Annotated in this window: 48 protein-coding genes, 1 pseudogene and 2 riboswitches (1 of these 51 running past the window's edge); of the genes and pseudogenes, 37 read left to right on the plus strand and 12 right to left on the minus strand. The window is 59.5% G+C overall.

Annotated features, from left to right (window positions below; all coding sequences use genetic code 11):
* The 3 genes from ACHHRT_RS08875 to ACHHRT_RS08885 all read right to left on the minus strand — a co-directional run.
* A partial coding sequence (locus ACHHRT_RS08875) for a transglutaminase domain-containing protein (protein WP_395499411.1) occupies positions 1-1,761 on the minus strand: 1,761 nt, incomplete at its 3' end.
* 28 nt (positions 1,762-1,789) lie between these two features.
* Positions 1,790-5,992, minus strand: coding sequence for a hypothetical protein (locus ACHHRT_RS08880; RefSeq protein WP_395499412.1), 4,203 nt, complete (start codon positions 5,990-5,992; stop codon positions 1,790-1,792).
* Between the two features lie 2 nt (positions 5,993-5,994).
* Complete coding sequence (locus tag ACHHRT_RS08885) at positions 5,995-8,673, minus strand: carboxypeptidase regulatory-like domain-containing protein (protein WP_395499413.1); 2,679 nt, start codon at positions 8,671-8,673, stop codon at positions 5,995-5,997.
* Between the two features lie 26 nt (positions 8,674-8,699).
* Between ACHHRT_RS08885 and ACHHRT_RS08890 the strand changes: the two are divergent.
* Positions 8,700-8,765 (plus strand): annotated as a pseudogene (locus ACHHRT_RS08890) (hypothetical protein); the annotation flags it as partial.
* A gap of 63 nt (positions 8,766-8,828) precedes the next feature.
* On the opposite strand, the gene ACHHRT_RS08895 reads toward ACHHRT_RS08890, so the two are convergent.
* From ACHHRT_RS08895 to ACHHRT_RS08905, 3 genes are read right to left on the minus strand one after another with little or no spacing between them, the layout of a single operon-like run.
* Positions 8,829-10,289 (minus strand): DegQ family serine endoprotease, encoded by a 1,461-nt coding sequence (locus ACHHRT_RS08895; RefSeq protein WP_395499414.1) that lies wholly within the window; start codon positions 10,287-10,289, stop codon positions 8,829-8,831.
* Positions 10,290-10,314: 25 nt separating this feature from the next.
* Entirely contained in the window at positions 10,315-11,121 is an 807-nt protein-coding gene (locus ACHHRT_RS08900; protein WP_395499415.1) for a zf-HC2 domain-containing protein, read from the minus strand.
* A gap of 26 nt (positions 11,122-11,147) precedes the next feature.
* Positions 11,148-11,720 carry an RNA polymerase sigma factor gene (locus tag ACHHRT_RS08905; protein ID WP_395499416.1) on the minus strand — a complete coding sequence of 191 codons (573 nt, stop codon included), beginning with the start codon at positions 11,718-11,720 and terminating at the stop codon, positions 11,148-11,150.
* Between the two features lie 212 nt (positions 11,721-11,932).
* Here ACHHRT_RS08905 and ACHHRT_RS08910 point away from each other — a divergent pair, with 212 nt between their 5' ends.
* Positions 11,933-12,331, plus strand: coding sequence for a hypothetical protein (locus ACHHRT_RS08910; protein WP_395499417.1), 399 nt, complete (start codon positions 11,933-11,935; stop codon positions 12,329-12,331).
* A gap of 19 nt (positions 12,332-12,350) precedes the next feature.
* A complete protein-coding gene (gene thiL, locus ACHHRT_RS08915; RefSeq protein ID WP_395499418.1) occupies positions 12,351-13,376 on the plus strand; it encodes a thiamine-phosphate kinase in 1,026 nt (341 codons plus the stop codon).
* Between the two features lie 13 nt (positions 13,377-13,389).
* On the opposite strand, the gene ACHHRT_RS08920 is transcribed toward thiL, so the two are convergent.
* The gene (locus tag ACHHRT_RS08920) at positions 13,390-14,571 is read right to left on the minus strand and encodes a tetratricopeptide repeat protein (protein ID WP_395499419.1); all 1,182 of its coding nucleotides are present in this window, start codon (positions 14,569-14,571) and stop codon (positions 13,390-13,392) included.
* Between the two features lie 227 nt (positions 14,572-14,798).
* Between ACHHRT_RS08920 and uvrB the strand changes: the two genes are divergently transcribed.
* Together uvrB and ACHHRT_RS08930 are read left to right on the plus strand one after the other, a co-directional pair.
* Positions 14,799-16,796: an excinuclease ABC subunit UvrB gene (gene uvrB, locus ACHHRT_RS08925; RefSeq protein WP_395499420.1), complete on the plus strand. Its 1,998-nt coding sequence runs from the start codon at positions 14,799-14,801 to the stop codon at positions 16,794-16,796.
* A gap of 25 nt (positions 16,797-16,821) precedes the next feature.
* Positions 16,822-17,520, plus strand: coding sequence for a lysophospholipid acyltransferase family protein (locus ACHHRT_RS08930; protein WP_395499421.1), 699 nt, complete (start codon positions 16,822-16,824; stop codon positions 17,518-17,520).
* An 86-nt stretch (positions 17,521-17,606) separates the two neighbouring features.
* Here the strand turns inward: ACHHRT_RS08930 and ACHHRT_RS08935 are convergent, their stop codons facing one another.
* The 4 genes from ACHHRT_RS08935 to ACHHRT_RS08950 all read right to left on the minus strand — a co-directional run bounded on the left by ACHHRT_RS08935 (position 17,607) and on the right by ACHHRT_RS08950 (position 22,423).
* A complete protein-coding gene (locus ACHHRT_RS08935; RefSeq protein ID WP_395499422.1) occupies positions 17,607-18,590 on the minus strand; it encodes a hypothetical protein in 984 nt (327 codons plus the stop codon).
* Positions 18,591-18,665: 75 nt separating this feature from the next.
* Positions 18,666-19,334 (minus strand): metallophosphoesterase family protein, encoded by a 669-nt coding sequence (locus ACHHRT_RS08940; protein ID WP_395499423.1) that lies wholly within the window; start codon positions 19,332-19,334, stop codon positions 18,666-18,668.
* Positions 19,335-19,343: 9 nt separating this feature from the next.
* Positions 19,344-21,647 (minus strand): tetratricopeptide repeat protein, encoded by a 2,304-nt coding sequence (locus ACHHRT_RS08945; protein WP_395499424.1) that lies wholly within the window; start codon positions 21,645-21,647, stop codon positions 19,344-19,346.
* A 185-nt stretch (positions 21,648-21,832) separates the two neighbouring features.
* Positions 21,833-22,423 carry a PEP-CTERM sorting domain-containing protein gene (locus ACHHRT_RS08950; protein WP_395499425.1) on the minus strand — a complete coding sequence of 197 codons (591 nt, stop codon included), beginning with the start codon at positions 22,421-22,423 and terminating at the stop codon, positions 21,833-21,835.
* Between the two features lie 378 nt (positions 22,424-22,801).
* Positions 22,802-22,893, plus strand: a riboswitch (cyclic di-GMP riboswitch).
* A gap of 126 nt (positions 22,894-23,019) precedes the next feature.
* On the opposite strand from ACHHRT_RS08950, the gene ACHHRT_RS08955 reads away from it, so the two are divergent.
* The 18 genes from ACHHRT_RS08955 (at position 23,020) to ACHHRT_RS09040 (ending at position 44,556) form a co-directional block, all read left to right on the plus strand.
* Positions 23,020-24,336, plus strand: a complete 1,317-nt coding sequence (locus tag ACHHRT_RS08955; protein WP_395499426.1) for a hypothetical protein — start codon at positions 23,020-23,022, stop codon at positions 24,334-24,336.
* A 109-nt stretch (positions 24,337-24,445) separates the two neighbouring features.
* On the plus strand, positions 24,446-25,861 hold the full coding sequence (locus ACHHRT_RS08960; protein ID WP_395499427.1) for a sugar transferase: 1,416 nt from the start codon (positions 24,446-24,448) through the stop codon (positions 25,859-25,861).
* A gap of 2 nt (positions 25,862-25,863) precedes the next feature.
* Positions 25,864-26,736, plus strand: coding sequence for a glucose-1-phosphate thymidylyltransferase RfbA (gene rfbA / locus ACHHRT_RS08965; protein ID WP_395499428.1), 873 nt, complete (start codon positions 25,864-25,866; stop codon positions 26,734-26,736).
* Positions 26,733-27,281, plus strand: coding sequence for a dTDP-4-dehydrorhamnose 3,5-epimerase (gene rfbC, locus ACHHRT_RS08970; protein ID WP_395499429.1), 549 nt, complete (start codon positions 26,733-26,735; stop codon positions 27,279-27,281). The genes rfbA and rfbC overlap by 4 nt, the downstream gene beginning before the upstream one ends.
* On the plus strand, positions 27,278-28,159 hold the full coding sequence (gene rfbD / locus ACHHRT_RS08975; RefSeq protein ID WP_395499430.1) for a dTDP-4-dehydrorhamnose reductase: 882 nt from the start codon (positions 27,278-27,280) through the stop codon (positions 28,157-28,159). The genes rfbC and rfbD overlap by 4 nt, the downstream gene beginning before the upstream one ends.
* Entirely contained in the window at positions 28,144-29,241 is a 1,098-nt protein-coding gene (gene rfbB / locus ACHHRT_RS08980) for a dTDP-glucose 4,6-dehydratase (RefSeq protein ID WP_395499431.1), read from the plus strand. The genes rfbD and rfbB overlap by 16 nt, the downstream gene beginning before the upstream one ends.
* Before the next feature lie 37 nt (positions 29,242-29,278).
* The gene (locus tag ACHHRT_RS08985; RefSeq protein ID WP_395499432.1) at positions 29,279-30,727 is read left to right on the plus strand and encodes a sensor histidine kinase; all 1,449 of its coding nucleotides are present in this window, start codon (positions 29,279-29,281) and stop codon (positions 30,725-30,727) included.
* A gap of 11 nt (positions 30,728-30,738) precedes the next feature.
* Positions 30,739-31,398, plus strand: coding sequence for a tetratricopeptide repeat protein (locus tag ACHHRT_RS08990; RefSeq protein WP_395499433.1), 660 nt, complete (start codon positions 30,739-30,741; stop codon positions 31,396-31,398).
* A 10-nt stretch (positions 31,399-31,408) separates the two neighbouring features.
* Complete coding sequence (locus tag ACHHRT_RS08995) at positions 31,409-32,764, plus strand: sigma-54-dependent transcriptional regulator (protein WP_395499434.1); 1,356 nt, start codon at positions 31,409-31,411, stop codon at positions 32,762-32,764.
* 479 nt (positions 32,765-33,243) lie between these two features.
* Positions 33,244-33,336, plus strand: a riboswitch (cyclic di-GMP riboswitch).
* Between the two features lie 61 nt (positions 33,337-33,397).
* Positions 33,398-35,053 (plus strand): hypothetical protein, encoded by a 1,656-nt coding sequence (locus ACHHRT_RS09000; protein ID WP_395499435.1) that lies wholly within the window; start codon positions 33,398-33,400, stop codon positions 35,051-35,053.
* 102 nt (positions 35,054-35,155) lie between these two features.
* Positions 35,156-36,511, plus strand: a complete 1,356-nt coding sequence (locus tag ACHHRT_RS09005; protein ID WP_395499436.1) for a hypothetical protein — start codon at positions 35,156-35,158, stop codon at positions 36,509-36,511.
* Entirely contained in the window at positions 36,508-38,307 is a 1,800-nt protein-coding gene (locus ACHHRT_RS09010) for a hypothetical protein (protein WP_395499437.1), read from the plus strand. Before ACHHRT_RS09005 ends, ACHHRT_RS09010 begins: the two co-directional genes overlap by 4 nt.
* Complete coding sequence (locus ACHHRT_RS09015) at positions 38,308-39,345, plus strand: polysaccharide deacetylase family protein (RefSeq protein ID WP_395499438.1); 1,038 nt, start codon at positions 38,308-38,310, stop codon at positions 39,343-39,345. It abuts the gene before it with no gap.
* Complete coding sequence (locus ACHHRT_RS09020) at positions 39,342-40,436, plus strand: lipid II:glycine glycyltransferase FemX (RefSeq protein WP_395499439.1); 1,095 nt, start codon at positions 39,342-39,344, stop codon at positions 40,434-40,436. Before ACHHRT_RS09015 ends, ACHHRT_RS09020 begins: the two co-directional genes overlap by 4 nt.
* Positions 40,436-41,371, plus strand: coding sequence for a glycosyltransferase family 2 protein (locus ACHHRT_RS09025; RefSeq protein ID WP_395499440.1), 936 nt, complete (start codon positions 40,436-40,438; stop codon positions 41,369-41,371). Before ACHHRT_RS09020 ends, ACHHRT_RS09025 begins: the two co-directional genes overlap by 1 nt.
* Entirely contained in the window at positions 41,368-42,510 is a 1,143-nt protein-coding gene (locus ACHHRT_RS09030; protein WP_395499441.1) for a DegT/DnrJ/EryC1/StrS family aminotransferase, read from the plus strand. The genes ACHHRT_RS09025 and ACHHRT_RS09030 overlap by 4 nt, the downstream gene beginning before the upstream one ends.
* A 32-nt stretch (positions 42,511-42,542) precedes the next feature.
* Positions 42,543-43,616, plus strand: coding sequence for a GNAT family N-acetyltransferase (locus tag ACHHRT_RS09035; protein WP_395499442.1), 1,074 nt, complete (start codon positions 42,543-42,545; stop codon positions 43,614-43,616).
* A gap of 16 nt (positions 43,617-43,632) precedes the next feature.
* Complete coding sequence (locus ACHHRT_RS09040; protein ID WP_395499443.1) at positions 43,633-44,556, plus strand: sulfotransferase; 924 nt, start codon at positions 43,633-43,635, stop codon at positions 44,554-44,556.
* 38 nt (positions 44,557-44,594) lie between these two features.
* Here the strand turns inward: ACHHRT_RS09040 and ACHHRT_RS09045 are convergent, their stop codons facing one another.
* Positions 44,595-45,467 (minus strand): hypothetical protein, encoded by an 873-nt coding sequence (locus ACHHRT_RS09045; RefSeq protein ID WP_395499488.1) that lies wholly within the window; start codon positions 45,465-45,467, stop codon positions 44,595-44,597.
* Between the two features lie 154 nt (positions 45,468-45,621).
* Here ACHHRT_RS09045 and ACHHRT_RS09050 point away from each other — a divergent pair, with 154 nt between their 5' ends.
* From ACHHRT_RS09050 to ACHHRT_RS09115, 14 genes are all read left to right on the plus strand, one after another.
* Entirely contained in the window at positions 45,622-46,593 is a 972-nt protein-coding gene (locus ACHHRT_RS09050) for a sulfotransferase family protein (protein ID WP_395499444.1), read from the plus strand.
* Positions 46,594-46,626: 33 nt separating this feature from the next.
* Positions 46,627-48,066: an oligosaccharide flippase family protein gene (locus tag ACHHRT_RS09055; RefSeq protein WP_395499445.1), complete on the plus strand. Its 1,440-nt coding sequence runs from the start codon at positions 46,627-46,629 to the stop codon at positions 48,064-48,066.
* Positions 48,067-48,078: 12 nt separating this feature from the next.
* Positions 48,079-48,999: a putative capsular polysaccharide synthesis family protein gene (locus tag ACHHRT_RS09060; RefSeq protein ID WP_395499446.1), complete on the plus strand. Its 921-nt coding sequence runs from the start codon at positions 48,079-48,081 to the stop codon at positions 48,997-48,999.
* An 18-nt stretch (positions 49,000-49,017) separates the two neighbouring features.
* On the plus strand, positions 49,018-49,836 hold the full coding sequence (locus ACHHRT_RS09065) for a polysaccharide deacetylase family protein (RefSeq protein ID WP_395499447.1): 819 nt from the start codon (positions 49,018-49,020) through the stop codon (positions 49,834-49,836).
* Positions 49,790-50,875, plus strand: a complete 1,086-nt coding sequence (locus ACHHRT_RS09070) for a lipid II:glycine glycyltransferase FemX (protein ID WP_395499448.1) — start codon at positions 49,790-49,792, stop codon at positions 50,873-50,875. Before ACHHRT_RS09065 ends, ACHHRT_RS09070 begins: the two co-directional genes overlap by 47 nt.
* A gap of 137 nt (positions 50,876-51,012) precedes the next feature.
* Positions 51,013-51,948, plus strand: coding sequence for a glycosyltransferase family 2 protein (locus tag ACHHRT_RS09075; protein ID WP_395499449.1), 936 nt, complete (start codon positions 51,013-51,015; stop codon positions 51,946-51,948).
* Positions 51,941-52,405, plus strand: coding sequence for a UDP-N-acetylglucosamine--LPS N-acetylglucosamine transferase (locus tag ACHHRT_RS09080; protein ID WP_395499450.1), 465 nt, complete (start codon positions 51,941-51,943; stop codon positions 52,403-52,405). Before ACHHRT_RS09075 ends, ACHHRT_RS09080 begins: the two co-directional genes overlap by 8 nt.
* Complete coding sequence (locus tag ACHHRT_RS09085; protein ID WP_395499451.1) at positions 52,402-52,881, plus strand: glycosyltransferase; 480 nt, start codon at positions 52,402-52,404, stop codon at positions 52,879-52,881. Before ACHHRT_RS09080 ends, ACHHRT_RS09085 begins: the two co-directional genes overlap by 4 nt.
* Before the next feature lie 14 nt (positions 52,882-52,895).
* Complete coding sequence (locus ACHHRT_RS09090; RefSeq protein WP_395499452.1) at positions 52,896-53,876, plus strand: GHMP family kinase ATP-binding protein; 981 nt, start codon at positions 52,896-52,898, stop codon at positions 53,874-53,876.
* Between the two features lie 37 nt (positions 53,877-53,913).
* Positions 53,914-54,507, plus strand: a complete 594-nt coding sequence (gene cysC / locus ACHHRT_RS09095) for an adenylyl-sulfate kinase (RefSeq protein WP_395499453.1) — start codon at positions 53,914-53,916, stop codon at positions 54,505-54,507.
* A gap of 57 nt (positions 54,508-54,564) precedes the next feature.
* Entirely contained in the window at positions 54,565-55,167 is a 603-nt protein-coding gene (locus tag ACHHRT_RS09100; RefSeq protein ID WP_395499454.1) for an SIS domain-containing protein, read from the plus strand.
* Positions 55,157-56,395, plus strand: coding sequence for a glycosyltransferase (locus tag ACHHRT_RS09105; protein WP_395499455.1), 1,239 nt, complete (start codon positions 55,157-55,159; stop codon positions 56,393-56,395). The genes ACHHRT_RS09100 and ACHHRT_RS09105 overlap by 11 nt, the downstream gene beginning before the upstream one ends.
* Before the next feature lie 47 nt (positions 56,396-56,442).
* The gene (locus tag ACHHRT_RS09110; protein ID WP_395499456.1) at positions 56,443-57,405 is read left to right on the plus strand and encodes an NAD-dependent epimerase/dehydratase family protein; all 963 of its coding nucleotides are present in this window, start codon (positions 56,443-56,445) and stop codon (positions 57,403-57,405) included.
* Positions 57,402-57,671: the 5' end (the start) of an HAD-IIIA family hydrolase gene (locus tag ACHHRT_RS09115; RefSeq protein WP_395499457.1), read on the plus strand. The gene runs 1,053 nt beyond the window's last position; the window shows 270 of its 1,323 coding nt (coding positions 1-270); the start codon lies at positions 57,402-57,404; its stop codon lies off the right edge, out of view. The genes ACHHRT_RS09110 and ACHHRT_RS09115 overlap by 4 nt, the downstream gene beginning before the upstream one ends.

Consider the following 57,671-nt stretch of genomic DNA (forward strand, 5'->3'; position numbering starts at 1 on the left):
GCTTAGCTCCGGGATGACCTGGATCAGGTAGGCCGGAATGCTGGTGGGCAACTGGCTGAGATCGGTGATCTCGCCCTCGGGCAGCAGCGCCAGCAGCGCCTCCTCATCCGCCTCGGTGGCCGGCCGGAAGGAAAGCGTCACCTTGCGGTTGTTGAGCTGGGCCCAAGGGAAGCTCTCTTGCACCTGGGGGTCGCCGAAGAGATCCGCTCCCATGCCGAAGGTGATCCGCGGCTGCAGGGCCTGGGGCAGATAGGCATAGCGGGCGCCTTCCACCACCCGCTGATAGGGCAATCCCGAGGGCAGCACCGCTTCCTCCTGCAGGATCACCTTGCCGCCGCCGACCACCTCGCCCACCGTGGGGTCGGTCATGGTCTCGATATGGGCTTCCAGGGCCTGGCGTGCCTGCTCCTGGGCCGCCTCCACCACCGTCGGGTCGAGGCCCTGCACCCAGCCCTGCTCCTCGTTGACCGTACCACTGTCGATAAATTGCTGCACCAGGGCCTCGCCGTCGATAGCGGTGATGGCGGCCAGATCGAGACCTTCAAGATATTCATACTGCTTGAAGGTCGCGTCCAGGGCAAGCCAGGTGTCGGCCTGGCGCATCACCGCCGCCCGGGAGGGGAGGAAATCCACCGCCGCTTCCACCCAAACGTGTTCCATCCGCACATGGGAGACCTTACCGCCGGCCACCAGGCCGGTCAAGGGAATGCCCCCTGAACTGGCGTAATTCATCGCTTCTTCGATCTGCTCGAAACCGCCCGCCCAGTTGCGGAAACGATCCTCCGGCACCTCGACGGCGCCATGCACATAGCGGGCCGGAACCCCCGAGGCACGCAGAAGCGATACCAGCAGGCCGGCGATATCCATAGCGTTGCCCCGGCGGCTGGTGAGGGTGACATCGGCATCCTGCACCGCGCCCCAGGAGGGCAGCCATTCAACATGGTTGCGCACCCAGTGGTAAATGGCCACCGGTTGATGCTCCAACTCCGCGGCCTTGGCCAGGATGGCGGGGCTGAGGCGCACCTCCACACTCTCGGCCAGATAGGCCGGGTCATCGGCTCCAGGCAGGGTGTCGAAGAGGAAACCCTCCAGGGCGGCTAACCGTAGCGGGGGCGTGTTATATAGCCCGCTGACCGGAAAATCCTCGCCGCGCTCCCGGGGATGGTTGTCCGGTGCCGGCAGCCTGGGGCCGTGGGGCAGCACGGCGGGGTCGAACGGGCGGGGCGAGCGTTCAAGCTGGTGGCCGCCAAGACGCCGCCCGGCGCGCACCACCCTCGCCCGCAATTCTTCAGCAGTAATCCCGGGCTCTTCCACCGCGGCAAGCTCTTCATTAAACGCCCCGAATTCCTGCCGGTAGGCGGTCACGGTCTCGCGGTGGCGCTCCAGGATCACCTCCGGCACGCCGCGTTCCCGCAACATGGCCTCCACCGCGTCAAACTCCGCCAGTACTTCCCGGTCCAGGCCCGCCAACTGGCGGCGAAGATCCGCCAGGGCCCTGCGCTCATGGGCGACAGCCAGACCCCGGCGCAACCCTGATTCCGCGGCCTGCAAAGTGTCCCCGGTTTCGCGCAGCAGTTTGGCCAGTTGTTCATTATGGTCGGGCTTGCGGACCTGCCGGTCCTGGCCGGACGGAGTTCCGGGCTGAAAGGCCAACACCACCGGCTGGGTAATCTGCATGACAAAGGCCACCAGCACCGCCACGGCGGTGAATTTCAGAAACAGAGTGCCAGGGCGCGGCATCAGGGCCAGTGGTGCGCTCATGGGTATCGCTCCTTCACGGTTATTTGCATCATATCTCTTTGGCAATACGAACAATCAGCCAGGCCATGGAGTCGCGAATCTCCTCCGCCTGCTCCCCATCCATGCCCCCCAGGATTTCAGCTGCTTTGAGCAGATGGAAGACGGCCTGTTCGGGCCGCCCCCGGCCGTGAAAGCCTTCGGCCTGCTCAACTTCACGCAGAACCCGGCCATAGTCGCGATCCCGGGCAGCCAGCCAGATGAGCATCGTGCGCAGCTCCTCGAAGGTCGGCAGGGGTTCCACCGGGAAGACATGGCTGGTGATGCCGTACTCCTCCCACCAGCCGCCGTCACGCAACTCGATCCGGGCGGTGACCACGGCAGACTGCGGCTCGTCCGGCAGTTGCCACCAGAATCCGACCTCGGCCGAGCCGTCGGCGGGCAGATCCAGGTCAAAGGAGAGGGCTTGATAGCCCGCCGGGTTGCCCTGGCCGGGATCGACGATCCTCCCGCCGACAACCTCGAGGTGCAGCCGGACAGCGACGGCTTCACCCCGGTTGTCGAGTCGCCAGTACACCGGCACCGCCATGCCGGCCCGGTTGATGGCCGGCTCGGGATGAACGTGCGTCAAGGCCTGCGGAAGCAGCTCGGCAAAACCACTCTCCGCCCCAGCGGCATGGGCCTGGCTCAGAAGGTCAAAACCGGCGGTCACGGCCAGCCCCTGACCATACTCATGCCAGGCCACTGACGTGCGATCACCGGGCCGACCCCGGTCAATGAGATACTCGGCCAGCGGGACCGCTCCAGCCAGGCGCAGGGCCTGCGGCAATTCCTCTTGGACGAAGGCCAGATCAGGCACCGCCAAAGGTACGGAAGGCAGCGAAACAATCCCGTCGGCATGGGAATGAACCCCCACCACCTCGACTCCGGAGGCGGCCAGCAGGTGATGATTGCGTTGATCATGGATACCGGCCATGACCAGACCCCGGCCGGCAAAAATCGCCTCCCGCAACTCGCGGCTTACCTGGTTGTCCAGCTTGACGCGGGAGGAGAGCAGCAGGAAGGCGCTGTAGCCGCCCTGGCGCAGCTCCCGGGCGAAAGCGGAATCATCGGTAACCACCGTATGGGACCAGCCATGGGCCGTGAGCAGTTCTTCCAGGAAGGCACGGCGTTGTCGGCTTGATCCGTCCCCGTGGATATCGGCATCGGTTAAAATAAAATCACCGAACGCGTTTCCGGGCTGCGGTAGATCGGCGCAGCCGACCGGCAGGAGACCGGAATCCAGTGAATGGGTCCGGTCTTGCTGATACAGGGTGGCGACCAGCCGATGGGAACCTTCCTTGAACGTGCCGCCTTCCGGGGCTCTGATTTCGACGGCCATGCCATGGGTGGAGATCTCCCGCAGCACCAGGTTGGCGCCGCTGCCGAGGCTGAGGTCCATGGGCAGAAGCTCGTCCGCCATCGCGGTTTCCACATCCAGCAGCCGGCCGTTTTCATCGAGAAGTTCCACCCGCACCACTTCTCCGCCGGCCAGGGGCTGGGGCGTCTCGAGATGCAGATTGAGGGCCGTCACCCCCCGGCACTCACTGGGGGAAACATCGTCCAGCAACACCAGCACCCGCCCGCGTTCGCCAATATTCGGAGTGGAGAGGAATTTGTCCTCGACCCGCACCGGAGCGCTGGCCAGGGTGCGGATCTCACCGCCAATTTCCGCCCGCAGCACGGCCAGCAGTACCGTGTCGGCGGCCACTTCTGCGTTCCAGTCAGCCGAGAAGCCGTGACCGGCTCCTTGTTCCAGGTTGATAGTTTCACTCCAGCCCGCCAACTCTTGCTGAGCGGCGGGATCAACCAGGGTAAGGGTGACCGGCAGACCCATGAGGGCTGCGTTGCCGTAATTAGCCACTTGGGCGGAAAGCAGGAGCGGCTCGAAGCGATACACGGGGTTGGGGGCGGCAAACAACCGGCCGTTCAGGCCGGCGCCGGTCTCGGCGGTGGAGAGTACCTGGAACCCGGTTTCGGCCAGGGCCCGCAAGGCACCTCCGACGTCATGGGCGGTTAGTACAACCTGGTAGCCGCCCGGAGACGCCGCGCCCAAGGGCATGGACCACGCCAACTCCTGATGGCCGCCGGCAGCCAGGGTGGACAACGGATTTTCATCCCGCCACAACTCCCCGCCGCCGGGCTCGTACACGGCAACCGTTACGGCATGGCCTTCGATCTGGGCGCCGACGGCGGTATTGCGCAACCGGCCGCTGATCGTCACCGACTGCTGCGGCTCATAGGTATCCCGGTCGGTGGCTACCGCCGCCGTCAGCCCGACGCCGGCGGGCTGACCCACCCGGAAGTCGGCCACGGCGGAGAGCTCAAGCTGTCCGTACTGATCCAGCACCTGGGCGTAAACCTGGTAATCACCGGCGTAAATCCCGGTGGTGTCGAACAGCTCCGGGGCCGGATCAACCCGCTGCCCGGCGCCGACGGCCAGCGCTTCACTGCCGGGCAGCAGCGCGACAAAATTACCGGTTCCATCCCGAACCTCAAGCGTCAGCGCCACCATACCGTCAACCGCGCCCATATTGGTGATGCCGGGCTGAACAAGCGCGGATTCGCCCAAGGTATAAACCGCTTTGTCCAGGGCCAGATCAAGCCGGTAAACCGACGGCAGCACGGTCACCAGCTGTTCCCCCAGCGTGCGGCGATGCTCGTTGCCGTTGAGATCCTCGTAGATAAGCTCCAGGCTGTGACTTACCAGGCGCTGCTCTCCGGGCACGGCATCGCGCAGGGTAAGATCGAAGTCGAGATCCTGCACCTGGCCGATGGCAAATTGCGGGAAATTCCATTCGATCTCGAGGCGGTCTGGGTGCTGTTCGATCCGCTCCGGCGGCAGCAGGAAGGAGTCCGCCTCCAGATCGATTCCGCCGGTGGCGATGGTGCTGATAACACGTACATTGCGATAGTCGCCGTGAATGGGGTTGATCACTTCCATCGCCCCGCCGCCGGCATAGCCGTAAGAATCATAGGAAGCAAACCCGTAAACATAGATGCCGAAGGGCTGTCCCGCTGCGATGGCATGGGAACCGGCCTGAAGCGGCACCTGAGCGCCGCTGAAGCCGCTGTCGCCGATGGGATGAAACAGCTCCGGGTCCAGGGGCTCGCCATCCAGCAGCAGGGTTTCGACGGCCGGCGTCGGGATCACAATATTGACGAAATTATTGAAACCACTGGGGGGAGTGGCAAAAACATAGTGGTCAAGAAACTGCTCGCTGGGCGGCACCAGCATCATAAAAGGGTCGGAGGGCACCCGGTCATAACTCTGCCCCACCGAATATTGAGCCAGCAGCATTGGAGCGTTGGCCTCGACCCGGGCCGGCGCGGTCAGTATCTGGTCATAATAGCCCCCGGCATTGAGGGTAGCAACCGGCTCGCCGTCGATCCTTACCTCGGTTCCATCTTGAGAGGCCAGAACCCGGAAGAGATCACCCCGCAGCCGGGTTGCCAGGGGATAGGTGAGGAAGGATTTTCCCCAGGCCGTAAGCGGGGGCATCATGTCGACAATGTGATCGCAGGCGGATACTCCCCGGGGCACATTGGCGCACTCCTCACCACTCACTACCGCCACCGGCGCATTGGCGGTAATGGAAGATCCGGTAAGATCGGCTGTGGCCCTGAGCCGAAAAGTCTGCAAGCGGTTCAAGGTGATGGTGAACGGCACCCCCGCTGGATGATCAGTCAGGGAGGCGGCGGGGACGATGGTCACCTCGGTATTATCCTCGACCCCAATCACTGCAAACTGTGAAGCATAAATTCCACCGTAATAGTTCATCACCAGATAATCCGTATCCAGCACATGGGATGGAAGCCCCAGGAAGGCATCGGTGGTATATTGCAGGCGGTTTAGTCCGTAAACATGGACCGGGGCGTCGGCCGCCACTCGCACACCAAGGTTGGACACCTGGTTACTGGGCAAATTCTGGGCATTGCCGGGAACCGTGACCGTCGTCACCTGGCCGGCCTCAACGGTGAAATAGGTAAAGAATCCGATCCCCGGAATTTCAACGATCCCCTGGGTATCTTCCCGGGATGCAATAAACAGACTCAAGGTGCTGCCACCGGTATGGTTGAGCAAAAAGGAGAAGACAAACTCGGTACCAGAGGTATCCTTCAACTCACGCTCCTGCGCCCGGGCGTTGTTGAACAGCGCCAGCCAACAACAAAGCGTCACCGCCAGCAACCTGAGACCTTGCGCGATTAATTTCATCCTCATGGCGCTTGCACCCCCTCGATTCGAATCCTCATGCGCAGCCGCGAATCGCCTTGAGGCAGAACTTGCTCCGGCGCCAGATTTTGCCGGAGTTCGATGCGGATATCCGGCGCCACTTCCACCGTGCCTGCCTCCATGGTCGCTGCCTCGACCCCTTCAATACCGATAAGCTTGAAGGGGTAACTTCCGGCCCGAGCAAAATTCCATTCCAGGGAGGCGAGGGTCAGGGTGGCGGAGGTCGTCCGGGGATCGATCTCCACCACGGCGGTATCGGCATGCAGGAGCATCCCGTCGGGATCGCGCCACTCGTAGGTAACGCCCGGCGTCAACGGGACATTGGACCGGTTGCGCAGCGAGAGCAGAATCCGCACCGCTTCGGATGCACCCTGATTCGCCTGGTGAGGGTCGGCGGCCAGCCGCACATATTCCAGCCACCTGGTCTCTTCCACCACTACCCGGGCAGTCCGTTCGACCAACAGTTCCGCGGAGGCGGCATCATGAACCTGGAGCCAGACCGTATAGGTATCCGGCGGGTAGTGCCGGTTATACCAACTGATCTCCGCCTCCCTGACTGCTCCGGGGGCAAGGCTGAAGGTAGCAATCCCCCCCGTCGCCTCGGGCGTCACTCCAAACTCATCAACCAGCCCGCCTTGGGAATCCAGCACCCGCAGGTGCAGCCGTACCAAGCGTTCGCTGTCGGCCCTGTTTTCCAGGGCGGCATTCAGGAGAACCTGACTGTAGGCCGGGTATGCCGGGCGCTCGGCGGTCAGAGCAGTGATGGCTATCCCGCCGTATGATGCCGGTTGCAATACCACGGCCAGCTCTGCGCGACCATGTTCGGCAAGTTCAACCGCGTAACGCCTTGCATGGTAACCGGGCGCGGCAGCAGCCAGTTCGAAATTCAGGCTCTTGATGCCTTCGATCACAAAGCGTCCCGCATCGTCGCTTTCGGCCGATTCACCGGCAACCGTCAACAGCGCGCCGGCAATCGGTTCGCCACTGTCGGCCGCGTGTACCGTCCCGCGAATGGTGCTGGTTTCGGGAAGCTCTACCCGGGCCAGGCGCAAGTCCCCAAGATCAAACAAACCGCCCTTGTCCGCCAGCAGCGAGAGGGATACGCCCAGATATCCATCCGCCTGGATTGCAAGGATGAGTTCCGCCGGGACAAGCTCCTCAAGCAGAAATGCGCCATCGTTGCCGGTGAGAGTCTCGACCGGCCCGGGTGAGGTGACCAGGGCTCCGGCAATCGGAGTCCCATCAAAGGAATCCAGTACCCTGCCCCGAAGAGTCAGGGTACTTTCGGGTTCTGTGCCTGCCGGCAGCAGGGCCGGCGAGAAGTTGAGAACCGCCCCGGCAACCACCGTTGCATTGACGGTTACCGGTTCATAACCATCGGCGGTGACCGTAATTGATGCTTCCCCCATCCCAAGTTCCAATTGATAACCGCCATCGGCGCCGGTCATGGTCGAGATCTGTTCCGCACCCACCGCCGCCACCAAGGCACCGGGCACCAGGGCGCCACTGACGCCATCGGTTACAACACCCCGCAACAACCCGGAATCGAGCAACGGGTGCAGCAAAACGATGCCCATATCCAGATGTCTGCCGACTTCCACCCGCACCTGGCGCAAAACCGGATCATAACCGGTATAACCGAACTCAACCGTGTGCTCTCCCGGTGGTAGCTCGCCCAACTCGAAGCCGCCATTGTCGCGGGTCAAAGTCCCAAAGTCCGTGCCCGGCAAAGTGACACGCCCGCCGGCCAAAGGCAGGCCGGTCGCCGCATCCTGAACCCTGCCGGTAATGCTTCCCGTTGCCGGTTCAACGACCGGCGCTTCCCGCTGCTCCGCCAAATGGATTGCCCGCAGACTTAAAGCGGTGGCGTAAACGCTGCCATCCCATGAACCGGATGCATTCTGACGCTCGCGCAAAGCGGCAACCGAATCGTCATAGCAAGTCGCATCGGTGACGGCGGGGATCAAGGCCAGCAGCGCCTGAGCGCTTTCCCAGGATTCTCCCCACAAGGCGCCGGGCTGGTGTTGTTGCAAAAGAAAATTCACACTCGCTTGCAGCGGACCGGAAAGATTGTAATCGAGAAGGCGGCTTTGCAGCAGAAGCAAAGCCCTGGAGGTAAGATATACTGAGGGTGGGCTGGACGGATTGAGAGAAAAACCGCCGTCGGCATGCTGACGCTGAAGCAGATAATTGAGGGCCGGTTGCACCACCGCAGCTTCCTTCATGCCTGCCACGCTTAGGGCCTCCAGGGCCTCAATGGTGTCAAGCAGGCTGCTCCCCCCACCCGGCCGGGAACTGAAACCTCCGTCAGGATTCTGATGCCGGGCAAGTTCAGCAGGCAAAGCATCGATCGTTTCCCCTTGAAGCGCGGTAACAATTAGTCGCCTCACAAGAAAGGGAAGATCGGATGAGCCGTCAGCATCGAGATAGTGTAGCGCAGCCTGGAAAGCAGCGCTGGTATCATACCCCAACAGATGCAGAGTGCGAAGTGCTTCAAAGGTAGCATGGTGAGCGATCGTTTCATCGGCAGGTCCGGAAATACGGCCATCCTCCTGCTGCTGAGCCAGCAACCACGTCAATCCGGCCTCGTGAGCCTGTGCAGGAGTCCCCCACATACCGAAAACGATGAGAGAGAAGATAAAGGCCACCGTAGCGAAGAGCAACCTGCCGCCTCTTCCCCTCTCTTTTCTCCTACATCAACGACGACGAGCTGGTGGAGATCACCCCCAAGTCGATCCGCCTGCGCAAGATCTAAAACAAATAAGGTGGCAGCCCTCCTGAAGGGCTGCCACCTTGTTGACCACAGAGCTTACCGCGCTTAACGCAAACGAATGGCCACGAAACGGCTCTGGGTGCCGCGGCGGACCAGCAGCAGCACGCTGCCTTCCGCCAGGGCGCTCTCCATGATCGCGGCATACTGCTCGAGATTTTTCACCGGCTGCTGATTAACCTCCACGATCACCTCGCCCCGGCGAAGCCCGGCCTCGGCGGCGGCGGAGCCGGCTTCAACGTTACTGATCAGCACCCCCTCCTGCTCCTTGAGCCCCAGGGAGCGGGCCACCTCGGGAGTAAGCTCCTGGACCGCAAGCCCCAGCTTCTCCTCGGCCTCGTTGGCCACCTTGGCCACCACCTCATCCTCCTCCAGTTTACCGATGGTCACCCGCAGCACTTTTTTCTCGCCCTGGCGGATCACCGTCACCTTGACCTCCCGACCCACCGGGGTCTGGGCCACCAAGGTGGGAACCATGCTCATCTGGGTGATCTCCTTGCCGTCATATTCGACAATCACGTCGCCGGGCCGCATGCCGGCGGCGGCGGCCGGTCCCGCGGGGCTGACCTCGCCCACCAGGGCGCCGATGGGACGCTCCAGCTTGAGATGCCGAGCCAGGTCGGGAGTGACATGCTGAATCATCACCCCCAGCCAACCCCGGGTAACCACCCCGTGCTCCTGGATCTGGCCGACGATATTTTTGGCCATATTGACCGGAATGGCAAAACCGATCCCGATATTACCCCCGCCCCGGCTGTAAATGGCGGTGTTGATCCCCACCATCTCGCCCTGCAGGTTGAAGAGCGGGCCGCCGGAGTTGCCGGGGTTGATGGAGGCATCGGTCTGGATGAAGTTCTCATAGGGACCGCTGCCCAGCGAACGACCCTTGCCGCTGACGATCCCGGCAGTCACGGTCTGCTCAAAGCCGAAGGGGTTACCGATGGCCAGTACCCAGTCCCCCACCCGCAGCGCCTCCGAATCGCCCATCCTGACGGCGGGCAGGGAGTTCTTGGCCTCGATCTTGAGCAAAGCCAGATCGGTCTTGGGATCACGACCGACAATCTTGGCATCGTACTCTTCAAAGTTGGTCAGTCGGATATTGATCGAGTCGGCGTTCTCCACCACGTGGTTGTTGGTGACGATATAGCCGTCGGCGGAGATGATCACCCCGGAACCCAGACTGGTACGCCGCATCTCCCGGGGGGGCTGCCGGGGCTGCTGCTGCCGGGGATGGGGCGAAGGCATTTCAAAAAAACGGCGGAACATCTCGGGCAAATTATCGCCGTCGAAGAAGAACTGCTGGGGCAGACCGGGGGTTTTAACCGTCTGGGTGGTGTAGATATTGACCACCGACGGCCCCAGTTGCTCGGCCAGGTCGGCAAAGGAGGCCGGGGCGGCGGCCCGGGCCTGGGCCAGACCGGCGGTCAGGGCCAGGAGCAGCCAGCAAAAGGCGGCACCCAGCAGGGCGGCCCGCCGGGGAGTAAAAACAGGTAAGGCATTGGAATTCATTGAATATCTCCTTGGGGAAAAACTTTTAGGGAAGCCGGGTCCTGATCGCCACCCGCACCCGGCCCTTGTGGGCCGCGTAGTTAGGCGAGAGGGCCGAAACCGGTGAGACCGCCACGGGATAAGGGACCATCATCTCCCGCAGGGCGGCAAGATCGCGAGAGGGCAGCTCGACCAGCAACAGCTCCCGTTCGGGGTAATCAACCCGCCAGGCCGTAAAGGCGGCGCTTTCCCGAAAAAGCTGGGAGAGCAACTCCGGCGGGGCGGCGTGCAGCACCATCAAGACATCGGGGCGCTGCACCACCGGGACCCGGATGGCCGGCGGGTGGGTGGGCATGGTATCGAAGGGGGATTGGGAGGCCAGCTCCCGCCGGCCGATGGCGGCGGGGATGGTGGTGGGCAGGGGCAGACGGGAACGTTCCAGCCCGGGGGAGGCGGTGCCGCTCACCGCCGCCACCTGCTCGGGGGCGGCCTGATACTGAAAAAACACCTCGTTTTGGGCCAGGAAGGCCATGATCATCGCCAGGGCCACGGTGGCCACGGCGGTGGGCAGGGAAACGGAAAAATCCAGCCGGCGCCAGTAGGCGGCCAGGCGGCCCAGGAGATCGGCGGGGGCCGGTTGCTCCAGCCGCGCCTGGATCCCGCTTAAAATCCCCAGCGGCGGGGTCAGGGGCTCCAGCCCCCGGACCCGAGCCACCGTGGCCTGAAAAAGCCGCCACTCCCGCCGGCAGGCGGGACAACTCCCAAGATGGTCATCAAAGGCCGACCGGCTCGCCTGATCCAGCTCATGGTCGAGGCCAGCGCTGAACATTGAAGATATCCGGGAACAATCCATACTTCTCCTCAAACTTACTTATTAAACTACTCCAGAACCTTTTCCAGCCGCTCTTTCAGGGCCAAGCGGGCCCGATTCAGCTTTGATTTTACCGTGCCCAGGGGAATCTCCAGGATGGTGCCGATCTCGTCGTAACTCATTCCCTCGATATCCCGCAGCAGAATCACCTCCTTCTCCGCTTCGGAAAGGGAGGCGATCGCCTTGCGCACCAACTGGTCCTGATCCTGTTGACCCAGCAAACCCTCGGGGGTCTCGCCGCTGGTCAGGTGGAGGGGCGAATCGGGATCGTCCAACGAGCGGCTGCGGAAAAAGCCCCGACGCTGCAAACGCTTGTAGCGGTTCCGGCAGTGGTTGAGGGCCAGTTGATAGAGCCAGGCGCTGAACTTGTCTTCGTCCCGCAGGCTGCCCAGGGTGCGATGGACGGTGATAAAAATATCCTGGGTGAGGTCTTTGGCCTCCTCCTCATCCTTGACGTAGTTGTACGCCAGGTTGTAGATCCGGGCCTGATGGCGCTGGACCAGTTTGGTGAAAGCAGTGCCGTCACCCCGGCGCAGGGCTCGGACCAGATCCCCGGTATCATTCTCCTCTGACTGCGACATATGGAATCCAGGCGATCCGAGCTTTCCCTGTGGTTGATTGGACAGGCGGCGAACCCGGAAAGTTCCACCGCCGGCCTTTTTTTCCCCGAACACAACGCGACATCGTAGCCGCTGAACCACTTCCACGCAAGTTGATTGCCAACTTCCGGACCACTGTGTTAACTTGCCTCGGTTCGCCGCCCATATTCGTCCACCCGAGCCGTGAGGGATTTATGACCCAGGAATTCAATGTCGAGAAGATCATCGATGATCTGCAAAAGATCATGCCCTTCAAGGATGAAACCCGGGAGGGTGATATCGTGCTGATCATCGCCGACCAGCTCTTCTACGCGGTGGTCACCGAAATAAACCGTGACGACAGCCGCCGCGACGAATGGTGGCATGTCAGCTTCCAGTTGCTCACCATCCCCCCCCGCCAGGTGATCTGGACCCTGCGGGCGCCCCAGTTCAGCGGCCAGGAGGTGTTCACCATGGGCGGCGAAAAGCGGTTTATCAAAGCGATCTCCTGGCGGGAACAGGAGGAGCCGCCGGCGCCTCCCCCAGCCCCTAAGCCCCGGAAAACTCCGGTACGGAGCCTTACCCGCAAATCCCATCTGAAAGTGATTAAGTAAGGGAGGCGGAAGCAAAACCATGGTCAGCGAACGGGACCTGATCGCCGCCATCGCCCGGCGGGCGGCGGCGGCGAAAGCGGCGCCCCCCGCCACGGCATCCCCCCGGGGTTCTCAACTGCTGCAGGGGATCGGCGATGACTGCGCGGTGCTGCGCCCCGACCCCGCCGCCCTGACCCTGCTCACCACCGACACCCTGGTGGAGGGGGTCCACTTCGACCTCTCCTGGCACCCTCCCCATCTGCTGGGCCGCAAGGCGGTGGCGGTCAACGTCAGCGATATCGCCGCCATGGGCGGCCTGCCCCGATTCGTGTTGCTTTCCCTGGGACTGAGCGGCCGGGAGTCGGAGGAGTGGCGAAGCCGGCTGCTGGACGGTTTCACCGAGGCGGTGGCGGAACATGGCGCGACCCTGATCGGCGGCGACACGGTGCGCAATCCCGCCGGGGTGATGCTCTCGGTCACGGTGCTGGGGGAGGCGGCGCCCCCCGAGGTTTGCCTGCGCTCCGGCGGCCGGGTCGGCGATTCGATCTGGGTGGGGGGGGAACTGGGGCTGGCCGCCGCCGGCCTGGAACTCTGCCGCCGGGGCCTGGGGGATGATCCGGCCTGGCAACCCCTGGCGCGGGCCCATCTCGACCCCCGGGCCCAGGTTGAACTGGGGCGGGCCCTGGCCAGCCGCCGGCTGGCCCATGCCATGATGGACCTTTCCGACGGCCTGGCCACCGACCTGGCCCATCTCTGCGCCGCCGGCGGCCTGGGGGCGGAGGTGGAGGCGGACCTGCTACCCATGGGAGAGCTGCTCCCCCGGGCCGCCGATCTCTGCCGGGTCGATCCCCTGACCTGGGCCACCAGCGGCGGCGAGGACTACCAACTGCTCTTCACCAGCTCCCCCGAAAACGACCCGGCCGTCCTGACCCTGGCCCAAGCCATTGCCGCCGCCCGGCCTCGCCGGATCGGCCGGCTGATCTCAGAGCCCGGGGTTTTTCTCAACCAGGAGGGCCACCGCCGCGAGATCGGCTTTGGCGGCTACGATCACTTCCGCACCACGTAAGGCCGGCCGCCAGTCAATCGGGCCGCCCCTGCTCGGGCTGCTGAAAAAAGTAGAGCCAGCCGTAAATCCATTCCTCCCGCTCCCGGCGCAGCCCGGTGCGGCGACGGGTCACCAACCCCAGGCCGGCCGCCGCCGCCAAACCCTCCAGATAATCCGGGGCATGGGCGTAACGGCCCGATTCGCGCAGGAGAAAATCCGCCCCCTCCCGGCCCTCTTCCACCGAAAGGAGCAGCTCGCCGCCTGGCGCCAGCACTCGACCCACCACCTGAAAAAATGGCTGGAGATCACCCAGGTAGATCAGAACATCGGCGGCCACCACCAGATCGAAATCGGCCAGGGAGTCGCGACAGAAATCGAGCAGATCCTCCTGGTGGAGACTGGAATAGATCTTTTTCGCCCGGGCCTGGTCCAGCATCCGACCGGAGAGATCGACTCCGACCAGGTCGGTGGCCAGGGAGAGGAAGGTCTCCCCCACCAGGCCGGTGCCGCAACCCAGATCCAGCAGGCGCCGAAAAACCTTTTCCCCCCGCACCTCCCGCAGCATCTCGGCCAGCAGGAAGGGCACCCGATAGCCCAACTGCTCCATCAGTTCGCCCTCGAAACGATCGGCGTACTGGTCAAAGAGGGCGGCAACATACTCGCCGGGAGGGGCGGCGGTGGTCTCCCCCCTGAGGGCGGCCAGCATGTGGCGGGCCGACTCCGGCTTATGGCCAAGCTCCACCAGCTTTTCAAAACAGGCGATGGCCCGGGGCCGGTCGTCCAGCTTGGTCAGAATGGTACCCAGATGGCCATAGGCCGGGGCATGGCCCGGTTCCAGCTCGACCACCCGAGCCAGGTAGCGCAGGGCCTCGCCGTAGCGCCCCATCTTACGGTAAAGCAGGCCCAGATTGTAAAGGATATCCGGATCCCGGGGCGCCTCGGCCAGGGCCCGATGGTAGTAGTGGGCGGCGGCGGCCGGCTTCTCCAGGGCGGTCAGGGCCAGGGCCAGATTGTAGAGGGTATCGACATCGCGGGGGGCGATAACCAGGGCCTGGTGGAAGGCCTCCACCGCGGCGGCGTTCTCCCGGCACTGCAGGCGAACGGTGCCCAGGTTGTACCAGCCCAGGCCGACTTGAGCCGCCTGCTCCGGATCTCCCCACGCCAGCGCCTGCTCCGCCGCCGGCAGCTGACTTTCATGTTCCAGACCGTTATTCATCAATTCCATCGCTCCGTTGCTTTGGCATGGGCCGGACTCCCGCCCGGCGGGCAAACGGGGCCATATTTAGCATGGACCGCCGCCAAGATCAACCCCCACCCGCCAGGCCCCAACCGGCCAAAACGATATTGCGGTTGCCCCGCCCCACCTTATGCGGTAATTTGCCCACTGCCATGCCTTATACCTTGCCGGCCCCCACCTTCCTGAAATTACAAAGTTAAAAAGCCATGTTTGAATTTGTTTCCGAATTTGAGCCCGCCGGTGACCAGCCCCGGGCCATCGAGCTGCTGGGCCGGGGGGTTGCGGAGGGGGCCGCCCATCAGGTGCTGCTGGGGGTCACCGGCTCGGGCAAGACCTTCACCATGGCCAAGGTGATCGCCGAAACCAACCGCCCGGCCCTGATCCTGGCCCCCAACAAAACCCTGGCCGCCCAGCTCTATTCCGAATTCAAGGAGCTGTTTCCCCATAACGCGGTGGAGTATTTCGTCAGCTACTACGACTATTACCAGCCCGAGGCCTATATCCCCCAGTCCGATACCTATATCGAAAAGGATTCGGCGATCAACGACACCATCGACAAGATGCGTCATGGGGCCACCCGGGCCCTGCTCACCCGCCGGGACGTGATCATCGTCGCCTCGGTCTCCTGCATCTACGGCCTGGGCTCGCCGGAGGAGTATCTCAACATGCATCTGGCCCTCAAGGTGGGCGAGGATTATCCCCCGGCCGAGATCCAGCGCCGGCTGGTCCATATGCTCTACGAGCGCAACGACTACTCCTTCCATCGCGGCACCTTCCGGGTGCGGGGCGATGTGGTGGAGATATTTCCGGTCCACGAGGAGGAGCGGGCCTTGCGGGTGGAACTCTTCGGCGATACCATCGAAGCGATTAAGGTGGTGGACCCGCTGCGGGGGGTGATCCACGAGGAGTTGACCGAGATCACCATCTTCCCCGGCAGTCATTTCGTGACCTCCAGGGAGCGCCAGATCCAGGCGGGCCGGACCATCCGGGCCGAGCTCAAGGAGCGGCTGGCCGAGCTGACCGCCCAAAACCGCCTGGTGGAGGCCCAGCGCCTGGAACAGCGCACCATGTTCGATCTGGAGATGATCCAGGAGCTGGGCTACTGCAACGGCATCGAAAACTACAGCCGCCACTTCACCGGCCGGTCGCCCGGGGCCCCGCCCCCCACCCTGCTGGACTATTTTCCCGACGATTATCTGCTCTTCGTCGATGAGTCCCATGTCGGGATTCCCCAGGTCCGGGGGATGTACCGGGGGGACCGCTCGCGCAAGGAGACCCTGGTGGGTTACGGCTTCCGCCTGCCCTCGGCCTTGGACAACCGGCCCCTGATGTTCGAAGAGTTTGCCGCCCGAGTCCACCAGGCGATCTACGTCTCCGCCACCCCCGGCGACTTTGAGCTGGAGATGGCCCAAGGCCGGGTGGTGGAGCAGATCATCCGCCCCACCGGCCTGATGGACCCGGCCATCGAGGTACGCCCGGCCGTCAGCCAGGTGGATGACCTGCTGGGGGAGATCCGTAAACGGGCGGCGGCCGACGAGGCGGTGCTGGTCACCACCCTGACCAAGCGGATGGCCGAGGATCTCTGCAACTACTACGAGAAGCTCGATGTCCGGGTCCGTTATCTCCACGCCGACATCAAGACCCTGCAGCGGATGGAACTGATTCGCGACCTGCGCCGCCGGGAGTACGACGTCCTGGTGGGGATCAACCTGCTGCGGGAGGGGCTGGATATCCCCGAGGTCTCCCTGGTGGCGGTGCTGGATGCCGACAAGGAGGGCTTCCTGCGCAGTGAACGCTCCCTGATCCAGACCTGCGGCCGGGCGGCCCGCAACGTCGACGGGCGAGTGATCCTCTACGGCGACAGGATCACCGATTCCATGGCCCGGACCATGGCCGAAACCCTGCGGCGTCGCAAGATCCAGGCCGAATACAACCGGGTCCACGGGATCACTCCCACCACCATCCGCTCCCGGATCAAGGATCTCATGGCCACCGTCTACGAGCAGGATTACCCCCCGCTGGAACTGCCGGAAACAGCCGCCGGCGAAGGGCGGCCGGCCTTCAAATCCCTGGCCGACTTGCGCCGGGAGATCAAGGAGCTGGAGCAGGCGATGCGGGAAGCGGCCCGGGAACTGGCCTTTGAGGACGCGGCCGAGCTGCGGGACCGTCTGAAACTATTGCGTGAGGAGGAGTTGAAATGGTGAGCGACCTGCGACCGGAGCCCCCGCCATGGCCATAAAAAACCCCTGGTTACAGGCCCTGCTCCGCCGGCTGGCCCCGCCCCTTTACCACGGCTTGAGCCGGGCCCTCTTCGGCTCCTGCCGGGTCCGGACCGTGGGTCGGGAGTACCTGGAACAGTGCCTGGCCGCGCCCCCCTTTATCTCGGCCTGCTGGCACTACGCGGTCTTTTTCCACCTTTACCAGGTGCGGCACCAGCAGCTGGAGATCGCCCCCGAGGCCCGCTGGATTCTGATGGTTTCGGCCAGCGATGACGCCGAACTGCTCAGCGGGGCCCTGAAGATGATGAACGCCCAACTGGTGCGGGGTTCCCGCAGCCGGGGCGGGGTGGCGGCCCTCAAGGAGATGATCGGCCGGGTCAAACAGGGGGCCAACGCCGGGATCATCGCCGACGGCTCCCAAGGCCCGGCCCGGATCGCCCAGGCGGGAGCGGTGCTGCTGGCCTCCCGCACCGGGGCCCCCATTTTGCCCTCGGCCTGGGCCGCCGACCGCTGCTGGGTTCTGCGCAGTTGGGACCGAACCGTAATCCCCAAACCGGGGGCCCGAATCAGCTACCATTACGGCCCGCCCCTGCCGGTCCCGCCGGGGGTCAAGGGGGAAGTTCTGGAGGAGTACCGCCGGGAGCTGGAAAAGCGGCTCGACGAGCTCTATACCGCCGCCTGGCAAACCTTCGGCCAAAACGGCCACTGACCAACCGGGCCCACGCAAAACCCCCTCGCGACCGGGTGGCGGCGAGGGGGTTTTCAGTAAGCGGTGGTTTCGCCTGGGGTGCGGCGCTACCAGCTACCTTCATGAATATCGGTAAACCCGGTAACTCCGTAGCCGATCACCGTGAAATGATAGGGCGGGGTGGCGGTATCATCGGTGGCGGTGAGCAGCACATAGCCCCCCCCTTCCTCCTCCGCCTTGATCTGGCCGCCGATGGGATGATCAAGGGCCCAGGAAATAACCAGGGGCTGGGGAGTACTCAGATAGATATAGCCGGCATCATAATCGTAATATTTGCTGCCCTCGGCCACGGTAATGGTGGAGGTGCCGGCGGTGGCGTTATCAACCACGGTGGCTTCCGCCCCTTCCAGCCGGTAAACCTTACCGGAATTGTTATCCTCCACATCCACATTCATGGTCACCACAAAACCACCGGCCACCGTGGCCGTGAGCACCTCCCCGTTCAGGGTGAAGGAGGGCGTGCCGCTGCTATCTTGCGCCACCAGGTCGTTAAAGGTCGAAACCAGCCAGTCGCCGGCGCCGGAGGTGCGGTAGCCGGCCCGCACCTCCAGGCTGCCCGAAACAAACACCGGCTCGTCAACCGCCGCCTGGAAATCGGTGAAAGTCGCGGTGGCCTCGAAAACTGCGGTGGCGTCATCAAAGGAAACGTCACTGACCTCCACCTGACCGCTCTCGTCACCCATTTCGATTCCGGCCTCGACGGTTTTGGCCTCGGCGGCGCTATCCGGCATCAGCATATGGCTGACGTTGGTCACTATGGGCGAAAGCTCAAAAAGCGACATTAACAGATGCTGGGCATTATCATCGTTAATGGCCGCGGGATCAGTCTCCCCCGGGTAGGGGTCACCGCTGGTGCCGGCCCCGGGCGTCGGAGAGGGAGTGATCGGAACATCGGCAGGGGCCGCCGGGGTGGAGCTGGAGCTGGAACAAGCGGCCAGGGCCAGGACAGCCAGCAGAGCCAGGGCGGCCAACAGGGCCCAGCCGCAGCGAAAACCACCTGATTTTTTTAATGAATATCCAACTTTCTTCATGTCGCACCTCCTGTTTTGCAGTTCACAAATGGGATCAATTAGTTACCCCCCATTATGGTGCGACACCTTCGATTGTCAAGGAAAAGAGGTCTCGACGGTGGCAGGGACCACGACGAATTTGAGTTCGGGCAGCAGCAGGCAGGTGAGGCGGCCGCCATAGACAGCCCCGGTGTCGATCCCGATCTTGTTGGCCATCACCAGGGGATCGGCGAAGGGGGTATGAGCGAAGATCACCCGCTTGCCGAAATCATGGTCCGATTCGATGAAATCATCCCGGGCCCAGAGCAGCCATTCCGGCGACTGGCCGGTGAGATGGACCCCGGGCTGGAGTCCGGCATGCACAAAGATCCCATGCTCGTTTTCGTAACAGGTGGGCAGATCGGCCAGCAGGGCCAGGTGTTCGGGGGGCAGCCAGACGGGGGCAGCGGCGGCGGCGGAGGGATCGGCCCCGTAGCTGGCTATGGTCTCGCGGCCGCCCACGGCCAAAAAAAGGCCCTGGTCGCGGCCGTCGAGATAGTCGAGCAGCATCTGCTCATGGTTGCCCCGCAGGAGGATAAGATGGCGGAACTGCCGCTTTAGTTCCAGCAGCAACTCCACGGTCCCCCGGGAATCGGGGCCACGATTGATGAAATCGCCGAGGATGACCAGGGTGTCCTGATCGGGATCCGGGCTGATCCGCTTAAGCAGCTCCACCAGCAGCGGGCGGCAGCCGTGGATATCGCCGATGGCAAAGGTGCGCCGCATAAGCCACCGCTACTCTTTTTCCCAACCGGCCAGCATTTCCCGGGCCGCCTCCCGTTCCGCGAACTCCGCCGGCAGCTCCAAGGCCCGCCGCAACTCCCCCTTGGCCTCGGTGATTTTACCCACGGCCCGGAGGGCCAGGGCCAGGTGGTAGCGAATGGTGGGGTTCTCGGGCAGGCCGGCGACAGCCTGACCGAACTGGCGCACCGCCAGGTCATGGGAGCCGCGCAGATAATGGACCCAACCCAGGGTATCGGCGATATGGGGGTCTTCCGGGGCCTGCTCCTTGGCCAGCAGGGCCAGGCGCAGGGCCTCGCCGAGATCGGGTTTCTGCTCGCCGGCAAGCTTCCAGGCCAGGTTGTTGGCGGCGGGGGCGAAACGGGGTGAACGGCTGAGGATCTCCCGGTATGCCTCCTTGGCCCCGGCCTGGTCACCCTGCTGATCCAGGAGGATCCCCAGTTGCATCCGGGCGGGGATCTGGCCGGGCTGTTGGGCCAGCAGGGCCCGGTATTCGGCAATGGCTTCGGTGGTACGCCCGGTTTTGCTCTGAATCTGGGCAATCAGCAGGTAGGTGCGCAGCTCCTCGGGCGCCAACTCCTGGCCCCGCCGCAGGACGCCAACCGCCCGCTCAAAATCCTGGTTGGCGATATGAAGCTCGCCCAACAGCAGCAGATAATCGAGATGATCGGGGGCCTCGGCCAGTTGGGCCTCGGCCAGGGCGATGGCCCCGGCCAGATCCCGGCTCTGCAAGCGGATGGCCACCAGCGAGCCCAGGGCCGGGGTAAAATCGGGCCGTTGCTTGAGAATCCGGCTAAAGATGGCGGCCGCCGATTCATTTTCCCGGCGGGCCAGATGGGTAAGGCCCAGGTGGTGGAGCACCTCCAGGTTGTCCGGCAGCAGCTCGTTCATGCGGGTAAACAGCTCCAGGGCCTCCTGGTACTCGCGGTTATGGAGGAAGGAGCGGCCCAGGATGATGGCGGCCCGGAAGTTGTTGGGCCGCAGGCGCAGGGCGATGATGGCCTCATTTTTGGCCCCGGCGATCTCCCTTTTCTGGAAAAGGTGTTGGGCCAGCAGGGTCCGGGCCTGGGCGTCCCGGGGGGCGAGCCTGACCGCCTCTTCCACGGCGGTATGGGAAAGCTCCATCTCACCCCGGTTGAAATGGGCCAGCGCCTTGGTGGAGAAGGGCTCGCCCCAGCGGGGATAATCCCGCACCAGCCCGTTGAGGATGGTAAGTGCTTCCTGGTTTTTCCCCTCGGCGACCAGGAGTTTGGCCCGGACCTGGAGGGCCAGGCCGTGGCGACCGTTGGCGGCCAGAACCTCGCCGGCCAGTTGCTCCGCCTCTTCCCGCCGGTTCCGTTCAAAATGGAGGTCGGCCAGGGTGGCCTTGATATCCAGGGCGGCCTCGCCGGTGGCCAGGGCCAGGGCGTCCCGATAGGCCGATTCGGCCTGGTCGAACAGACCCCGGCCACGGTAAAAATTGCCCAGATTGAGGAGCAGGCCCGGGTCCTTCGGGGCCAGGGCGATGGCCTGTTTGATGCTGGCCTCGGCCTGCTCCATCTGGTCCCGTCCGGCGTAAAGGGCGGCCAGGTCGAGATGGGGCTGGGGTGAATCGGGGAAGGCGGCGATGCTTTGCCGCAGTTGCGCTTCGGCCTTCTCCTCCTCCTGTTGGCTGAGATAGAAGCCGGCCAGGGCCTGATGCTTGCCGATATTGGCCGGCGGCAGGGCCAGGGCCCGTTTGAAGGCCGCCTCGGCCGCCGCCGGCTGGCGGCGGGTGGTATGGATTTGAGCCTGGAGCAGGTGGAGGCGGTCCAGATCGGGGTGGAGCTCGATGGCCCGGGCCACCACCACCGCCGCCTGATCGGCCTCACCCTCCAGCAGGTGGATGGTGGCCTGGAGGATCAGGGCTTCCAGATGATCGGGATCGGCGGCCAGGATCTTTTCCACCCGCTGGCGACTCTCCCGGGGCTGATTACTGCCCAGAAGAATGCGGGCGGCCTGGAGCAGGGCATCGAGGTTGGCGGGATCCACCGAACTGGCCCGCTCGAAATCGCGGTAGGCGTTCTGGGGGTCGCCGGTGGCCAGCTGGGCCAGGCCCAGTTGATAGTAGGCATCGGCATATTTACCGTCGATCCGGACCGCGTTGCGGAACTCGAGGATGGCGGCCCGATGCTCCCCTTTGGCCGCGTACTCCAGCCCTTTCTCGTAGTGGGCCTGTTTTTTCTGCTCGGGATCGCCGCAACCGGCCGAGAGGGCCGCCAGCAGCAGGGCAAGGATAAGGAGGATGGGGAAAGAGCGGCGGGAGTGGGGGGTGAGCATGGTGATCCTCGTTTTTCTTGGGCAAGGGGATTTGACCGGCAAAGGCCCCGGAGCGACCTGGACCCTGGCTAAACCATTACCATCGAACCCCACCGGTGTCAGCAATAAAAAGAAAGGGCAGAGCCATGATGCCTGGCCCTGCCCTGTTTGCCGCCGCCCTCCAGCTTGCCGGTTCCGGCGTCTGATCAGGCCTGCAGCAGTCTCCGCCGTCCCAACCCGGCCAGCCCAGCCAGGCCGGCCCCGAACAGCAGCATGGTGGCGGGCTCGGGAACGGGAGTGCTCTCGCCGTACAGGGCTATGTGCGAAATGGAGCCAGGACCCCCTGCCCAGAAACCATCAAATTGGAGAACTTCCATGCCGTCCCATCCCGCGGCTGTCAAGTCAAACAGATACCATCCCGGGTTGTTGTTGCCGTCCTTGACCAAGGCATAGGCGTTAGGGCCGACGTAGTCACCTCCCAGATAATTAATCGTCGCACTCGTCGGGTCCTCGGTGTCAGGGGAAAAAGTGGTGCTATAGCTACCAGCCAAAGCACCTGACTCAGTGGGTGGCATTGCAGGATTGAAGTCCGCCTTATACAGCTCTACGGAGGGAGTAATAATTGATGCAATAAGCGAATCTATAGCAGATTGCGAGGTCTCGGGACCCGACCATGCATCCGTGTCATAGCTCCAATCGGTGCCGTTATACGTATCTGGGGTGATCAGCAAGGCATACGCTGGAGAGGAAATCAGCAAACCGCCCAAAGCCACAAACAACATCCTTAAATATTTCATAAATTAACCTCCTTCCTTAAATCTAAATATCCAACCGAACCGTTACTGGCCCGAACCTTTACTGGCAGCTCATTTAAAAAAGCTTAACACAGGCTTAGTTCCTTAACCCAAGCAACAAGCATGCCAAGTTGGTCCAAACTTGAAAATCAACTGTTATTGGCAATTTAACACCAACCCGGTTCCCGGCCGTTTCCAATTGGTCCGGGAACCCGAACCCAATCGGTTCGGATTCCCGGAAACGGAACCTGGTGGCGGGGCGACCTAAAAAAACAATTGTTTTTAAATTTTATTTTTGCTATTTCCTGTTCTTAAGTTTTAGTGTCTTCGGGCTGATCCAGCTTGCCTGGAGCTAGAACAGCGATTTTAAAGTAAAAAATAGCGCGAAAAAGGCAAACCACAGCGAAAGCTTGGGGCGCAAAGCAACCGGCCTTGACCCCCCTTTTCCGGGGTATGGCAGCGGGGCTACCGCCGCGCGGTCCGCTCTCAACATGGGAGGTGAAACAACCGTACGGCATCACTACTAATGGTGGAGCTGTCGTATGGGTGCAAAACTTGCAGGTTTCATCTCGCCTCTTGTCCTTCTCTTTCCTCTGTTTTTGAGCTTAGTCGCCTGCAGCGGCGGTGGCAGTGACAGCATTGCCGGTGCCGGCGGTACGGAGGCGCGTACTTGGGGCATCACCGGTGGGGTGGCGGTGGACCCCTACATTGTCGGCGCCACTTTCTTTGAAGACGTGAACGGTAATGGCCGCTGGGACCAAGGAGAGCAAATTTCATCGCCCTCCGACGAGCAAGGCCGTTTCACCTTCGATAGGCCGGTTCCCGCCGGCCATACCATCATTATGCTGGAGCGTGGCACCCACCAGGGTCTGCCTTTCACCGGTCAGATGAGGCGCCTGATTACCGCGGAAGATTCCGGGACCGTGGTGGTGACACCGTTGACCACCTTACTGGCGCAAGCTTTTACAGGGGGAGAGATTTCATCCCTGCTCAACTCGCTCAATGGTTATCGGGATTATGATTTCGCCGTCGATCCCATGGCCGGGCTGGCGGCGTTGAACGGCTCGGTAAGCGAAGCGGAACTGGTCGACCTGCGGGCCAATCTGTACGTGGGGGCGCTGCTGGATCTGTTCCAGATGGGCTGGGAATTCGCTGACCTGGATTACCAAAACCTGGAGCCCAATAACGACGAACTGCTGGAGGGTCTGCGGGAAGGTCTGCGGTATGCGACGAACCCAACCTCCCAAAACGAGATTGCGGCGCTGCTGCCGGGGGGTTACAGTCTGCCGCCGGTGACCATGCGGGAAGTGGCCGAGACCATTCCGGCCCTGCTCAACTGGTGGAAGCAGGAGTTGATCCGCCGGGCCATCAGCGGCGAAGCGGTCGCCATCAGCTCCGACGAATTCAAGGACCTGGTCGCGGCGGCGATGCCCGAACTGGGCCTCCACTACTATCTTCGCAACAACCAGGGCGACCCGGCAGTGCGGGCTGCCATCGACGACAACCTTCTGCCGCCGGCCAGCGACCAGCACGCCGGCCTGGCCCAGGATCGAAGCAAACAACTGCTGGGGGAACCCTCCCTGCAGCAGGAGTTTCTCTCCAATCGGATCTTCCATGTGGGCAACCAGAGCCTGCTGCGTTTTTCCTCCGCCACCGGCGGTAATCCGGGCAGCATCAGCCTGACCTACCAGGACAGGGACGGCCGCAGTGCGACCATCAGCGGCACCTGGCTGGTGCAAGGCAATCTCCTAATCCTGGGGGACGAGACCGGTGACACCCTGGGGCTGGAACTGATCACCGACTGGTCCAGCCACCTCTCCCTGCGGGTCAAGGGGGAGGCCGCCGCCGATCACTCGGATTCGTTTGTCAGCAAACTACTGGAGGAGACCCGCTGGTTTCAGGTGGCGGGAAGCTGAGCAGCCCCAACCGCCGCAAAAGGTTGTAGCCAAAGGCTCAATAAAATGATACGCTCTTGTGTTATTTTTGTCCGGCCGGCCCGGCCTTACCTGAAATCTCCGGTGAATCATGTACGATCCCCGCAGCAAGGAGCTCGACCGCACCGTTTTCCTGCTCGATGTCGTCTGCGCGGTGGCGGCTTTCCTGGCGGCCTTCTGGGGCCGCAACCTGCTGCTGCCCGAGGCCGGCGAGCTCAACATCTATTCCCACCTCTTTCTGCTGCCCCTGCTGCTCACCCTGCTCATCGCCTTCCTCACCTACTTCGGGGCCTATAAAAATCCCCGTTACACCAACTTCCTTGGTTACGCCTGGGCCCTTTTCCGCAGCATGGCCCTGACCATCGGGGTTTTGCTCTCCCTGCTCTTCTTCCTGGAAATTCAATATATCAGCCGGATAGTGATCCTCTTTTTCGCCATCCTGGCCTTCCTGGCCCTGCTGGGGGTCCGGCTGGCGGCCCGGGAATACTTCAAAAAATCGGTCAGCGACGGCAGCGGCTCCCTGCGGGTGCTGATCATCGGCACCGGCGACCGGGCCCGGGAGATGGCCGGCAACCTCCGCAACCAGGCGGAATGGGGGATCAAAATTATCGGCCATCTGGACCCCGATTCCACCCGGGTGGGGGGCGAGATCGACGGGGCGCCGATCATCGGCACGGTGGCCGAAATCAGCGAATGCCTCAAGCGCAACGTGGTGGACGAGGTGATCATCGCCATTCCCCGCTCCCTGCTGGAGGACGCCGACCACATCGCCCATGCCTGCGAGGAGGAGGGGATCAAGCTGCGCTTCATGGCCGACATCTTCAACGTCCAGGTGGCCCGGGTCAGCCTGACCCAGATCGGCTCCACCCCCCTGCTGACCATGGAACCGGTGGCCCAAGACGAAGGCAAGCTCTTCATCAAGCGGCTCTTCGACCTGGTGGTGACCCTGCTGGCCATGCCGCTGGTGCTGCCGCTGATGGCCCTGGTGGCCCTGGCGGTCAGGCTCGACTCCCCGGGGGCGGCCATCTTCGTCCAGCAGCGGGTGGGGTTGCGCAAGCATCTTTTCCCCATGTTCAAATTCCGCTCCATGTACCTGGACGCCGAAGAGAGGCTTAAGGAGATCGAGCACCTCAACGAGGCCGATGGGCCGATCTTCAAGATCAGCAACGACCCCCGGATTACCCGGGTGGGCCGGTTTATCCGCAAGACCAGCCTGGATGAGCTGCCCCAACTGTTCAACGTCCTGCGCGGCGAGATGAGCCTGGTGGGCCCCCGCCCCATGTCGATCCGGGACGTGGACCTCTTCGACCGGGGGATTCAGCGCAAACGGTTCAGCGTCAAGCCGGGGATTACCTGCCTCTGGCAGATCTCGGGCCGCAGCGACCTGACCTTTGAACAGTGGCTGGCCCTCGATCTGGAATATATCGAAAACTGGTGCTTCTGGCTGGATATCAAGATCCTGCTCAAAACCATTCCCGCCGTCCTCTTCTCCAAGGGAGCCGTCTAACCATGCGCAAAGGGATTATCCTGGCCGGCGGTTCCGGCACCCGGCTCTACCCGCTGACCCATTCGGTGAGCAAGCAACTGATGCCGGTTTACGACAAACCGATGATCTACTACCCCCTCTCCACCCTGATGCTGGCGGGGATCCGGGAGATCCTGATCATCACCACCCCCGGCGATCAGGCCGCCTTCCGCCACCTGCTGGGGGACGGCAGCGCCTGGGGACTGGAGCTGACCTACGCTATCCAGCCCAGCCCCGACGGCCTGGCCCAGGCCTTTATCATCGGGGCCGATTTTGTCGGTTCCGACCCGGTCACCCTGGTGTTGGGGGACAATATCTTCTACGGGGAAGGCCTCTCCCGCCGACTCCAGAGCATCGCCGCCCGCGACGCCGGGGCCACCATTTTCGGCTACACCGTCAAAGACCCGGAGCGCTACGGGGTGATCGCCTTCGATGAGCAGGGCAAGGCCACCAGCATCGAAGAAAAACCCAGCCGGCCCAAATCCAACTACGCGGTCACCGGCCTCTATTTTTACGATAACCAGGTGCTGGAGATCGCCCGGCAGATCAAACCCTCGGCCCGGGGCGAGCTGGAGATCACCGATGTCAACCGGGCCTACCTGGAACAAGACCGGCTCACCGTGGAACCCCTGAGCCGGGGTACCGCCTGGCTGGACACCGGCACCCACCACTCTTTAGTGGAAGCAGCCCTCTTCATCAAGGTGGTGGAGGATCGCCAGGGGCTGAAGATCGCCTGCCCGGAAGAGATCGCCTACCGGATGGGCTATATCGACAGCGAGCAACTGGCGGCCCTGGCTCGGCCCCTGGAAAAAAGCGGCTACGGCCAGTACCTGCTGCGGATCATCGGCCGGCCATGAAATTCACCCCCACCGCCATCCCGGAGGTAATCCTCATCGAACCCCAGGTATTCGGGGACGAACGCGGCTTTTTCATGGAGACCTGGCACGCGGCAAAATTCGCCGCCGCCGGGCTGGATCTCGCCTTTGTCCAGGACAACCACAGCCGCTCCGGCCGGGGCACCCTGCGGGGCCTGCATTACCAAATCAAGCAGCCCCAGGGCAAGCTGGCCCGGGTGATCGCCGGCGAGGTCTTCGATGTGGCCGTGGATCTGCGCCGCCACTCCCCAACCTTCGGCCGCTGGGTGGGGGTGATTCTCTCGGCAACCAACAAAAAGATGCTCTGGGTGCCACCGGGTTTCGCCCACGGCTTTTACGTGCTGAGCCCCGAGGCGGATTTTCTCTATAAATGCACCCAGTTCTACGCCCCTGAAGATGAGCGGGTGCTGCGCTGGGACGACCCGGAGCTGGCCATCGCCTGGCCGCTACCGCCGGATCTTCCTCCCCTGCTCTCGGCCAAGGACCAGGCCGGAGTCGGCTGGCGGGAGGCGGAGTGCTACCCATGAAGGTGCTGATCACCGGCGCCGGCGGCCAGGCGGGGAGCGAACTGCGAAAAACCGCCCCGCCCCGGTTTGAACTGCACTGCCTGACCCGGCAGCAACTGGATATCAGCGACCAGGTCGCGGTCAACCAGGCGCTGGCCGCCATTGAACCCGAGCTGATCATCAACGCCGCCGCCTATACCGCGGTGGACCAGGCCGAAGCGGAAGCGAAGCTGGCCTACGCGGTCAACGCCACCGGAGCCGGCAACCTGGCCCGGGCCGCGGCCGCCGCCAAGGCCAGGCTGCTGCATATCTCCACCGATTTTGTCTTTGCCGGCGACCAGGCCACCCCCTATCGCCCCAACGCCCCCACCGGCCCCCTCAATATTTACGGCCAGAGCAAACTGGCGGGTGAAATGGAGGTTCGGGGGGCCAGCAACGGCCAGGCCCTGATTATCCGCACCGGCTGGCTCTATGGGGCCCAGGGCCACAACTTCGTCAAAACCATGCTTCGCCTGCTGGCCCAACGGTCGGAACTGGGGGTGGTCTGCGATCAGATCGGCACCCCCACCTGGGCCCGCACCCTGGCCCGGGCCCTGTGGGCGGCGGCCGAGCGACCGGAGCTGCAGGGCATCTACCACTGGAGTGACGCCGGGGTGGCAAGCTGGTACGATTTCGCGGTGGCGATCAGGGAGGAGGGAGAGCAACTGGGCCTGCTCGCCCCCACCAGCGGGGCGGTCAAACCCATCAACAGCGCCGCCTACCCCACCCCGGCCCGCCGCCCTCCCTGCAGCGTGCTGGACAAAACCGCCAGCTGGCAGGATTTCGGCCTGCCTCCCCGCCACTGGCGCGACGGCCTGCGGGCCATGCTAAGGGAGCTGAAAACATGCGTAAACTGTTGATCACCGGCGGGGCCGGTTTTATCGGGGCCAACTTTGTTCACTACTGGGCCAGGCAGCATCCCGGGGACCGGCTGGTGGTGCTGGACGCCCTGACCTATGCCGGCAACCCGGCCAATCTGGAAGGGCTGCCGGCCGGAGCCGACTGGCGCCTGGTCCATGGCGATATCTGCGACCAGCCCCTGGTGGAGCAACTGCTGGCCGCGGAAAAGATCGACACCATCGTCCACTTTGCCGCCGAATCCCACGTGGACCGCTCCATTGCCGGGCCGGAGGCCTTTGTTCAAACCAATATCGTCGGCACCCACACTCTGCTGCTGGCGGCCAAAAAGAGCTGGCCCGAGGGGGGTGACTTTCTTTTCCACCACGTCTCCACCGACGAGGTTTACGGCTCGCTGGGTCCCGCTGACCCGCCCTTTTCCGAAACCACTCCCTACGCCCCCAACTCCCCCTACGCGGCCAGCAAGGCCGCCTCGGACCATCTGGTGCGCAGCTATCATCACACCTACGGCCTGCCGGTGACCACCAGCAACTGCTCCAACAACTACGGACCCTACCAGTTTCCGGAAAAGCTGATCCCCCTGGTGCTGATCAACGCCCTGGACGGCAAACCCCTGCCCATCTATGGTGACGGCGGCAACATCCGCGACTGGCTGCAGGTGGAGGACCACTGCCGGGGGATCGAGTTGGTGATGAACAAAGGCCGGCGGGGAGAAACCTACAATATCGGCGGCCACAACGAGGTGACCAACCTGGAGATCGTCCACCTCCTCTGCCGGACCCTGGACCACCATTTTTCCACCGACCCCGCCCTGGCCCGCCGCTTCCCCCACTGCCCGGCGGCCCAACGCCAAAGCTGCGCCGAACTGATCACCTTCGTCAAGGACCGACCCGGCCACGACCGGCGCTACGCCATCGACCCCACCAGGGCCGAAAAGGAACTGGGCTACACCCCCGCCTACAGCTTCGAGGCGGGAATCGAGGCCACCGTCGACTGGTATCTGGCCCACGAGCCCTGGTGGCGAGCGATTCTGGACGGCAGCTACGCCGAGTGGGTGAGCACCAACTACAGGAATCGCAACTGACCTTTTAAAGAACTGGCCGGCCGGGGCCCTGCTTCCATTGAAACTGTCGATCTTCGCACGCCTGCTTATCAGCTCTCTGGTCTTTTTCGTCATGCTGGCCGGGGTGAGCCTCTTTTTTATCTACCACCTCAGTCGGTTCAATCAGGTGGTGCAGTCCATCGTTCAGCATGACGCGGCAGTCATGGAGTTCTCCGGCCGGCTCTCCGACGCGCTGCTCTCCCAGGCGCGCAACGACCGCCTGTTTGTGCTGCTCAACGATGAGCAGCTCCACCGGAAATACCTGGAGGACGGGGACGAGTTCACCCGGCTGCTGGGGAACGCCCGGCGTGACTTGGCCAATCCCGAGATTCAACAGGCCCTGCAGGCCATCGCCGCCCTGCACCTTGAATTTACCCGGCTGGCCGAGGAGGAGCACCAGTTGCGCCGCAGCGCTGCCACCTATGACGCCGACCGATACGAAGAAGAGAAGAAGCAGGTCACCGCCGAGCTGATTGCCACCTTGCAGGGGATGCAGCAGGCGAGCGAGAAGAACGTGTTTGCCAAAATAGCCAACCTGCGAGAAGCCGGCGAGCGGGCCGGGGGCATCGCCGTTTTGATCACCCTCGGGGCGCTTTTCATCGGCCTGCTGGTGGCCGCCGTCATCACTCGGAGCATCACCCGACCGCTGCGGGTCATGCAGGCCAAGACCCGGGAAATCGCCCAGGGCAACTTTCAGGGTGATCTCCGGATCGAATCGCCCCCGAACATCAAAGAACTGGCCATCGCCCTCAACAGCATGTGCCACAAGCTTCAGGAACTGGACAACCTGAAGTCGGCCTTTTTCGCCGACATGTCCCACGAACTGCGCACCCCCCTGGCTTCCATCAAGGAAGGGACCCACATTTTACTTGACCGCGTGGGCGGGGAGATCAATAATCACCAGCAGCGCATCCTGCTGATCATCTCCCAGGAGAGCGACCGCCTGATCAGCCGGGTCAACTCCCTGCTGGACCTGGCCAGGATGGAAGCAGGGATGGTGGTCGATCATTATGCTCGAACCGATCTCTCCGCCCTGGTCCCCGACGCCCTGCAGGGCTTGCAGCCCCTGGCCGAGGCCAAGGGGCTGCGCATCGTCAACAACATCGCCGCCGTGCCGCCGGTAAATGTGGACCGGGAAAGAATCACGCAGGTGGTGCGCAATCTGGTGGGCAACGCCGTCAAGTTCACCCCGGAAGAGGGCACCATCACCCTGACGGCCGCGGTCCGGGGCAAGATGCTGGAAGTGGCCGTGCAAGACACCGGCATCGGCATTCCCGAGGGCGACCTGGAGCGGATTTTTCTCAAGTTCCAGCAGGTGCTTCCGGCCCGGAGCGACAAGATCAAAGGCAGCGGCCTGGGGCTGGCCACGGTGAAACAGATCATTCTCGCGCACGGAGGCATGGTGTGGGCGACCAGTCAAATCGAAAAAGGCAGCACGTTTTACTTTACCTTACCGCTGGCGGACTGATCCTGGCGCTGATGGCGACTGCCTGTGCGCCGTTGCGGCTGCCCCCCTCCGAAATCCCGGCCCGACATGAGCTTACCCGGTACCGTGAGCACCTGGCCGCCGAAAGGTTCGATACCGTGATCCAACAGAGCCGCGAGGTCTTGCAAGAGAGCGAGACCGAGCTTCCGGCCGATCTGGCCCTTTACGCACTGGGCCTGGTTTACGCCAACCCCGCCTTCCCGGAAAGGAATGCCGACCTCTCCAGAGACTACTTCGCACAACTGATCCTGCACTTTCCCGCTTCACCGCTGGTTCCCGAGGCCAAAATTCTTGTCGACCTTTACGACACCATCGCCGCCCTCAAGGAATCTCCGGCCCTGCCCCGACCGCTGGTTGAAGATCGTAATTTTGCGGAGGCGGCGAGGAAAAACGAGCAGATTCTGCGGCAGGCCGGTACCGCCCCACCGGCCGACGAGGCGCTCTACAACCTGGGGCTGATCTCCGCCCACGGCGACAATCCGGCCCGGGATTACCAGCAGGCCCGGGATTATTTCGCCGGGATCGTAAGCGACTTTCCCGCCAGCCCCCGGGCGGAAGAGGCCCGGGTCTGGCTGGGGATTTTCGAGGTTTTAGAGAAGATGCGCCAGATCGACCGGCAAATCGAAGAGCAGAAAAAGCAGCTCACCCGCTGAGGAGCGAGCAATGGCGGACAAAAGAATATTGCTGGTCGATGACGACCTGAATCTGCTGGACCTGATCCGGATCCGGCTGAACGCCTCCGGTTACCAGGTGACCACCGCCGCCCACGAAAACGAGGCGAAAAGGGTGGTGGCCCAACAGCAGTTCGACGCTGCGGTGATCGACCTGCAACTGGTCAGTCAGGACGGCATTACCCTGATGGAGGAGCTGCACCGGGAGGCCCCGGAGCTGCCGGTGATCATCCTCACCGCCCACGGCAGCATTGAAAGCGCGGTGGACGCCATGGGGCGGGGGGCCTTCACCTACCTGACCAAGCCCTTCGACTCCCGCGAATTGATCCTGCAGATCGAACGGGGCCTGGAAAAAAGCCGGCTGACCGGAGAGCTTAATCGGCTGCGGGAGCTGGTCGAGGAGAAGCGCGACTTCGGCAATATCATCGCTCGCAGCCAACCGATGCGCCGGGTGCTCGACCAGGTGGCCCGCATCGCCGATTCCGCCGCCACCGTGGCCATCTATGGGGCCAGCGGCACCGGCAAGGAGATGATCGCCAAAGCCATCCATCTGGCCGGCCCGCGCCGGGAAGCGCCCTTCCTGGCCATCAATTGCGCCGCCATCCCCGGAAATCTACTGGAAAGCGAACTTTTCGGGCACGAGAAAGGGGCCTTCACCGGCGCGATCCGCAAGAAACCGGGGCTTTTCGCCCGGGCCGGCCGGGGCACGGTTTTTCTGGACGAAATCGGCGAGTTGCCGCTGCCCCTGCAGGGCAAACTGTTGCGGGTGCTGCAGGAGCGGACCATCATGCCCCTGGGCGGCGAGCAGCAGGTCGCCCTCAACGCCCGGGTGATTGTTGCCACCAACAAAAACCTGAAGGAAGAGGTGAAAAAAGGCGCCTTCCGCGAAGACCTGTTCTACCGGGTTCACGTAATTCCGGTGCATATTCCCCCACTGCGGGACCGAAAGGAAGACATCCCGCCCCTGGTTGAGTACTTCCTGCGCCGGCACAGCCAGCAGACGGGCAAAAAAAGCAGCACCATCACCACCGCCGCGCTGCAGAAAATGATGCTGCATGACTGGCCAGGCAACGTCCGGGAGTTGGAAAATACCATTGAATTCGCCCTAGCCATGGCCCGAAGCGGCACCATCGGCGCGGAGCTGATCCTGCCGGCCAAAAACGGCCGCGGCTCCCTGCCGACCCTGAAAGAGGCGCGGGCCGGTTTTGAAAAAACCTATCTGCGCGATCTGCTCAAGGCCACCGCCGGCAACATCAGTCGAGCGGCGAAACTGGCCGGCAAATACCGGGCCGATCTCTATAATATGCTGAAAAAGCACGGCATTTCTCCCGGTGAATTCAAGGATTGAAATGCGAACCTTGCGCAGTAAAATCCATACAATTCAAGTAACCTTCCGGTTTAACTAACTAATAACGCCTTGATCGCCGCTTTCCCCCCTTCCTGGTGTAGTCTATTCCATTCACTTTTTGCCTTGCGGACCTCCCACCGCTCCCCCTTGTTTTGTTTTTTTCTCTTTAAAAACAGCAGCTTATCGATCAGGACCCCAGCCTGGCATCTTACTTGCTTTTACGATTCGTGGTTAAACAAATTAAGCCGCCGGTAAAAAGAACGACCGCCAGGGTCGTTTTTTTATACAGCAACCCGGACTGACGGAAAAGGTCATCAACGAGTGACGGTTTATGTCAGTCTCCCAGAAAAACTTGGCTGCGGATTGCAGTCGCAAGCCGGGAGTGTTGGTCGCAACCTACTGTAACAACTTTATAAATCTTAACTTAAGTAAGCTTGGCATGTTTTGTGCTCTATGCAACGTTCGCAACGAGCGTTTTACCACGATAAAGGCAAACCATGGCGAAAGCATGGGACGCAAAGCCACCGGCCTTCCTCCTGTTCACGACAGGAGATGGTAGCGGGGTTGCCGAATGGTTCCTGTCAACCAAGTGATTGACAGACCATACGGCATCCAACTTTCTGAGGTGCCGTTATGAAAACTAAGATCGCAAGTTTTTTCCCCGCCCTTCTACTGCTCCTGATCCTGACCGCCTGCGGTGGCGGTTCCGACAGCCCTCCCGTTGTCAGCAGTGCCCCCAGTACGGGGAGCTATCCCATCGCCCCTACTGATGGCGACTCAGCGGGCAGTCCCGTAACAGTTCCCGAGGACGACTCGCCGGACAGTAACGACTATCCCATTGATGACGGCGCGGCCGACAGTAATGATCAGACCACCGACGACGGCGCTGCCGACAGCAATGATCAGGCTACCGAGGGCGGCGCTGCCGACAGCAACGACCAGGCCAACGACGACACCTCCGCCGAAAGCAATGACCAGGCCAACGATGACACCTCTGCCGAAAGCAATGACCAGGCCAACGATGACACCTCTGCCGACAACACCAATGACGAGCCGGCCGGTATCACCGGTGGCATCGCGGTTGACCCTTACATTGTTGGCGCCACTTTTTTTGAAGATGTCAATGGTAACGGCCGCTGGGACGCGGGGGAAGGTGAGCAAATCTCCACGCCCTCCGACGAGCAGGGCCGTTTCACCTTTGCCAAGCCGGTGCCCGCCGGTAATGCCATCATTATGCTGGAGCGCGGCACCCACCAGGGCCTGCCTTTTACCGGCCAACTCATGCACCGGGTCAGCCAGGATGACGCCGGCACCGTGGTGGTGACTCCGCTGACCACCCTGGCGGCCAGGGCTTTTGCCGATGGTGATATCTCCTCCCTTTTGACCGCGATCAACGGCTATCGGGGCTATGATCTCACCGTCGACCCCATGGCCGGCCTGGCGGAACTCAACGGCTCGGTAAACGAAGATGAGCTGGCCGATCTACGGGCCAACCTCTACATGGGAGCGCTACTGGACCTGTTCCAGGTAAGCCGGGAGATCGCGGAGCTCAATGGCCAAAACCTGGAACCCGACAACTATGAACTGCTGTACGGTCTGCGTGAAGGTCTGCTTTACGCGACAGATCCGACGGCCCAGAACCGTATCGCGGCGCTTTTGCCGCTGGGTTTCACCATGCCTCCGGTGACCATGCGGGAAGTGGCCGAAAGCCTGCCGGCCATCCTCAACTGGTGGAAGCAGGAACTGATCGGCAAGGCGCTGCAAGGGGAGCCGGTGGAAGTTACCGCCGAGGCCTTCAAGAATCTGGTGGACGCGGTGCAGCCCGAACTCGGCCTCCACTACTACCTGCGTCGGCACCAGAATGATGCCGGGGTACAGGCTGCCGGCCTGCAACCCGAGTTCGATAGCGCTTACGTGTCGATCTGCCGCGACAATGCCGTAGGGCCATTGGAGACCATCAATTATGACGCGTTGCTGGGGCAATCCCTGGTGCTCGGCGACAACAGCCGCCTGCGTTTCGCCAAAGACCCGGAAGGCCCCCATGGCACGGTGGAACTGTCCTTGGGCGGCAACAGCCTCATCGGCACCTGGCGAATCGAGGAAGCATGGGGCGAAACCACGCTGCTGATCCTGGAGGATGACGATGGCCTCCTGGAATTGGAGCTGGAAGCCAATCGCCACAGCCACCTTTCCCTGCGGGTCACAACCTCGGCTGACGCCTACGCCCCGGACTCCTTCGTCGGTCGGTTGCTGGAGGCCACCCGTCAATTCACGATGGCGGGAAGTTGATGACTGGAGTACAGTTAAGTTGGTAAAAAGATATTCAACCTGTTTCGGATCGCAAAATAAGCTGCTGAGCAAGAGTGAAAAATGACCCCCCTCGTTCCCATAATGCTCATCGGCTGGGTGCCCTTTACGATCTTCCTGTTCAGCACCCTCAAGCCCCACCAGGCCGTGCTGGTTTCGGTTATTGGCGGTTGGCTGCTGCTGCCGGTGTTTAGTTATAATTTCCAGGGGATTCCCACCTTTGACAAGCACTCCGCCATTGCCCTGGGGCTGGTTCTGGGCGGCTGGCTTTCCGGGCAACGGCAGAAGGCAAACTTCCAGTGGAAAATTTACGACCTGCCCATGGTGCTCTGGTGCTTTTCCGCCATTCCCACCTCCCTGGTCAACCAACTGGGACTTTATGACGGGATTTCCGGCACCTTCACCAAGATTATGGTCTGGGGTATTCCTTACCTGGCCGGGCGAATCTACTTCACCAACCATGAAGCCCTGCACGATCTTTGCCGGGGCATTGTCATTGGCGGCCTGATCTATCTCCCGCTCTGTCTCTACGAAATCAGGATGAGCCCCCAGCTCAGCAACACAATTTATGGTTTTTTCCCCCATAGTTTCCATCAGCATGCCAGATACGGCGGCTACCGACCCATTGTCTTTATGAATCATGGCCTGATGGTGGCCTTGTGGATGGCGATGGCCACCACCGTGGCCTTCTGGCTGTGGCGCAGCCGAATCGTGGAACAGATCAAAGGCATCCCCATGGGGTTCATTGTTATGGCCCTGGCAATCACCACCTTGCTCTGCAAAACTCAAAACGGCATTCTGCTCATGTTCCTGGGCTGTAGTCTCTACTATGTTTACAGGTACACGAAAACCAGCCTGCCTTTTACCCTGCTTGTGCTGGGAATTCCTGCTTATCTGGTGCTTCGCATCACCGGCGTCATCGAGATGGACAATGTTGCCAGCGTGATGGCCCACCTGGTCGACGAAAGACGTATCCCTTCATTGCTGGCCCGGCTGACGCAGGAAGACAACTTCATCCGGCACACCTTGAACAGCCCCCTGTTTGGCTGGGGAACCCACCAGCGCAACTGGCCCATAGACCCGGAAACAGGCCGGCGGGTGGTTCGGGCAATCGACCCACTATGGTTGATCAATTTCAGCATCAATGGGTTTTTCGGCTTGCTCGCCTTTTTGGGCGCGATGATGCTGGGACCATGGAAGGTTTTGGGAGCTATGACCAACCCCACGGAAAAAGCCGCTGACTCGATGGTAATACCCCTGGCGCTGAGCTCGGTTGTAATCATGTTCATGATTGACTGCATTTTTAATGGCATGATCAACCCTGTTTACATAGTGAGCACCGGCGCACTAATCGGCTGGTTTTTAACGCAAGAAAACGGGAAAACCAAAGTTCTCAAAGTGAGAAATTTTGGTGCCAACACCAGGAGGATAAATCAATGAAAAACTATAAATTGTTACTAACGGGGCTGGCACTGGTTGCGGGTTTTTTCCTTTTCGGTGCGACTACCAACAGTTTTGCCACCGGCTTGATGGTATGGGGGAAACCACCAGCTAATATACATGAATTTACCGGCCTGCCATTGGATATAAATGGCTGGACCGATTTTAGATACATGATCAAGGAACAGAATTTATACCAGGATGCCAGGGTTGTATTTGTTTCCAGCTCGGAAGGAAATGATGCAACTGGATCTATTTATTCAGTCGACGATCTTGTTTTTAATGAGAATGGGGTGTTCCAGTCGGCGGGGCCGGTTAATCCTTATCAGACTTTAGCAGGGGGTGCTAAACAGTTGCGAGACGGTTACCCGGATATCATGTTGCTCAAAAGGGGAGACGAGTGGGTGGAAACTTTACCTGTTGGCAACAGGTCCGGGCGCTCGGTAACAGAAAGAGCGATTTATTCATCGTATGGGAATAACAGCGCAAGACCTGTGTTAAGGCCAGTGGGTAATATCATGTCTACTATGCGGGCGTCATATTTAATTTTCGCGAATCTTCATTTTTATGCAGCGCACAAAGACCCTGGGCATTCCAACTACCAAAGCAGTGAGCAAAGTGGTTCAGAGATAAGGTGGGTGGGGGGTGGCCATGATATTTTAGTTGAGGACGTACATTCCGATTATATTGGCTGGGTTGTTCAAGGGTGGTCTAATGATGACAAACCCGCCGAGTTCCACAATGTGGCTTTTAGGCGATGCTTTACTGAAAAAAACTACATTTTGCCAGGGGGACCCCATGCTCAAGGGATATGGACAAGCTATGTTTACGGCCTGCTCTTAGAGGACTCAACATGGTATCAGAACGGTTGGCGAGCCGATATACCAGAAACCGCAACCACATTTAATCGCAATTTGTATTTGTCTCACACCAATGAGGGTGTCGTTTTCCGGAATAACTTTTCTATCATGTCTGCGACGAGCGGAATCCAAATGCGTTCTGGTGGGGATGCTTTTGGTAATGTAATTTCTCATTGCACTTCAGGAATTCAGCAGGGTGTAAATCACGAAGCAAGGCCAGCTGGCCTCATAGCTAACTCTGCTTACAATGTTATTTTAGCTATGAGATATGGCACTTCCGGAAACCACAGCGTGGATGCTTACGGTCATGGTTTCAGGTATAACAGCGTGTCTGAGGGCTACGCTCTTGAGAATATTGTTGCTAATAGCCTGTATCCCAAAGTCGGTTTTTATGCGGATGACCATGACCCTAATGATGGAGCATATTCAATGTTCCGAAATTTCGATTTCGAGAAAAACATTGTTTATAACCATGGGCGAGAGAGTATTTATCTGGCGGAGATAGGTTCAAACACCCTCTCTAATATCAAGCTAATTGATAATGAGTTGGAGAATCAGGTGGATGATAGCGTCTTAATCCGATCAACAGCGCCGATGAGTGCTATTTCGATGTCAAAAGGTAATAAATACTGGTCTAATCGCGTAGATTATAAGTGGCTCACATCCGGCGCAACCACGATGACCCTTGCCGAGTGGGGCGATACCCTAGACCCCAAGGATACAACTTCAGTCGCAGATAATCCGAACTATTCTGATCCTGATCGTTCCTTGGCCACCTACGCGGCCTCGCTGGGTTACGATGAAACCCTCGAAGCCTTTGTGGATGAACTGAGAAAGCAGCAGCGACCCAACTGGCGGGATGAATTTACCGCTCGCGCAGCAATCAATTACATCCGAGCCGGATTTGGGCGTGGCCCAATACCCGAGGACTATTAAGTGCCTGATCTGAAAAACATAGTTGGCAATAAAAACGGTCATTCTTTGCAGAGGTTGGTGTATCGCGTCGGCTTGATGAATCTCGCAAGCAGCCTGCGAGGCTGTGAAGGCGCAGTCGTGTTGATGTACCATAGTGCGGCCGAGGAAGCCCAAAGCAAATGGATTGATCCGCGTGACCACGTTCCAGCAGATGTCTTTACTCAACAGATGGAGTTTCTCTCACGGGAGAGGCGCGTTGTTTCTCTGGTAGAACTTGTTTCCTGCCTTAAGCAGGGCCAGACGCCCGAAAAAGGAACCGTGGTCATCACCTTCGATGACGGTTACTTGGATAACCTCACGGTGGCCGCTCCAATCCTGGAGAACTATGGATTGACGGCCACCCTTTTTTTGCCAACCGGATACATTGATCGTGGTGAAAACCAATGGGTGGACCAAGCTTATGCTGCTTTCAAAGCACGCACTAGGAACAAGTTGAAATGGATTAGCGATTCGCCGCAAGTTTATGACCTTAAGCAGCCAGTCCAGCATAAAGCCGCTTACCGGGCCGTCTGCAGCACCCTGCTAGTTGCCGCCCGAGAAAAACGTCACAGTCTGCTGGCAAATTTGTACGACCAGCTTGCGCCCGCCCGGCACCCACCCCGGCTGACCATGAACTGGGAAGAAGTGCAAACCCTGGTCTCCCGCCACCGTTGCTTTGAAATCGGGGGCCACAGCCTGGAGCACACTGATTTGACCCGTGTTTCCGAAGCTGACGCCATTAAGGAGTTGACCGGGTGCGCCGAGCGTATTAAGGAGATGCTCGGCAGGCCGCCCCGGTACTTTTCTTTCTGTTACAGCCGAACCTCAAAACCGTTGCAAAGACTGGTGGCTGAGGCCGGTTTTGAGGCAGCTTGCGGGAGATGCGGCTACGACATCGCCATCAACAGTAAAAAGGATCTTTTTGACCTGCCGCGAATTGAAGCCCCGCCAACCATGGATAATTTCGACCTGATAACCTGTGCGGCAAATACCGGCGTCTGGCGGAGACTGGGCCGATGAGTGATGATACCGGCACGACTGCCAATAACTATACTGGTAGTGCCGACCGTGGTACTTCGCTGGAATCATCAGCATCAGTGGATGATCAGGAATGGGACCATTTTTTAAACAACTGTGACTACGGCCATCATGAACAGTGCAGCCGGTATGCTGCCAATCGTAACACCTATGGTTATCAATGTAACCGGGTGGTGGTAGAAAACGGCGGAGTTGCCGTTGGCGGCGTACAAATTCTGGTCCAGTCCACGCCGCTTGGCAAGTTTGCTCATATCCAAAGGGGACCGTTAGCGGTTGATGATGATTTGCGGGTGATGCGTCAGGTTGTTAAGGATCTGGAGGAAACGGCCCGTCTAAACGCTTACCGATCGGTGCGAGTGGACCTGTTTCCCCACCAGACCACGGCACGCAAGGCCCTGGAAGAGGCGGGGTTTATCTGCTCCAGTTTCCACACCTGCGCCCTACGTTCAGTTACAGTGCCTTTGCACTTGGCTGACGATGAACTGTTGACCAAGATGCATAAAAAGGTGGCCTATGAAGCCAGGCGTGCCCTTAAAAACGGGGTGACAGTACTGGCCGGTGGTGAAAGCTCGGTTGGCGAATTTTACGAGCTGCATCAGGCATCGTCTGGTCATCAGGCGTTTCCGATTTTTCCTCGCGAATACTTCGATTATCTTTGGCGCCTTTTCGGTCCAGTTGGTAAGGTGCAGCCTTTCATCGCTTACCATAACGGCAAGCCCATGGCCAGCTTGTTCAATACGATAGTCGGCGATCATATGTATTTTGGTTGGGGGGGTATGAGCCGAACGACCGAGGCCAGGAGATTGCGAGTAAATTACCTGTTGCACCTGACGGCCATGACCTGGGCCCGGGCGCACGGTTGTTCGCGTTATGATTTCGCCGGTACGGAGCCCTTTAAACAATGGTTTGCGGTGGACATTATTCAGTGGCCACACGCTTTGCGCAAGGTTTATGGGCCTGCGGCCGGCTGGCGGTGGAAAATGATGGAATTGACTGATGCCAGCCCTTTTCTTAAACATGCCGTTAATAAGATGATCAAAATAATGGGCCTGCGGCAAAGGATGCCGCTATAATGTCACACGGCCAGCAAACAGATTCCGAGCGCAAACCGCAGGTTACGGTGGTTGTCGTAACCTATCAGTCGCGAAATACCATTGGGGCAACGCTGGATTCTTTACGGGAATCCTGTGATGCCGGCCTGGCGGTGGTGGTGGTGGATAATGCCAGCAATGACGGGACCGCCGACTTTGTGGCCGCGCACGCGCCCTGGGCTACCTTGGTTCGCGGCCAGGGCAATATCGGATTCGGCCGGGGCTGCAACCGGGGGTTTGACTTGGTGGCAACACCTTATGTTTTACTGCTGAACCCGGATGCCGTGATTGCTGCCGACGCCCTGACCCGGCTGCTTACGTTTATGGAACAAAACCCGCAGGTGGGTATCTGCGGCCCGGCGGTGCAAGAGCCCTCCGGCGAGCTGCAGCCGACCGGCGCCCTCCCCGACCCCTGGAAGATCATGCTGCGGCCAATATTGCCCGGCTGGGCGGAACGGGACATGCGCCACGTGGTTCCCGGGGAGCGGCCGCAGGCGACGGACTGGGTTTGCGGTTCGATTATGTTGCTGCGCTGGAAAATGATCGAAGAGATCGGCCGGTTCGACCCGCGTTTCTTTCTCTATTTTGAAGAAACGGATTTGTGTCGCCGGGCACGGCGAGCGGGCTGGGAGATCTGGACCGTGGGGGAAGCCGTCGCCGAACACGTCAATGCGGCCTCGGCCAAGGCAACCGGGGCCCACATGATGTGGGACACCATTGCCGAGCACTACTTCAGAAGCCGTTTTTATTATCTGATAAAACACTTTGGCTGGCCGGCGGCGGTTACGGCCGAACTCGGCGAACTGTTGTTGATGACCGTGCGGGCGGCCGGAGAACGGTTGCGAGGAAGATCGTACAAAAGTCTGGGCTTGCGTTTACGTTCGCCCATCCTGAAATTACCGGTTTTCCCCGATTGAAAGGAAGCAAACAGATCATGGCCAAGGTATTGCCCTGCACCGGCGAGGGCGCCATTTTTTTCGGCAGACGGCCGGAGGATTTACCGGCCCTGGCCGATGACCGGCAACCGGTCGCTAATCATCACGCGCCCTACAAGTTCGCCTACGCCCGGACCGCGCTCAAATACGGCCTGCAGGCTAGCGGCTTTACACCGGGCAACGTGGTGCTGGTGCCGGACCTGATCTGTGAATCGCTGCTGGAACCCCTGGCCGACCTAGGGCTTGGCGTGTGCTATTATCCCGTGGGGCCAACCCTGGAACCCGAATGGGGCCAACTGGAGCAGTTGCTTGCCGACCCGGTCAAAGCCCTGCTGGTGGTCCATTATTTCGGTCAGCCGCAGCCCATGGCGGAGGTTCTTGGGTTCTGTCGCCGGAACGGGCTGCTGCTAATTGAAGACAATGCCCATGGTTTTGGCGCAACTTTTGAGGGGCAAGCCCTGGGAACCTTCGGGGAGATCGGGATCAGCTCACCCCGGAAAAGCTTTCCAGTGCCAAACGGGGCCTTTCTTTACCTGGCCAAAGATCAAATGCTGGACCTGGCGGCGCTTCGGCTGACGCCTACCAGTGCTTCCTTGCGTCGGCGCTGCCGGAGCTGGCTACAGGGCCTGATCCCCGCCGCCCTGCTAAGGCGGCGGCGGGCAACGATTGCATATCGCCGCCGCCTGGGGCCACCGCCGCCATACGGTTCGCAGACGGCTTTCCGGGAAGCACCCCTGGCCGGCGACTTCGTCATGGCCGCGGGGGTGGATCGCTTCCTGAACCGGCAGGATGTAACAAAAATCGGAGAGCTGCGTCGCCGGATTTATGGTATTTGGCTAGGTTGGGCCAAAACCCGGGGGCTGCAGCCGGTCTTCCCGGAACTGGCGGCGGGAGCCATGCCGCTGGTTTTTCCGGCTTATGCCAAATCTGTGGCCGACAGTTTGCAGTGGTATGCCCGCGGTCATTGGGCCGGGGTGGATATCCACTCTTGGCCCACCCTGCCCCAGGCCGTGGTCGAGCGTAACGGCGGGGCGATGCGGCTCTGGGAACGACTGGTTTGTTTTCCCATTCACCAGGACATGAATATACAAGTACTGGAAAGGCGGCTGGCGCTGCTTTAGCGGCCCGGCCAAGATCAACCAGGTGATGCCTGATGAAATTTTCCGTTATTCCGGCCCGCGAGTTGACTCCCGAGCTAACCGCCCGCTGGTCTGCCATCCAACAGGCGGAGCCGACCCTGGCCAACCCCTATTTCCGGCCCGAGTTCACCCAGGCCGTGGCCGCGGTGCGCGATGACGTTTACATCGGCATCCTGGAAGATCACAATGAAATCAAAGGTTTTTTCCCGTTTCATCGCAAATGGGGCGGGGTAGCCAAGCCCGTCGGCCTGGGCCTTTCCGATTACCACGGGGTTATTGCCCAAGCAGAATCCCGTTGGGGCGTGGCCGAACTGCTGCGGGGCTGCAAGCTGGTCCGCTGGGAGTTCGACCACCTGTTGACAACCCAAAGCCAGTGGTTGCCCTACCAAATTAGCACCTTGCCCTCGCCGATCATCAACACCGCGCAAAGCTACCAACAGTATGAAGAGACACGGCTAAAACTGGATGGCAAACAGCTTAAAGAAACCTACCGTAAGATAAGCCGCCTGGAGCGGGAAAAGGGAGCCCATACTTTTGTTCTGAACAGCAAAGACCCCGAAGTGTTCCAGGCCATGATCGACTGGAAGAGAAAACAGTGCCAACGTACGGGTGCGGTGGACTATTTTGGCCTGGATTGGACGGTGGAGCTGGTGAAGATCATTCACCAGGCCGATTCCGAGTATTTCGGCGGGGTGCTGTCCGCTGTATATGTCGGTGACAAGCTGGCTGCCGTTCATTTTGGCATGCGTTCCAACAACGTCCTCCATTCCTGGTTCCCCGGCTATGATGAGGCTTTTCAACCTTATTCGCCGGGCCTGATCCTGCTGGTGGAGCTGATCAGATCCTGTTGCACAAATCACATTCAATACATTGATCTCGGCAGGGATATGGTGACCTACAAAAAAAAGTTCATGACCGACGCCATCCCGGTTGCCCAGGGCTGCGTTGAAATGCCGTCGTTGCTTAACCGAGCCCGGCGCTGGCGGCATAGCTTTGAACAGTGGGGGCGGCAATCGGCCCTGCGGCCGATTCTTCTGCTTCCCGGTAGGGTGATTCAAAGAATTGAGCGAAAGGGACGATACAGTTGAGAAGGGATGGCTAGAGATGCAAGGTGATTTTAGTAATTTGCTGATATATGCTGGTTTTCCTAAAACGGCATCCAGATGGCTTCTGGCCAATCTCTGGGACGCTCCGTCGTCGGGTTTTGAGCTGGTTGGCAGTATGGACGCGGTTGCCAGGGATTTTATCTTGAACAATCCGTTCGATTTTAATCCGCATGAGCCGCGAAAGTGCTACGGTAACTTAATCAGTGCTGCCGTCGAGAGAGGCTTAATCCCTGTACTTCATCACGAAGGAATATCTGCGCAACTTTTTACCCCCGCTCCGCCTGACCCGCGGCCATTTGAACAAATAAAGGCTACTTTTCCAGGTTGTCGAGTGATTATTGCCGTCCGTGAGCAACGTAGGATGCTCTTGTCGTGGTATACTCACAATGTCAAGCTTGGTTTAGGAGTGCCCCCAACAAAATATCTGACTGAAACAGCACCTGGCATAACACCCTTTTTCCGGTATGATGTTTTTGAATACCACAAAATAGTGGCGTATCTGTACTCACTTTATGGTAAGGACAGGGTCCTGGTTATACCATATGAAATGCTTAGAGCCGACCGGGATCAGTACCTGGCCACTATTTACAAATTTTCCGGCGTGGAAAGAAAAAACTTTTCCCCTGTCGAATCCGAAGTAAATGTGGGCTTGCGGCCTGCTGAAACCAGCATGATAGCCTGGCTGAACAAATGGTTCGCCAGCGACTGGCCACGCCCCCGTCCATCTAGTCGACTCAGAAACCGACTTGTTCGGGGCACCCGATATATGTGCCGTTTCTTTCCTGATGGTGTCGATGATAGGATAAAAAAACATGCAGAGAAAGCGGTTGAGGATGCTATTCAAGATCGGTATCAAAAAAGCAACAGGGCCTTGCAGGAATTGACCGGAATTAAGTTAAGTCAATATGGTTATGACCTGTAGTAGATTGCCAGATTAACATCTCAACTTTCTGACTTGATTTAACCTTCTACTATTCCGTACTTATTGCTATGCGATCTGCGAATTGTTTCCATAATCTCCGCCATTGCACCCATCATGGCATCAATCATCTTGCTGATGACATCTTCGGGCAATTCTCCTGTGGCCCGGATTCTATCAATCACCAGGGTCATCAGGCGTTGCATGGCATCCAGCAGGGTCAGGTCCCTCACCTCCTCGCAACAGGCATGGAAGAGACTGCCGGCGGTCCGCTGGTCGGAGTGCAGTCGCTGCCGAAAGGAGAGGAACATGTAGCGGGTCATCACAACGGTCAAATGGCCGATCAACCCGTCATAATCCCTCAGTTGCGCCTCCTTTTCCAGCCGCAGGTGCGGCTTGAGCATCTTGAAGCACACCTCGATGTCCCAGCGTTTGCCATAGATCCGAACGATCTCTTCGTCAGCCAGATCCACTCGGGTGGGCAGGACGGCCAGCCAATCCCGTTTGTGTCGATGGCGCACAAACACGATCCTGACCTGCTGCCCCTGCCTGGTCTCCACGTTGACGGCGGCCAAAATCCGTGCCCGCCCAGGACGTTTTGTCAGCAGTGCATACAGCCCGCCCAGCATAAGCCGGCGCCAGTTGTGCCGGGGGTTGCGCAGCAGGGCATAGGCTGCGTCCTTGCCGAACCCCAGGTCATCTTGTTCCACAATGCTGCGGTAGAAGTTCTTCCCCGCCAAGGGCAAGCGGAAAATTGCCGCGAAACCCTTCAGCGGCCAGGCTCCGCGCAGCTTGCGGATGCCGGCACCATTGAGCAGGTGCCCCACCTGGAAATCGCTGAAAAACGAAGCAATGGTATTCTCCAGGCGAATTTCCTCTTGCTCTTCAAAATGCTTCTCGCTATAGTTGACCAGCCCTTTCTCCTTGTTTTTATTATGTTTTTGGTAAACACAATATACTAGGGAGCAAAGGGTTTTTCTATTAAAAAGTTCGCTATTTCAGCGTATTAGTGCATAATTTTCGCAAGTCAGAAAGTTGAGATGCTATGTTGCAGCGAGGTGCTTTGTGGTGAAAAATAATACAGTTTATGAAGGTGCCGAATACCCGATTTTTCTAATCGGAAGTGAAAGGTCGGGCTCAACACTGCTTCGGCTCATGCTGAGCCACCATCCCCAGTTAGCTTTTCATTCTGAGTCTGATTATATAATCCAACCCCTAATCAACCAAAAAGAGGAACCTAAAGGCAGGGAACTTCGAGAATACTACGTTTTTTTGCGCGGCAACCGCGCTTTTCGGGGAAGCGGATTTATAATTGATGGTTCGTTATCCTATCGTGAACTACTCCGCAGTTTCTTGCGGCAAAAAATCATGTTGACAGGGAAGCCGATTGTAGGGATGACCGTCCATTTCGGCTTCGAGCACCTCCCGAAAATTTGGCCGGAAGCCCGTTACATTCATTTGGTTCGGGATGGTCGTGATGTGGCTCATTCTGCGATGAAAATGGGATGGTATGGGAATGTTTGGGCAGCGACAGAACGTTGGAAGAATGCTATTGCCAGCTACGATAAGCTTAACGCCCAGATTTCATCTTCGAACATTATCGAGGTGCGTTTTGAACAGTTGGTCAGCAATCCTGAAACAGAGCTCGCAAGACTAAGTGATTTTATTCGTATATCGTACGACAAATCATTTTTTGATTATAGCAAAACAAGCAGTTACAGTAGTCCTGGCCAAAAAAAAGCAGCAAATTGGCGCGATCACTTTACTAGAGAAACTACACGATTGGTTGAATCTGAGATTGGCGACTTATTAAAAAGATTTAATTATGAATTGTCGGGCCTAGATCCTGTTACAATTAGTGATGATTTGCGCTGTAAGCTTCTCAATGATAACAAAAGATTGGTAAAAAAAAGTAAGATACAGAAATACGGATTCTGGCTTTTAGCTATCAATAAATTTGCCGAGAAACTCAGACTGGCACAATTAAGCTCTATAACAAAGTCAGAAATTGAAAAAATCACCCAACACAATATAAAATAAATTGGCGCGTTTTACCCACCGACGCGTGTATCAGTGATCGAAAAATCAATAAAATCAAAGGCACTTACCGGCTCTGCCTGGACCATGGCTGGTTACGGGGCCAGTCAGTTTCTGCGCCTTGGTGGCAACTTGATCTTGGCTTGGCTGCTATCGCCTGCAATTTTCGGCTTGATGGCCCTGGTTAGGGTTTTCAAGGCCGGGCTCGAGATGTTTTCCGATATTGGAATCGGGCCTAGCATCATTCAAAATAAAAGGGGGCAGGAGCCAGCTTTCCAGAATACCGCTTGGACCATCCAGATAATTCGTGGCTTTGGATTATGGGTTGTTACTTGCATTCTTGCTTGGCCCTTCACTTGGCTGTATGCCCAGAATGACCCCGATGCTTGGCAACTGTTATATTTACTACCGGTAACAGCTGTTACCGCAATTTTCGCCGGATTCAACTCTACCTCTTTGTTTATATTGAACAAAGAGGTACAACTTGGGCGATTGACAATGCTTGAGCTGGGGGTCCAGGTCGTTTCCCTGACGGTAATGGTCGGCTGGGCTCTGTTAAATCCTACCCCTTGGGCCATGGTGGCCGGAGGGTTGGTAGCTGCTTTTGTAAAAATGCTCTGCAGCCATTTTCTGTTGCCGGGTCATCGTGTGAGCTTGGGATGGGATCGGGCATGCAGCCGGGAGCTGTTCCGATTCGGAAAATGGATTTTTCTTAGTACCGCTTTCACCTTTCTCGCCGCGAACCTTGACAAACTCCTATTGGGAAATATTCTGACCTTGTCAGATTTGGGGGTGTACTCCATTGCCTTGATTTTTGCTGGTGTGGCGATGGAGGTTGCCAGGCGCTTGGGCAGTACCGTCATGTTTCCAGTCTACGCCAAATTTCAGAACCAACCAACGAAACTGATGGATGTGGCCCTGCGATCCCGTGAAGTTGTACTGTGGGCCGGTCTGGCGGTATGTATCTCTTTTTCGGTCGGCGCCCCCCTTTTTTTTGAAACCCTGTGGGATCCGCGTTACCACCAGGCGGGCGCCATCTCCCAGTGGTTGGCGGTGCTCATCTGGACCAGGGTTCTTTTGATTACTATGGATCGAATTCCTTTGGCCCTTGGCAATGCACGAGTGCTTTTTTTCTCTAATGTCATTCAAACCTCCTTTATAGTCTTAGCTATCACTGGTTATTGGGTTGCGGGCCTGCCCGGGTTTATCCTTGGCCTGTCCATTGGTCCTCTGGCTTCACACCTGTTTTTATTGTGCTACGTACCCAACAGAAAAGGCGAAATGTTGAGACAAAGCCTCCGTTTTACCCTTATGGCAGGGATTGCTGGGGGGGGACTAGTTGTTTTTTCCCTGTGGGTGCGAGAAAACTACGGTACCCATGTTTGGTTTTTTGCAGTAATATCGGGGACAGTAATTCCTGTACTCATAGCAGCGTGGATTATTTACAAACAGATTTTGGGTAATGATCTTCGTTAAAGTAGGTGCCTAATGAACCACCTCAAAACGGTCAGAGAGTCAGCCACGGTTCTGATCTCAAAAGCTCCAAATTGGCTTTATAGTGTTGCTAGAATCTGGCAAACGATCTTCGATCGTTGGGCGATAAACAGGTCGATAAAAAACGGAACCCCTCTAATTTTGATTTACCAATACGGTCGTGTGGCATCAACCAGTCTCTATACATCCTTGCTCGCTGCCGATTTAAAGTTTCCCGTTTATCACGTGCATACCATATCGTCGCACCGGGCAAGCCAAAGGATTGCTAAAGTAAAAGAGCGTGGCCATCGTGTGGATAGATATATGGTGCTGGGTAAGATTATTGGGGAGAAAATAGTTTCCTTCGGGGACAGCCCCCCCGCCCAGCCATGGAAAATTATCACCGTGTTCAGAGACCCTGTTAGCGTAATGATATCTCTTCACTTCATGAATGTCAGCCGGTATTTTGCGGATATCCTTGGGAAAAACGGTGAGTTGGACACGCAAAAAGCCATAGAGCATTTTCAACAAATAACAGAAAGAGACGATCCTTCCGGGTGGGCAATTTCTACTTGGTTTGACGATGTTTTCTATGATGAATTGGGGGTAGATGTTTACAGCCATGATTTTGATAAAGATCGTGGTTACAAGATAATCAATGACCCACGATTCGATATTCTCCTCTTGCGCTTTGAGAACCTTGATCAAGCCTTTAATGAAGGAGTGGCAAAGCTTTTTAATTTAGATAATCACAGGATAAAGTTATTGCATTCACATTTGCATAAAGATGATAAGTATTTAGATTTACAAAATTACGTGAAGAATAACTTAAAACTGTCAAATTCAGCTTGTGATAAAATTTATTCCACCAAGTTTGCCCAACATTTTTATTCCCCTGAATTAATATCGAAGCTGACCAAAAAATGGTCGGGATAGGGTTGTACCCAAAAACATATGATGGCCTCCGTGGCGAAGGGATATTGCCAACCGATTGCAAGAGGGATAATGTATTCCTGGTTTGTTATTGTTATTGCTGGACTGGTGATTAACATTGGACTGATTCTTGTGCTATCACTTGGGCCAGGGCTGCTTGTCAAGCGCAGGTTGAAAAGCGAGCTTCTGTTGAAGTCTCGCAACAAACTTGTCCTAACTTATGATGATGGTCCCGGACCTTTGTTGACGCCGCCGTTGCTTACTTTGCTCGCTGATTATGGGGTGAGGGCATCGTTTTTTATCGTCGGCTTTCGGGCGCAGCAGCACCCTGAAGCCCTTGCAGCGATCGCCAGGCATCCGGCAGGGCATGAAATGGGTTACCACGCCCAACGGCATCGGCATCCTTGGCGCACCTTGCCTTGGGTTTCTTTCCGGGATATGTGGGAAGGTTACCAAACCATGCTGCCTTGGCTAACCAGGAAAGCGCCGTTTCGCCCGCCGTTTGGCAAATTGACCTTGTGGACCCTGCTCCTAGCCAGAAAGCTCGGCTCGCCACTTTGCTTCTGGACCCACGATGGTGGCGATACCTGGCCGGTGCTGACCGACCCGCGCCTGATTGTTGATCAGGTGGCGCGCGATGGCGGCGGCGTGGTGCTGCTGCACAGCCACGACCGGGGCGATGACCGTCAGCACTACGTGCTGGCCCTGACCCGGATGCTGCTTGAAACCGCGCGCGAGAAAGGCTGGCAGGTATGCACTGTGACTGAGCTCCTTAATGGTAATGGAGATATTGATGACCATCCCAACCCAACCAAAGGTGCCGCCGATGCCGTCGAATAGGGCAGGCAGCGTCATACGTTCTCCGGCCCAGATTACCGTCAGCGCCGTTGATCCCTGTTCTGCAGAGTGGGATGCGCTGCTGGGGGCGTTCCCTGATTACACCATATTCCATACCAGTGCGTGGCTGGCGACCATCCAGGCCGCGTACGGGGTGAGGCCGGTTTGCGTTAAGGCTGAGCGGGGTGGGCGATGTGTTGCCATTTGGCCTTATCTGGAGCAACGCAAAGGGCCGTTCCGGATCATCGGCTCGCCCTTGCCGGGCTGGAGCACTGCCTACATGGGGCCTTTGATTGCCGAAGATGTGGAGGTACAGGAGCTGCTTGGCGCATTTCTCGAGCACCGGTTGTTCAAGCGTTACGCCTATTTCGCCTGCCGCACCCTTATTCACCGGCATGACGTGGACCTGACGCCGTTTGGGTTCGAGCTGGTGAGAAAATTTGAAACCTATTGGACGGATCTGTCGCGGACTGAGGAAGATTTGTGGGCGGCACTCGAAAGCAGGTGTCGCAACAGCATTCGCAAGGCCGAGAAAACGGGTGCTGAAATTCGCTTGGAAAGTGATGCCGGTTTTTTGGAGGACTTCTGGCGAATGTCCGAGGAGACATTTGCCAAATCGCAAATTCAGCCGACGTATACCCGCGAATTCTGCCAACAGGTTTGGGAGCGTCTGACGCCGGCGAGACACCTTCACGCCTTGTCGGCGTTTGTGGACGGTAAGCGCGCGGCGACGCTGATACTGCCTTTTAATTCGCATACCATGTATTACTGGGGCGGGGCTACTTTTCAGGAATTTCGCAATATTCCGGTCAGCAACCTGCTGATCTGGCGTTCTATTCTTGATGCCAAGGCCATGGGCCTGAAAAGATATGATTTTATTTCATCGGACGGGGGGCCCGGCCGCTTCAAAAAGAGCTTCGGGCCGCAAGCGGTTGATCTCGCCCGGCACTGGGAGCGCTCCCCGTCGCGGCTGCTGAAAATACTAAAAGATAAATACAGCGCTTACCTCAAACGCAAGCGCCACATCCAGGCGGCCCAATAGCAGCATTGCAGGCTGATGCACCAAGGTGTCACCGGCCTTCGGTTTTTGCATTGACAGGACCATGGGGTTTCGTTAAGCAACGAATCTGTCTGTTTTGGCCTGCCGGCTAAAAAAGCATCTAAAGAGGATTTTGATCCATGTCGAGACGATATGTTCTGATCACCCCTTGTCGGGACGAGGCGGATTATCTGCGCGTGACCATCGCCAGCATCGCCCAGCAAACGGTATTGCCGGCCTTGTGGGTGGTTGTCGATGACGGTTCGACGGATGCAACACCTGCAATCCTGGAGGAGGCGGCACGGCAGTATCCCTACCTCAAGGTCGTGCGGCGGGAAGATCGCGGCCAGCGGGCGGTGGGGCCGGGGGTGATTGAAGCCTTTTATGAAGGCTTGTCCCATGTGGATCTAAACAACTACGACTACCTGTGCAAACTGGACGGCGACCTGGAACTGCCGTCCCGGTATTTTGAGCGGCTAATGGAGCACTGCGAACAGGATCCCTGGCTGGGGACGGTTTCCGGCAAGCTCTTTCTGCGCTACGGGGATAAATTGGTTGAAGAGCGCTGCGGCGATGAGAACTCCGTCGGCCCGACCAAGTTCTACCGGGTGCCCTGTTTCAAAGAAATTGGCGGTTTTGTCCACCAAGCGAGTTGGGATGGCATTGACGGCCACATGTGCCGCATGAAGGGCTGGGTTGCCCGCTCCATCAACGAACCGGATCTGCAAATCATTCATTTGCGGCGCATGGGTTCCAGCCAGGTCAGTTTCTGGACGGGGCGAATGCGCTGGGGGCGCGGGAAGTATTTCATGGGCTCGTCCTTGCCCTACACCCTGGCGGTTACGGTCTATCGCCTGTTTGAGCGGCCTTTTGTGATCAGCGGCATCGGGATTCTGTGCGGCTACATCCAGGCCATGCTGCGGGGGGAACCACGACACGATGATAAGAGCTATCTGAAACACCTGCGGAAGTATGAATTGCAATCGCTGGTCGGCGGGAAGCGGCGGACCATGCAGAAGTATCACGATGAAATCCGCAAACGATTCCCGCCGAGAGTGGAAGCAGGTAATGCCTGATCAACCCCGTTTACTGAAAATCCTGGCGGTATCCAGCGGTGGCGGTCACTGGATAGAGCTGCTGCGGGTACTGCCGGCCTTTGCGCAGGGGGAAGTCGTGCTGGCCACGGTAAAACCCGAATACCAGCGTGATGTGCCCGGTGCAGCATTGCATGTGATTCCCGACGCGACCAGGTGGAACCGGCTCGGCCTGTTGAAGCTCGCTTTACGGGTGCTCTGGGTTGTTTTACGGGTGCGGCCCGACATCATCGTTACAACCGGCGCGGCGCCGGGGTATTTTTCCTTGCGATTCGGCCGCTGGTTGGGGGCCCGCACCATCTGGATCGACAGCATCGCCAACGTGGATGAATTGTCAATGGCAGGCCAGATGGCCGGCAGGTTTGCCGATCTCTGGCTCACCCAATGGCCGCACCTGGCCCGACCCGACGGTCCCGAGTACGCTGGAGCGGTGCTGTGATTTTCGTCACCGTCGGCCACCAGATGCCTTTTGATCGCCTGATTGAGGCGGTGGATCGCTGGGCCCGGCAGCAGGGCCGCGATGATGTATTTGCCCAGATCGGGGCCACGGAGCGGTTCCCGCAAACCATCCAATCGGAAAAATACCTGTCGCCGGAGCAGTTTGATCATCATATTGCAGCCGCTGACGCCATTGTTGCTCATGCGGGAATAGGGACCATCATCGCCGCCCTGAAGCTGCACAAGCCGTTGCTGGTCCTGCCTCGGCGGGCTGCCCTCGGCGAAACACGCAACGACCATCAGGTGGCGACGGCGAACTATTTTGAGCAGCACGGTTATGTAATGGTTGCCTATAAAGAAAGCGAGCTGCCCGAGAAATTGGCGCAGCTTGCCTCTTTTAAGCCGTCAAAGACGGTCGGCGAAACCGCGCCGGAGCCGTTGCTGCTCCGATTGCGCGAATTTGCCTTCGGGAAATGAGGAGGTTGTGATAAATGATCATCAGTCGAACCCCCCTGCGCATGAGCTTTGTCGGCGGCGGCAGCGACTTGCCGTCCTTTTACCGCGAATATGGCGGGGCGGTGGTGAGCACCGCCATCGACAAGTATATTTATGTTACGGTCAACCGCAAGTTTGACAACGGCATCCGGGTATCATATTCGGTTACCGAGGAGGTCGAGCAGGTTGCCGACATCCGCCATGAACTGGTGCGTGAGTCGCTGAAGTTTCTGGAACTTGACGGTGGCATCGAAATTACCACCATTGCCGATATCCCCTCCCGGGGCACCGGCCTGGGGTCTTCCAGCTCCTTCACCGTTGGCCTGTTGCATGTACTTAACGCCTTTCAGCACCGTTATGTCTCCAGTGCCCAGCTCGGCGAAGACAGTTGCCGGATCGAGATTGACATCTGCGGGGAGCCAATTGGCAAGCAGGATCAGTATGCCGCGGCCTTTGGCGGCTTCAATTTGATTGAGTTCAAGCCGGATGAATCGGTGCTGGTTTCGCCGCTTATCTGCCGGCCCGAGACCATAGCGGCCATTGAGCAGGGTATTATGGTATTTTATACCGGCATCACCCGCAGCGCTTCCAAGCTGCTGCGCCGGCAGTCCGAGGATATGGCCGCCAGTGTGGACAAGCGCACCGGCATGCGACGGATGGTGGAACTGGCTTACCTGCTGGGCGAGGAACTGCAACGCAACAATGTCTCGGCCTTTGGCGAGATTCTGCATGAAAACTGGGAACTGAAAAAGAGCATGACCGCCGGGGTGAGCAACCCCGAGATCGATCAGTGGTACGATGCCGCCCGGTCGGCCGGGGCCCAGGGCGGCAAGCTGCTGGGGGCCGGCGCCGGGGGCTTTTTGATGTTCTACGCCCCGCCGTATCAGCACCAGGCCATCCGCGAGGCCCTGCCCGGCCTGCGCCAGGTGCCCATGGGTTTTGAACCGCTGGGCAGCCGGATTATTTTTTATCATTAATCAATTGAAGTCGCCGTAGCGCGAAGAGAGACCAGCAATGAAAAGCGCCAACACTGTCTCCTACCGGGGCAAGATAACCTGCGAACACCGGGAAAATTTGTTGGACCAGAAAAGCCTGGTGCTATGGTTCACCGGCCTGTCCGGATCTGGTAAGTCCACCATCGCCCACGCCGTGGAGGAACGCCTGCACGCCATGGGGCGGTTGACCTATGTTTTTGACGGCGATAACGTACGCCACGGCCTTTGCGGTGACCTGGATTTCTCGCCGGCCGGCCGGGCCGAAAACCTGCGCCGCATTTCTGAAATGGTTAAGCTTTTCTTGGATGCCGGTATGATCTGCCTTACTGCCTTTATCTCGCCTCTTCGGGCTGATCGTGAGCGTTGCGGCAATCAGATCGGCCGCGGTCGGTTTTACGAAATATATGTCAAATGCCCCTTGGAAGTCTGCGAACAGCGAGACGTCAAGGGGCTTTACCAGATGGCGCGTGAAGGCAGGATAAAAAACTACACCGGGGTCGGCTCTCCTTACGAGGAACCGCTTAATCCCGATCTGGTGCTGGAAACCAGCGAGCTTTCCTTGCTCGCTTGCGTAGATAAGGTGGTTGACTTTGTCCAGGAGCGCATCAAATAGCGTTCGTTGTGCCGCCGATCACCTCATGTCCGTTAAGAGAACAACAGGGAGAGTGAAATGAACAAATACGCTGGAACCGCTGACGCCTATCTTACCAAATTGACCGCCATGCTGACCAACCTGGACCGTGATCAGATCGATAACGGCATCCGCCTGATTGCCGAGGCCTGGCAGGCCGGCCGCCAGATTATTACCCTGGGCAACGGCGGCAGTTCATTGACCGCCCTGCATTTAATCAACGACTGGAACAAAAGCATCTTCATGGCCAGCGGTAAACCCTTCCGGGGCCGCAGCCTGGTGGACAATATCGGGGTGGTGATGGCTTACGGCAACGATAATTCCTTCGAGAATATCTTTATCGAGCAGTTGAAAAATGTACTGGAGAAGGGCGACCTGGTGATTGCCATCTCCGGCAGCGGCAACTCCGAGAACGTGATCCGCGCCATCAATTACGCCAATGACAACGGGGCCGTCACCCTGGGGTTGTGCGGCTACCGGGGCGGCAAGCTCAAGGAGCTTGCCCAGCATGCAATCTGGGCCGATATTGACGATATGCAGGTAGCCGAGGATGTCCACGCCATCTTTGGCCACATCGTGATGCAGCGGTTGTGCGGCTATGATCTGCAAGGAGTAGGCAGTGGAGGTTCGTGTGCCGGCTGATTCCCGTATTGCCTATTTTATCAACCTGTATCCCGCCATCAGCCACGCCTTTATCCGGCGAGAGATTCATGCCTTGGAGCGGCAGGGTTTCGATGTCCAGCGGATCGCCCTGCGCGGCTGGGAAGGGGACCTGACCGATGCTGCCGACCCGGCGGAACGGGCCAAGACCCTTTTTGTGCTCAAGGGTGGCCCGTTGCCGCTGATCGGCGCTGTACTCCGCACCCTGCTGGCCTCGCCTGGCCGCTTTCTAGCCGCAGTGGCTCTGGCCTTGCGCATGGGCTGGAAAGCCACCCGCCCCATTCCCTATCACCTGATGTACCTGGTCGAGGCCTGCCGGGTGCTGGGTTGGCTGCGGGAGCATGGCGCGACCCATGTGCACGCCCATTTCGGCACCAATTCGGCCGAGATCGTGATGCTGGTTCGGACCTTGGGGGGGCCGCCCTACAGTTTCACGGTCCATGGGCCGTTGGAATTCGACAAGCCGTATTATCTGGGGTTGGGCGAAAAAATTCACCGCTCGGCATTTACCGTGGCTATCACCTCCTACACCCGCAGCCAATTGTACCGTGCTTGCAGCTATGCCGACTGGCCCAAGGTCCGGATGGTTCGTTGCGGTCTGCAACCGGAAATCTTCGCCACCCCGCCGGAACCGCCGCCGGCTACCCCCCGGATGGTCTGCATCGGCCGGCTGGTGGAGCAGAAGGGGCAGGCGCTGCTGGTCAAGGCCGCCGCCCGGCTGGCCCGCAAAGGGGTGGAATTCAAGCTGGTGCTGGTGGGCGGCGGGCCGCTGCATGATACCCTGGCCGCCCTGATCACAGAGTATGGCCTGCAGGAGCAGGTGGAACTGACCGGGGCGCTCAGCACCGAAAGGCTCTATGAAGAACTGCGGCTGGCCCGGGGCATGGTGCTGCCCAGCTTTGCCGAGGGCCTGCCCATGGTGATCATGGAGGCCATGGCGTTGCGCCGGCCGGTGATTTCCACCTACATCGCCGGTATTCCCGAACTGGTGCGCCCCGGTGAAAACGGCTGGCTGATTCCGGCCGGCTCCATCGATGACCTGACCACCGCCATGGAGGAGATGCTGGCCTTCCCGGTTGAACAACTGCGGGCCATGGGGGAGGCGGCCCATAAGCTGGCCCGTGAACGCCACCACTCCGACACCGAGACGGCCCACCTGGGCGAACTGTTCCGCCGCAGCGCCGCCGGTGAACCAATAACTGATGCGTGATCGGGGAGAGATTTCAAGTCTGTCCCCAAGTCTGAGGAAACCAGGAGATGAGTATTTTTATTACCGGAGTGGCAGGATTTATTGGGGTCAACCTGGCCGAGGTGCTGCTGGCCCGCGACGAGCGGGTGGCCGGGTTTGACAACTTCTGCCGGGGCAGCAAGGCCAACCTGGCCGCGCTGCTTGCCCACCCCCGTTTCAGCTTTGCCGAGTTGGACCTGGATGATCTGGCGGCCTATCGAAGCGCCTTGGAGGAGTTGCACCGCCGGGAGCCGATTACCGAAGTCTGGCATCTGGCGGCGAATTCCGATATCCCCGCTGGCATTGCCGATGAACAGGTGGACCTGCGCGATACCTTCATGACCACCTTCAACACCCTGGTGCTGATGCGCGAGCTGGGCATCGGCACCCTGGCCTTTGCCTCCAGTTCGGCGGTATATGGCGATTTCGGACAACTGCGGCTCACCGAAGAGCATGGCCCGCTGGAGCCCATCTCCAACTACGGGGCCATGAAGCTGGCCTCCGAGGCCATGATCAGCGCGGCCCTCGAAAGCCACCTGGGGCGGGCCCTGGTCTTTCGCTTCCCCAATGTGATTGGAGTGCCGGCCACCCACGGGGTGATTCAGGATTTTATCCGCAAGCTTAAGGCTACCCCCCACCGCCTGGAGGTGCTGGGCAACGGGACCCAGCAAAAAAGCTACCTCCATGTTGATGAGCTGATCGAAGCCATGCTGCTGATCCGGGATCGGGACCCCGGAAAACTCTGCTGCTACAACGTCGGCGCCGATGACGAAGGAATCACGGTGCGCTTTATTGCTGAAACGGTGCGCGACCGGGTAGCGCCGGCGGCGGAAATCTGCTACGGCGAAGGCAACCGCGGCTGGGTGGGGGATGTGCCTAAATTCGTATATTCCATCGACAAGCTCAAGGCGCTGGGCTGGCGGCCGCGACTGGGCTCGGCCGAGGCGGTTCGCCGGGCGGTGGAGCAGATCTTCGAGCAGGAATCGCGGTGAGTCGGCAGGCGGTCATTCTGGCCGGCGGCCGCGGCACCCGCCTGCGCGAACGTTTGCACGGGCGGCCCAAACCCCTGGTCGATCTGTGCGGGGTGCCGCTGCTGGAGCGCCAGATCGGGCTGCTCAAGCGTTACGGCTTCACCCAGGTGCTGGTGCTGGTCAACCATGCCGCCGAGCAGATCATTGACTTCTGCGCCGCCCGCAACAACTGGGGGCTGGAGTTGCACTGCCTGGACGATGGTGAACCCCGGGGCACCGCCGGGGCC

Origin of the sequence: Desulfurivibrio modestus, from assembly GCF_044068625.1 — a bacterium.
Taxonomy (GTDB): domain Bacteria; phylum Desulfobacterota; class Desulfobulbia; order Desulfobulbales; family Desulfurivibrionaceae; genus Desulfurivibrio.

Coding starts and splice junctions, on each gene's coding strand:
- ACHHRT_RS08940 (WP_395499423.1), bottom strand. CDS start 19,334: ATGCGGCGCACCTTTGCCATCGGCGATATCCACGGCTGCCGCCCGCTG.
- ACHHRT_RS08945 (WP_395499424.1), bottom strand. CDS start 21,647: ATGCTCACCCCCCACTCCCGCCGCTCTTTCCCCATCCTCCTTATCCTT.
- rfbA (WP_395499428.1), top strand. CDS start 25,864: ATGCGCAAAGGGATTATCCTGGCCGGCGGTTCCGGCACCCGGCTCTAC.
- ACHHRT_RS08905 (WP_395499416.1), bottom strand. CDS start 11,720: ATGTCGCAGTCAGAGGAGAATGATACCGGGGATCTGGTCCGAGCCCTG.
- ACHHRT_RS09010 (WP_395499437.1), top strand. CDS start 36,508: ATGAAAAACTATAAATTGTTACTAACGGGGCTGGCACTGGTTGCGGGT.
- ACHHRT_RS09100 (WP_395499454.1), top strand. CDS start 54,565: ATGAACAAATACGCTGGAACCGCTGACGCCTATCTTACCAAATTGACC.
- thiL (WP_395499418.1), top strand. CDS start 12,351: ATGGTCAGCGAACGGGACCTGATCGCCGCCATCGCCCGGCGGGCGGCG.
- ACHHRT_RS09005 (WP_395499436.1), top strand. CDS start 35,156: ATGCTCATCGGCTGGGTGCCCTTTACGATCTTCCTGTTCAGCACCCTC.
- ACHHRT_RS09035 (WP_395499442.1), top strand. CDS start 42,543: ATGAAATTTTCCGTTATTCCGGCCCGCGAGTTGACTCCCGAGCTAACC.
- ACHHRT_RS08930 (WP_395499421.1), top strand. CDS start 16,822: ATGGCCATAAAAAACCCCTGGTTACAGGCCCTGCTCCGCCGGCTGGCC.
- ACHHRT_RS09020 (WP_395499439.1), top strand. CDS start 39,342: ATGAGTGATGATACCGGCACGACTGCCAATAACTATACTGGTAGTGCC.
- rfbD (WP_395499430.1), top strand. CDS start 27,278: ATGAAGGTGCTGATCACCGGCGCCGGCGGCCAGGCGGGGAGCGAACTG.
- ACHHRT_RS08900 (WP_395499415.1), bottom strand. CDS start 11,121: ATGGATTGTTCCCGGATATCTTCAATGTTCAGCGCTGGCCTCGACCAT.
- rfbC (WP_395499429.1), top strand. CDS start 26,733: ATGAAATTCACCCCCACCGCCATCCCGGAGGTAATCCTCATCGAACCC.
- ACHHRT_RS08880 (WP_395499412.1), bottom strand. CDS start 5,992: ATGAAATTAATCGCGCAAGGTCTCAGGTTGCTGGCGGTGACGCTTTGT.
- ACHHRT_RS09070 (WP_395499448.1), top strand. CDS start 49,790: ATGACCATCCCAACCCAACCAAAGGTGCCGCCGATGCCGTCGAATAGG.
- rfbB (WP_395499431.1), top strand. CDS start 28,144: ATGCGTAAACTGTTGATCACCGGCGGGGCCGGTTTTATCGGGGCCAAC.
- cysC (WP_395499453.1), top strand. CDS start 53,914: ATGAAAAGCGCCAACACTGTCTCCTACCGGGGCAAGATAACCTGCGAA.
- ACHHRT_RS08895 (WP_395499414.1), bottom strand. CDS start 10,289: ATGAATTCCAATGCCTTACCTGTTTTTACTCCCCGGCGGGCCGCCCTG.
- ACHHRT_RS08995 (WP_395499434.1), top strand. CDS start 31,409: ATGGCGGACAAAAGAATATTGCTGGTCGATGACGACCTGAATCTGCTG.
- uvrB (WP_395499420.1), top strand. CDS start 14,799: ATGTTTGAATTTGTTTCCGAATTTGAGCCCGCCGGTGACCAGCCCCGG.
- ACHHRT_RS09040 (WP_395499443.1), top strand. CDS start 43,633: ATGCAAGGTGATTTTAGTAATTTGCTGATATATGCTGGTTTTCCTAAA.
- ACHHRT_RS09000 (WP_395499435.1), top strand. CDS start 33,398: ATGAAAACTAAGATCGCAAGTTTTTTCCCCGCCCTTCTACTGCTCCTG.
- ACHHRT_RS09110 (WP_395499456.1), top strand. CDS start 56,443: ATGAGTATTTTTATTACCGGAGTGGCAGGATTTATTGGGGTCAACCTG.
- ACHHRT_RS09025 (WP_395499440.1), top strand. CDS start 40,436: ATGTCACACGGCCAGCAAACAGATTCCGAGCGCAAACCGCAGGTTACG.
- ACHHRT_RS09090 (WP_395499452.1), top strand. CDS start 52,896: ATGATCATCAGTCGAACCCCCCTGCGCATGAGCTTTGTCGGCGGCGGC.
- ACHHRT_RS08920 (WP_395499419.1), bottom strand. CDS start 14,571: ATGAATAACGGTCTGGAACATGAAAGTCAGCTGCCGGCGGCGGAGCAG.
- ACHHRT_RS08935 (WP_395499422.1), bottom strand. CDS start 18,590: ATGAAGAAAGTTGGATATTCATTAAAAAAATCAGGTGGTTTTCGCTGC.
- ACHHRT_RS08960 (WP_395499427.1), top strand. CDS start 24,446: ATGTACGATCCCCGCAGCAAGGAGCTCGACCGCACCGTTTTCCTGCTC.
- ACHHRT_RS09065 (WP_395499447.1), top strand. CDS start 49,018: ATGATGGCCTCCGTGGCGAAGGGATATTGCCAACCGATTGCAAGAGGG.
- ACHHRT_RS08990 (WP_395499433.1), top strand. CDS start 30,739: ATGGCGACTGCCTGTGCGCCGTTGCGGCTGCCCCCCTCCGAAATCCCG.
- ACHHRT_RS08910 (WP_395499417.1), top strand. CDS start 11,933: ATGACCCAGGAATTCAATGTCGAGAAGATCATCGATGATCTGCAAAAG.
- ACHHRT_RS09060 (WP_395499446.1), top strand. CDS start 48,079: ATGAACCACCTCAAAACGGTCAGAGAGTCAGCCACGGTTCTGATCTCA.
- ACHHRT_RS09080 (WP_395499450.1), top strand. CDS start 51,941: ATGCCTGATCAACCCCGTTTACTGAAAATCCTGGCGGTATCCAGCGGT.
- ACHHRT_RS08950 (WP_395499425.1), bottom strand. CDS start 22,423: ATGAAATATTTAAGGATGTTGTTTGTGGCTTTGGGCGGTTTGCTGATT.
- ACHHRT_RS09075 (WP_395499449.1), top strand. CDS start 51,013: ATGTCGAGACGATATGTTCTGATCACCCCTTGTCGGGACGAGGCGGAT.